This window comes from Pseudoalteromonas sp. T1lg75, from assembly GCF_002964705.1.
In the GTDB taxonomy this organism is placed as follows: domain Bacteria; phylum Pseudomonadota; class Gammaproteobacteria; order Enterobacterales; family Alteromonadaceae; genus Pseudoalteromonas.
Genome location: NZ_PQCD01000033.1, coordinates 57,672 through 115,342, shown reverse-complemented (window position 1 = coordinate 115,342; position 57,671 = coordinate 57,672). Strand labels below are relative to the sequence as shown.

Genomic DNA, 57,671 nt, shown 5'->3' with positions numbered 1-57,671 from the left:
ATTGCCCCGCTACCTCGTACATAATATAAAGAAGCGAATGTTAAGAGGTACCGGGTTAACCAAGATGCAAGAACTCAACGATGCACAGGCATTACGTTACTGTCGCCATATTTTGTTGCCGCAGGTCGACTATGAGGGACAAGAAAAACTGCTCGCCAGTAAGGTGTTAGTCATTGGTTTAGGAGGGCTTGGCAGCGCCTGTGTTCCCTATCTTGCGAGCGCCGGTATTGGCACTCTGACGTTAGTCGATTTCGATACCATCGAAGTCACCAATCTGCAGCGACAAGTGATTTACGCCGAAAATGAAGTAGGTCAGAGCAAGGCGCACTGTGCGGCCCGCTTTGTCGCCCAGCAAAACAGTGCCTGTCACGTCGATGTAATAGCAGAGAAGTTAACCGAAGAACAACTTACACACTGTATTGCCGAACATGATTTGGTACTAGATTGCACCGATAACCTAGCCACTCGCCAAGCCATTAATCACGCATGCTATAAAAGCAGAACCCCCCTTGTATCGGGCGCGGCTATCCGCTTCGAAGGTCAAGTGACGAGCTTTACCTATACCCCCGGCACCCCTTGCTATCAATGTTTTAGCGACAGGTTCAGCGAACAAAACCTGAGCTGTGTTGAATCGGGTGTGATCGCCCCCCTAGTAGGGATTATCGGCTCCTACCAGGCACTCGAAGCAATCAAAATTCTCATCGGCATAGGTCGACCTTACGTCGGTCGCTTATTGATGTTTGATGGTCTAAGCGGCGACTGTCGTGAGTTTTCATACCCAGCTCAACAACAATGCCCAGTGTGCAACGGATAACCCCTTACTAACAAGGGGTTATCAAATGCCGGCTACCTTAAAAAGTTGTCCTGTACGGCTTGCTTATAGGCTTGCGCCTTGAGCTCTCCCGCTTGCGCTAAATACATGGCGACCATGCAAGCCGCGAGCACGCCGTAGAGCAACATAAAGCTGGCACTGTAGATTCCAACCAGATCTTCGACAATGCCGAATAGGATGAGTAAGCTTGACCCCCCCAAGGCACCAATAGCAGCAACGAAACCACTGGCACTGGGAAGCTGACGGGGATAATGCTGGCGAATATCTTTAAAGATGGCGGTGCGGCCAAAACCTTGCGCTATACCCATGATAAATACCAAGGCAATAAAGAAGATAAATGGCAGCTCGATATGAAAACTCACTTCTTTATCGATACCATGAATAGTCATTGAAGTTGGTGGGTAGCTAAGGAAGAAAAGACAAACTAAGCATACCCAAAACACGCCCCAATTGACCGCCTTGGCTCCGTACAAGTCGGCAAACCAGCCGCCCAATGCTCGCATCATTGAAGAGCTCAAAATAAACAAGGCGGTGATCAACATCGCCGTATTGTCGCTGTGCCCGTAGGCATTCATCAAATACTGAGGCAGCCAGTTTATCAGCGCCAGATAACTGCCAAACACAAAGTAGTAATACAGGCCGTGCAGCCAAAGACGTCGCTCCCGCCAAGGTTTTAATGGTGCCATAGCGGGCAGCTTCATTGCCTCTGGCAACTTAGGTGCTGCAAATTTAAAGAGCACCATAACAACCAATATGATAATCAACATCAGCCAACCTAGATACTGGCCATGACTCCAATCATAAAGCCAGGGAAAAAGTAACAAGGGAACGGCCGCCCCCGCGTTGCCAGCACCAAACACGCCCATCGCGGTACCTTGTTTTGCACTGTCATACCACGGAGACACATAACTGAGGCCGATGGTAAAGGAGCAACCTGCGAGGCCAAGCCATAAACCCACGGCGAGATAGCCGCCATAACTGCTCACCATATCGAGTGCAATAAGCGCCGGTAGCAGTAGCGCCATTTGCACTAACCACAGGCGCCGGGCACTGAACCGTTCAAGCAAGTAACCTACGGGCCAACGCAATACGGAGCCACTTATCAATGGCGCCGCCAGTAACAGACCAAACTCGGTTGCACTCAACCCTAACGCTTGACGCAGTTCGTTTCCCAATGCAGCAAACACCACCCACACGGCAAAGTTACAAGCAAAGACCAATGTCGCTATGCTCAGAGCACGATTCGCTTGATACAAGCTCATAGTTTCTCCTGGTTAGTGTTTGCAGCTGATATTGCCTATTTGAGCAAGGCAGCTCGGTTTTGTCTTTACCCCCAAATAGCTGCCGCGGCAAACAAAACACCGTGAAATAAAAATAACCTTATTTTTCATAACACTAAACAAAAACGAACTACCTAATTGTAGGTATCTATATGTTTTATAAGAAGTTTATAAACTCTCCATCTTGACCTACATCAAATAACTAAAGCCCGTAACGGTCACACTTGATGTCAGTTAAATAACGTTTAGAGGTAAATTATGAGTACCGGAATAAACTTACTTAATTTTAGCGACCCTAAAATAAAAACATTACATATAACTTGGTTTGCATTCTTTTTGACCTTTGCGCTGTGGTTTTCCCATGCCCCGCTGCTGGTTTCTATTAAAGAAGCATTGGACTTAAGTTCGGCGCAAATTAAAGCCTTATTAATTCTCAATGTGGCCCTGACCATTCCCGCACGGATTGTCATCGGGATATTAGTCGATAAGTATGGACCACGAAAAACCTTCTCTAGTTTATTGCTCATTTCCTCGTTCATTAGCTTTGGCTTTGCCTTTGCGGATAACTTCGAACAACTGGCTCTGTTTCGCTTCCTGCTAGGCTTTGTTGGCGCAGGCTTTGTTATTGGCATTCGTATGGTCGGTGAATGGTTCCCAGCAAAGCAAGTGGGTGTCGCCGAAGGCATCTACGGCGGCTGGGGTAACTTTGGCTCCGCCGCTGCCGCAATGACGCTGCCCACACTCGCACTGCTTTACGGTGGTGATAACGGCTGGCGTTATGCATTAGCAAGCATAGGCACTATTGCGGGTCTGTATGGGGTGTTTTATTTCTTTGTTGCTCAGAACACTCCTAAAGGCTCCACTTATTTTAAACCAAAAAAAGCGGGCGGCTTAGAAGTCACAAGCTGGAAAGATTTCTACTTTTATATTTTGATGAACGTGCCCATGTACATTGCGCTTGCCGTACTAAGCTGGAAACTCTCACCTGCGGGTGTGAAGTTGTTATCAAGCGAAACAATGTACATGTTGTGGGCTGTGTTAGCCGTGCTATTTTTCATTCAATTTAGAGCGATTTGGCAGGTCAACAAGGAACACCTCCAAGCCGGCGTACCAGAACTAGAAAAGTACAGCTTCAAGCAGGTCGCTATATTAGATGTCTCTTACTTTATTACCTTTGGTTCAGAGTTGGCAGTAGTATCAATGTTACCGCTATTCTTTATCGAGACCTTCGAGGGCCTTGATCCGGTGAAAGCGGGCCTGCTTGCCTCTGGTTTTGCATTTATGAACTTAGTATCACGCCCGACCGGAGGTTGGTTCTCAGACAAGCTAGGTCGCCGTAAGAGCTTAATGTTCCTGATCGCAGGGTTAGCGCTGGGTTACTACATTCTCAGTACCGTTGATAGTTCTTGGGCCATTCCACTAGCGGTGCTCGCAACCATGGCCTGTTCGTTCTTCGTTCAAGCCGGTGAGGGTGCGGTATTTGCTATTGTGCCCTTGATTAAACGCCGGATGACCGGACAAATTGCTGGAATGGCAGGGGCTTATGGTAATGTTGGTGGGGTCACCTACCTGACCATTTTGTCTTTTGTTGACTACAGCACCTTCTTCTTGGTCATTGCGGCATCGGCAGTGTTTGGCTTCTTTATCGCGATGATGTTAGATGAACCTAAGGGACAAATGGCAGAAACCATGCCTGATGGAACTGTTCACCTGATCAATGTTGAATAGGCTCCTATAAAGTCGACAATTTAACACAATGAAGGCATGAGAAAGGCACAATGTCACTAACACAACTACAGGTCACCATAAGCCAACATACTGAGCAAGGCGTTAAGGCTCTTAACGAAGATGCCATTGCTGCCTATGTTCCAGATGGCCATACCCTGACTCACAAGGGCGTCATTGCCTGTGTAGCTGACGGCGTCAGTAGTGCCGAGGCCGGCAAGGAAGCCAGCCATTATGCTTGTAAGCACTTTATTGAAGAATATTCCCAAACCCCCGAGACCTGGTCAGTGGCACACAGTGTGCAAAAAGTACTGACCACGATTAACCTTCAGCTTTTTAAAAAAAGCCACGCGTACCACACCGAGCTGAAAGGCTTCTTGACGACCTTCAGTGGTATCGTCATTAAGTCGCACACGCTGCACCTCTTTCATGTTGGAGACTCGCGTGTTTATCTTCTGCGCGATAAACACTTGCAGCAACTGAGCCGCGATCACATCGCCCAAACGGGCGATAAAGCAACCTTAGCACGTGCCGTGGGTATGGATAACAACCTGCATATCGACTTTACGACACACACACTGAAGCAAGGCGACATCTTGTTGTTAACCTCGGATGGGGTCCATGATTTTGTGCCAGAACCCATGCTGATACACGAACTCAGCAAAGTAACCTTTGATGACGCTGCGCAACGCCTGGTTACCTTAGCCAAAGAACATAACAGTGATGATAACCTCAGTGCGGTTGCGGTCCGTATCGATTTACTGCCGGATAAAAGCCTCAATGATTACAATCAAGAGCTCACGCAACTGCCCTTCCCACCTGAGCTAGAAGTGGGCATGAAGCTGGATGGCTATCGCATCGATAAAGAATTGTTCGCGTCAAGTCGCAGCCAGATATATTTGGTCAGTGACGAGCAAAGCCAGCGCCGCTATGTAATGAAAACCCCCTCGGTAAATTACTGTGACGACAGCAACTATATAGAGCGTTTTATTCAAGAAGAGTGGATTGGCAAGCGCATTGATAGTCCACACGTGGTTAAAGTGATCTGCCAGCCACGCCCTCGCACCTGCTTGTATTATCTCATGGAATACATCGATGGCTGCTCACTTGACCAATGGCTGGCGCAAACCAAGCCCACCCCAAAGCAAATTATGGCGGTGATCAGCCAAATCGCCGAAGGACTCAAGGCGTTTCATGGTAAAGAAACCATTCACCAGGACTTAAAACCCGGGAATATCATGGTTAGCCATGACGGCAGCGCCAAGATCGTTGATTTTGGCTCTGTTTTCATCGCCGGTATTGCTGAAATAGCCACCCCCCTGCAACATCATGGGGTACTGGGCACAGCCAGTTACTCGGATCCGCAGTATCTTTTTGGTAAAAATTCAACCATCCAGGGAGATATCTATGCGCTAGCTACCATAGTCTATGAAGCCTTCACCGGTAAACTCCCCTATGGCAGCCGCATAGAACAATGTAACTCGCGCTTTGAGTTTGATCGCCTCCATTATATTCCCGCCAACCGCTATAATCCCGTGATTCCATTTTGGTTCGACAAGGCGCTAGAGAAAGGCGTAAAAATCAACCTTGAAGAGCGCTATCAACGTCTTGATGATTTAATGGCGGATTTGCTTGAGCCTAACCCAGCCTTTTTTGACGAGCATCCGAAAATAAATGAAAGCCAAAGCAAACTGCGTTTTTGGCAGCTTGTCTCTGGCTTTTGGTTACTGGTAAGCCTTATTTTGGTCGCCCTGTTTAGCCTAGCTTGATATATCCATACCGGCGATTTTAAACCAATAGCCATTGCATTCTTTGTCGGTATTAAGCGCCATCGGATAAGTACCATCCTCATTAGTTCGGAACCTATCTAGCATCACCAAAGTCTGCTCGGACTCGGGGCTTAAGCGCACAATATCAACCAGCCCCCCCATAGTTACCTGCTCGTTTATCAGGTTATATTTAAGTCCGGACTGAGTCTGTAAGCCGTTAAGAACAAAGATTTCTTTATTATCCTGAGTATTAACCACCCGGCCGTTAGGGTATTCAATACAACACAGATTACATTGATCCTTATGGCGATTCTCAGAACGCGCGGTAAAACAACGTGAGCTGTAAGCCAACGGCAAGTGGCCATAGGCGAAAACCTCCACCTCCAGTTGCCCATTGATATCACTTAACAGGGGTGAGGTGCGTATTTCTTTCAACCATGTACGTGACATTTCCACGGGCATCACCCAACGCCGCATGCCTTTTTTAAATAACAGTCTGACGGTCTCAGCGTTATAGCAGTTGATTGCCGGACCAATCACAAAGGGAACCCGGTTTTGCTCCAGTTGATTGACCGCTGCGAGATCATTGGCCTCAACCGTAAAGCCTGATTCATCGCAGTACCGCCTTAACATAAAGAGATCTGACGGTGTCTCCAGCAAAGCCAGTGACGACAAACAGACTTCTTTTCCCGCAGCCTTGAGGTTATTGGCAATGCGTAACCAATCCCGGAGTTTCATTTCACGGCGTTTTGAACACACGGTTTCACCAAGGTAAATGATGTCAGCGCTGCTTTCAGCTGCTTGCTCGTAGAAAGCTTCTACTTTTTCCTTAGGCCAGTAGTAAAGGAGAGGACCAAGTGCATATTTCATCTGTGTGGCTCCTATTTCCATTTTTTATGATATGCACCCAAGGTTGTTTGGCTGCCTTCAGAGTATTTTTGCAAACACCGTTGTGCTTGCTCGCTGGGTGAAAAATGTTTTGCATCGCTACGGCAAGCATCAATAGCTTGACGCCAGGTTCTGGTTACATCTGCGACATAGGTTGGACTGCGTTGACGACCCTCTATTTTGATGGCACTAATCCCTAACGCCATAAGCTCGGGCAGCAATTCCATACTGTTCAAACTCGTGGGTTCTTCGAGCACATGATATTGATTACCAGCAACAGCAAAGCGACCTTTACAAAGGGTTGGATACCCCGCCTTCTCCTGTGGCGAAAAACGGTCAATAACAATGTCGTTCAAGCGGGTTTCCAGAACGGATTCACTGTCCCTGTATTCAACGAAGCGTGCCGGAGAACAGGCACCCGCGGTATTAGGGGACTCGCCGGTCAGGTAGGATGATAGATAGCAGCGCCCTTCGGCCATAATACAGAGGCTGCCGTAGGCAAAAACTTCCAGCTCGACGGGACAGTGCCGCGATAGCTGTCTAATTTGGTGAATGGACAACACCCGGGGCAACACCACTCGCGACACATTAAAACTATCTTTAAGTAATGCTATCGCCCCCAGGTTGGTCGCCGAAACCTGCACAGAGGCATGCAGTTCCACTTCAGGGTAACGAGTGGAGCAGTATTCCAACATGGCCAAGTCGGCCACGATGAGCACATCGGCACCGAGCTCTACGGCGCGATCAATCGCGGCTTGCCATAACCGTGTTTTATCAGGATGAGCGAACGTATTAATCGCAATGTGTAATCGTCGTTGATGACGACGAATATATTCAACCCCCATCTCTAATTGCTTGGGCGAAAAATTAAGGCCCGCAAAATGGCGTGCGTTGGTTTGATCTTTGAAACCAATATAAACCGCATCGGCGCCATTATCGACCGCCGCTTGCAATGATTTATAGCTGCCGGCAGGACACAATAATTCCATGTCTTAACTCCGTGCTTATCAACATAAAGTAACGCCCAGAATAAAGGCCTGACCCTGTCAAAGCTTGATCTAGATTAAGCTTGCGCGGTCTCTACCTATTCATCGCCAATGCCCATGTTTAGCTTACCCATTGTGTATTAGCTATAGGCGCACTCCCTTATCATGCAGCACACCTAGATGGTCCTGCATCCCCTTTAATGCCACTTTTTACGCCCCGGATCCCAACCCATAACGGCAAACCTAATTATCAACCAAGAAACTGCCCTTATGTTGATTTGGATTAACACCTTTTAGAATAAAAAAAATAAAATAAGACATTGATTTATAAGAGGTTAACCAATGAAAAACCACCTAGAAAGCAGTATTAAAAATGGCTTAGCTATACTACCTATTATGGGCAGTAAACTACTGGCAGCCATGCCAAATGTGGTGCAAAAAGCCCCTTTACAACAAGTGCTTAACTATGTTTTCCGAGAGGAGTTGGGCACCGGCGAGCTTGAGTTTCTTGCCGGGCGCATTTTGAGGTTAGAAGTCACGGATTTACACCATTGTTGGTACATAGGCTTGATTCAAGGGTCGTTAAAAATCATTGAAGGGCCACACTTCGACGTTGAATTTAAAGGCCAACTTAATGACTTTATCCGATTAAGTGCAGGCAGAGCCGACCCGGACCAATTGTTCTTTAATCGTCGTTTGGCTATCGCCGGTGATACCGAGCTTGGCTTAGAAATTAAGTCCTGCCTGGAAAACCTAGACCCGCAAAACTTACCTAAACCGCTGCATTGGCTGAGCCAGAGCCATTGCAATCTATTAGAAAAATATGGATTTGACCTATGACACAGTTAATTAGCTTTTATTTCGAAGCAGATCACAAACGTCTTGATGCGCTGTACAACCAGTTTATAGCTCAACAGGGCACAAGGCAGGCTAGCGCATATTTTCATGCCTTTAGACAAGGCTTAGAGCAGCATATTCGCTGGGAAGAAAGCGTGTTATTTCCATTTTTTGAACAAAAAACAGGGATGAATCAAGGACCAACAAGGGTAATGACCATAGAGCATCAAGAAATCGTTGCGCTTAATAGCCAGATAAGTGAGCAACTGGAGCATCAGCAACCCATAGCGCCACTGTTGCACCGCCTCGAGTCGTTATTAAGTGAACATAACGACAAAGAAGAACAGGTACTGTATCCAATGCTGGACCAACGCAGTAGTGAGGAAGAAAAAGCCGCTTTGTTTCTACAGATCACCCAGCTATGAACAGGGGCTAGGCCCCTGTTACGAATGAGGAGCTAGCCAAGATGATAATGACGGCGGCTGTGCTCTTCACGCCTTCCTTTAGAAAAGGCTGAAACACGCTTTAAATAACCGATAACCCGAGTGCCATGATCAATGTCCTGACTGCCGCATTGTTTACAGCTATAACGCGTGTCTTTATCTATATATTCGCAGCTGTTGCAAATAGTGCATTTCACATTCACACAGAAGTAGTTACAGCCTGTGCGTGCAGAGATATCGAGCAGCTTGGCGTACTGCTCAATACTCAGACGCTCCGCTAGATTTAGGTGCAATGCCGAACCACCGTCAAGATATTGCACCATTTCTTGGCCATGCAAAATAAACTTATCCAAATGATTAAGCTCATCATCTTCGACCACATAGAAATACGAGTTATAGCAATCACGGGGAACGCTATAACCATCGTTACGGTCCCATTTTGCATTTTTCACTCCCAAGTTTTCTGCTGGCACAAACTCGGTATTGAATAAATAACCATACTCTTTACTGGCCGCGCGATTAGCCTCGTAAATCACCTGCAATTGCTGGCGAACAAAGGACTTATATTGCTCATTGTTACCCACTTGCAAGCCCTGGGCTTCTGCCGCTTCAACCATGCCATTTATCCCTATGGTCAAATATTGCTTATCCATACTAATGAAACCAGCGTCATAGACACTTAGCATATGGCTCTCAAGGTAGTCTTGCATCACGCTACGATAAGCCACCTGATACTTATGAATTTTTTCTACCTCAACGGACAATTCTCGCCCATCTTGTATCAGTCGGTTCATATTAAGGGTAATAACATTGATAGAGCCCGTAGAAATACCACCGGCGCCTAAGGTGTAGGAAAACGTATTGTCGTTGATTTCATTGCGTAAACGACAACATGAAGCAAGAGAATCTGGGTTATCGGATTGATAAATAAAGAAGCCATTACCAGCCGCCAGCTGCTCGGCACAAAATGCTTTAAACGCTTGATCTCTGACTTGCCCTTCGTGCGTTAGCATCGCCGCGGTGATCACCGGAAAGGTCAAAATGGCTTTCTCACGCTCCTGATTGAACCAACTCATGAAATAACGCTGTAACTTTTCAACTGACTGCCAAACAGGGGCGCTGCCATCAGGAAAAACAAAATGGGCAAACAGGGCATTAAAATAACCCTCATCATATAAGGAGATATTCCAAAATACACTTTGATAGCCCCGTGCCGCAGCTGGCTGGTTTAGTGCATAAACGACATGCTGTAAATGGTTGGCTATCTCCTTGGTGTGGGTTTGTAGATATTCATCGCCCAGATCCTTACGGGCGAAATAGTCGAAATAAGTTAAAAACTCGACCGTCGCAATGGCACCAGCAAACTGAGCGCTGACCGCAAATACCAGGTTTATAAAGGAACCACAAAAAGAAGCGAGATGTTTAGGTGCCCGAGACTCACCACCGAGCTTGGTTAAACCATCGAGCAGAAACGGGTATAAGGTAATGGATGCACAGTAGGGTTTAAGACTGGTTTCGTCATGGACATAAATTTCATGCTCTTCTATCTGCCTGACATATTCCTTAGCCAATTGTGCATCAAACAAGTTCGCGATTTTGTGTGTGATAGCGGCTCGATTTATCTGAATAACGTAATCTTTGCAGGTTTCCGCCTCTAAGGTAGCAATATTTTTACTGGTCACATTGGCATTACTATCGAGGGCCGAACCATCGGCGGCGTTGGCTGCGCTGCAATAACGCGCGATAAAGGCCAGTTTTTCGTCAATTAACTCTGCGGGTAACTTTTTCATTATCAGGTCCTTATAAATCTATAGTTGAGAGATTGATGTGAACGCAAATCAATAAAGCGTTGGTTGGTTGTTGGGCTATCTAGTCCCCCTAGCGCCGCTTTCCAGGGACCCGTTTTAAGGTAAGTAAGTACCGACTTAAGCTGCTCACCAATATTATCAGCCCCGGTATAGAGACAGGTTTTAAGGCCCTGAGCACGCGCAATTTTTAACATGCGAAAGAGTGTTTGCGGATGCCATTCGCCACCAAAAAACAGTACGCAGGTAATCAGCCCCTGATACTTTAATAGCAGTTCGTTAAAGCGATCTTCACTCAGTGGCGTGCCATCGTCTGCATTCCACGTCGCTTTACTGTGACAACCCTTGCACCCTATTGGGCATCCACTAACGGTGAAGGCCAAAGACACTTCATCTGGCACCTCTTGAAAGACCACCTGGGGATAAAATACGTTAAACATACTATATATTGTGTTTTTTTATTTTATTTAACACAATATATAGTCTCGCGCGGCGATTGAACAATACTCAATAGGGGGTAGGCTGGTGCTGAAATTATGAGAAGTGAAGAACTAAACGAACGAGGTTCCACTGTAGTTAGGAACAAAACATACTAAAAAGGGGGAAGCCTCACTTCCCCCTTTTTATTCCTGTGGTTAATGAACGACCCCATCTATTGGAGTCGAGCCTCTGTCGCTTAGGGCACTGCAGCGACTATATCCGCCTTAGTGGTGCCAATGATCGCCAACAGTTCATTTCCCTCTGCCTCAGGCACCTTATGTTTGGCAAGAATCTCCTTAAAAACCTCAACCATGCGTGCCCATTCCTTGTCGGTAATATTCAAATGGGCATGGGCTGTTTTCATACTACGCCCCTGGTATTTGCAAGGCCCACCGGTAACCTCGCATACCATGGCGGTGACGTGATACTTAAGATAAGGCGCCGGCACGCGATTTCTCGCTTCATCTATGGCCGGGTTGGCATTAAGCACCTGATCAGGCATTAAGGCATCGATAAAATCACTGACTACCACAGAAATAGGCGCCAGTCCCCCAAGGCGTTGGTAAAGTGTCGCCGCTTGCTCTTCATTTGCGGCCTTGGCCGCGGTACTTGTCAGGCTGAGTGTAATGATAAACACTCCCCAGACGGCTAAGGTATGAATGATCTTGTTCATTTTGTATCTCTCTTTGAAATTTTCTGCCCATTAAAAAGCCTAGCGCAAGCAAGCATTTTGTCAGTGTTCAATTTAGATACAACTTAGGTTCACACTTCAATTTTATGTTCTTGATAGAATTGGGCTTTTAGGACGACGATGAACCCACCCTATGAAGAAATCCTACGCCGGGCAGACCGGGTACAAACATCACCGGATGGGTGTAATCCCAGCAATTGCATTAAGGCTGCCGGCAAGCTAAAGGCTGTAAGAGCGCACTATTCCTTCTGTCATTAGCGGCTTAAAAAAGCGGCAAGCGTCCTCTGAACTATGAGAAGGCTTTATACTTGGACAGCGTCTTACAGAGAAAACGCTGATATCGCTGAAAGACGCGAGCTCAGAGGGATGCAAAAAAGCGCTTTACTGAAGACACACCGCCAGTAAATAAAAAGCCAGCAAGAGCTGGCTTAACGGTGAGCAAAACCAGCATCACACGGTTTTGCTACTAGGGACTTAGGAGAGATGATTTACGGGCTAGTTAGCATGCATTTCGATCGGATTTTGCTGGCGATCAAAAATCACATAATTAGCAATATTTTGTCCACTGACCAGATCATTGGTCATTTTATTTAAATAAGGCTCGGCATCTTCACTGCTCGGGGCTTTTCCTAATACGCCGCTGAGGCTGGCGATGAGCATAAAGTCCCACTGCGCAGAAATACCATCAGCCTCTTGGCATAATGACGAAAAATCCTCGATTTCACTCGGCAGTTTATCGACACACATGGTTGGCGTGAGGGTTCCTCGGGCATTTTTTTTGCTTTTGTTACTTTGCTCCGCTTTGGCAAATAAGAATAACAGCCGCTGCGGATCGGGCTGTTCCTTGGCATAGCTAAGTAGATCACTAAACTGACTAATCATGTTGGTTCTCGAATGATTTTATTTAAGCCAGTGTAACCGCTGACTCGCTCTAAGCTATTCCTCTTAGTGGGTAGAAACGAAGATGGAAAGTGGGTAGTAACTACATACAACCACCACAGCTGCCGCAACGCCAATCCTCGGCGTCGACGGCTTGGTAGAACCAACGCATATGCTGCTCATCGATGGGGATATGATGGGTAATAAAGAGCTCACTGAGCCAGTCTATATTGGCCAAAATCCAGTCATCTTCCTGTAAACCCTCGCTAAACTCGGGATCATCGTCAAAAATGGGATCATAGACTCCCCATGTGCCCATATCCCGTTCCCCTTGTATGTCGGCGAGTGTTAATGGCAAACCTTGATAGCTGATTTGCCAATGCCCTAGACACAAAGTATGCCCTTGCGCAGTCCATCGTGCCGAAAATGGGTTAGTCATTGGCTTCTAAAGAACAGCAAAGGGATGGACGAATATCCGGTCGCTGCCCTCGCTCTGTGGGCTGCAAGTTATACAATTCTGACAGCGTAGTGGCATTGGCAATGGTCACATTTAAGTCCTTGAGCAAGCCATCACAAATACTATAGATGGCGCCGTGTATACTCACTTTTTGACCACGCTGCCAAGCATGAAGTATGGATTTGCTTTTTGCTAGGTTGACCACTTGGGCCATAACATTGAGTTCGCACAACCGGTTAAGCCTCTGATCACGAAAGCGCAGCGCCTGTAATTCTTGATAATGCGTATAGTAGATATCCTTGATTGATCTTAACCAGCTGTCGACCAAACCATGCTCTTTGGTGTCCATCGCCGCTTGCACTCCACCACAACCATAATGGCCCGTAACAATAATGTGCTCAACTTTCAGCACCTCTACGGCATATTGCACCACCGACATACAGTTATAGTCCATGGGATGCACCAGATTAGCGATGTTGCGATGCACAAAGAGTTCACCCGGAGCTAAGCCGACAATTTCATTGGCTGGCACCCGTGAATCAGCACAACCTATCCACAGGTATTTAGGAGTTTGTTGCGCCGCTAAGCGTTCGAAAAACAGGGGGTCCTGAGCCTTTTTATCAGCAGCCCAAAGACGATTGTTATCATATAAGTCAGCCAAATGACACATACCCCCTCCCCTGTTACTGCATCAACGGACTGTCGTTGGCGACAAAGTTAAACCCTTTGATTTGAGCTTCATCGGCCAGGTGCTGAATGTATTGAGCAATGGCTTTGTGCTGCACCTTTTCATCCAGGTAAGCCGCAATTTCATCTTTGACCATGCTATAGGGCAATGCCTTGCCTTCCACTTTACGGGCGACAAACACCACGTGATGACCATAGCGCGACTCCACCGGGTAATGGATCAAACCTTCGCTGGCTTTAAACAAGGCCTTTTCAAACTCAGGGACCGTTTGCCCCGAACTCACCTGGCCTAAGTTACCGCCTTGCTCTTTGGATGGGCAATCTGAGTGCTGCCGTGCCAGATCTGCAAATCCGTTGTCACTTTCTGCTAATTGCGCAATAAGAGTCTGCGCCAGCTCTTTAGACTGCTCCCGTTGCTGTAAGTCTTCTGGATCTGAACTAATGAGAATGTGCTTCACTTCCACAAGAGGCGAAGTGCAAAACTTGTCGCGGTTGACCTCAAAGTAGCGTTCACACTCTTGTTCTCCGGCCTTTGGAGTCACGACTTCGATATCAATCAACTGCTCTATGACGGCATCGGGACAAACTTTTTGCTCTTTATCGATCAGCTCTAAGGTCATTGCGCGCTGGCGCAACAGTTCGCTGATCACTAATGCTTCGGTCGCCTTAATCATCGCATCTCGACGTGAAGCTGCGGGGTGGTACTGCACCTCACCGTCAATGTCACTGGCGGGAATTTTAATATCGTTGACGTAGACGTCAGGGGTGTTGGTAAGACTCATCTCTACTTCCTCCGGGTGTGGAACCGGGGTAACCCCGGTTCAATGCTGTTAACCTTTTTGTCTTACAACTTGGTAGTTTCGACGCAAATAACGCCCAGGAAGACTCCAAATATGCACCAAACGACTGAATGGGAATAACACCAGTAAGGTTAAACCAAAGAAGATGTGTGCCTTATAGATAAAGCCAACACTGGCAATGGCTGCACTGGCTGCGGTCAGGTCAAAGGTCACTATATTTTGCGCCCAGGCCATCATTTTCAGCATCTCCGAGCCATCGAGGTGGGCAAAAGAAAACAAGATGCTCACCAAACCCAGGATCAACTGGATATATAAGGAGACTAAAATCAAAATATCCATATTTGAGCTGGTTGCACGAATCCGTGGATTAGTTAAACGACGCTTAAGTAGAATGGTCAACCCATAAAAACAAATAATGCCGAATACTCCCCCTAGGGTCATGGCTACTTTTTGCTTAAATGCGGCGGTCACGCCCAGAAAATCCCACACCTGATGCGGTGTTAATAAGCCCACAAAGTGACCCAGCAAGATCATAATGACGCCAATGTGGAACGCTTTAGAGCCTTTTTTCAGCTGCTTGCTTTCCAATAATTGACTCGAGCTCGTTTTCCACGTGTATTGCTCACGGTCATAGCGAACTAAACACCCGAGCAAGAAAATGGCTAAGGCAAGATAAGGATAAATACCAAAGAGTAAAGTGTTTAAGTAACTCATAATGGACTCCCAACCGACTTGGACTGCGCACCAGACGCCGCCGCATCGACAAAGTTAATAGGTAATTCACTGCTGCGGTCTTGCAGCGAAGATGGTTTGTGCTGATTGGTAGGACACCCCCCATTGACGGCATCGCCCCCAAAGCTAACAGCCTCTTCTTCCCATACTTTGTCGATGGCTTCGCGGCTGTCATCACGCTTTTCGTTATCAATTTGAGCTAATACATCATCGATAGACACATCGGCCTGGGCTAACTTCAACAAGGCTAAAAAAACAAGGTGATAATCGTTATCACGTTTTTTCAAGCGGGCTGCCAGAAGCGCCAGAATATGAGCCACGTCGGCCAACCAATGGGCCTGTTCCTGAACCGGCTGAGTCGCGACAAACTCCAAATACAAGGGAATATAATCGGGCAGCTCTCTTACAGAAATATTCAAGCCAGCGGCTTTATATTGCTCCATAAGTTCAACCATGGCTTGACCTCGGTCACGGGACTCACCATGAACATGCTCGAACAACAACAGTGACAAAGAGCGGCCACGTTCGAATAAACCATCATACTCGGCCTGCCAATCAAGCAGGTCCATGGTTAGACGCCGTTCGATAAAGGCACTCAAGGCGGTTTTGAATTCATTATCAAAGCCCTCTTGCGCTGCAACCTCAGCTAACAGCTCCTCTTGGTGCGCGTTGAGCGCACCATTTGGGTAATCGATTAATCGAGAAAGAATTTTTAATATCATGATGTTAATCCTGTACTTCGATTGGGATGATTTGGCGCTCACCCTGCTTTTGGCCACCAAATAGGTTCACACCTGAACTACCGCCACTACAGCCGTTACCAAAACTAAAACCACAACTGCTCTTCATATCATAAGCATCTTCGGCATAAGCCTTATGACTGGTGGGGATCACAAAGCGATCCTCATAGTTTGCAAGCGCCATAATGTGGTACATGTCTTCTACCTGAGCCTGGGACAAGCCAACTTGTTTGAGCACCTCGAGATCAAGTTCTCCATCCACCTGCTCCGAACGCTTGTAAGCGCGCATTGCAAGCATGCGTTCAAGCGCATGTATCACCGGCTGTTCGTCACCTGCCGTTAATAGGTTAGCCAGGTATTTAACCGGTATACGCAGCGACTTGAGGTCGGGAATCACCCCGTTCATGCCCACACTGCCCTGTTGTGCAGCACTTTGAATTGGGCTCAATGGCGGGATATACCAAACCATAGGCAAGGTACGGTATTCTGGGTGCAGTGGCAGTGCCACTTTCCAATCCATTGCCATTTTATAAACCGGTGAGTCGATAGCCGCATCCAACCAGGCCTGGGGAATGCCTTCCTTACGGGCCGCTTCCTGAACCTCAGGGTCGTTCGGATCAAGGAAGATATCGCACTGAGCCTGATACAAGTCTTGCTCATTCTCGACACTGGCCGCCTCTTCAATGCGCTCAGCATCGTAAAGCATCACACCGAGGTAACGGATACGACCAACACAGGTCTCTGCACATACGGTGGGTTGGCCGCTCTCAATACGTGGGTAACAGAAGATACACTTTTCCGATTTGCCGGTTTTCCAGTTGTAGTAGATCTTCTTGTACGGACAGCCACTGACGCACATACGCCAACCGCGACACTTATCCTGGTCGATTAGCACAATGCCATCTTCTTCACGCTTATAGATAGCGCCGCTTGGACACGAGGCCACACAAGCTGGATTTAAGCAGTGCTCACACAGGCGCGGCAGATACATCATGAAGGTCTTTTCGAACTGGCCATAAATGTCCGCCTGAATTGATCGAAGTTTTTATCTTTACGACGATTCTTAAACTCGGTACCCAGGATTTCTTCCCAGTTTGGACCCCAGTTGATCTTCTCCATGCGTTGGCCCGAGATCAGGCTGCGTGGGCGGGCAACCGGTTGATGCTTGCTTTCTCCTGCCTTATGAAGGTGTTGATAGTCGAAGTCGAACGGCTCGTAGTAGTCGTCTATTTCCGGCAAGTCCGGGTTGGCGAAAATGTTCGCCAGCACCCGGTGTTTTGACCCTTGTTTGGGCGTGATTTTGCCATTTTTATGACGCTGCCAACCGCCATTCCACTTTTCTTGGTTCTCCCATTCTTTGGGGTAACCAACGCCTGGTTTACTTTCAACATTGTTAAACCATGCGTATTCCACCCCTTCACGTGAGGTCCATACGTTTTTACAAGTGATTGAGCAGGTGTGACAACCGATACATTTGTCGAGGTTTAACACCATGCCTATTTGTGCTCTTACTTTCATCTCTACGCCCCTTATTCGGTGTCTAGCCAATCGACTTTGTTCATTTTTCTTACCACGACAAATTCATCACGGTTGCAACCGACTGTGCCGTAGTAGTTAAAGCCGTAAGATTGTTGCGCGTAGCCACCGATCATATGGGTTGGCTTCATCACCGCTCTGGTCACCGAGTTATGGATACCGCCACGGGTGTGCGTGGTTTCCGCTCCCGGCACGTTAACAATGCGCTCTTGGGCGTGATACATCATGCTCATGCCCTCTGGGACACGTTGCGATACCACCGCGCGAGCAGCTATTGCGCCATTGACGTTGAACACCTCGATCCAGTCATTATCGACGATGCCCGCCTTCTCGGCGTCTATCTCAGACATCCACACAATTGGACCGCCTCGCGACAAGGTCAGCATTAACAAGTTATCCGAATAGGTGCTGTGGATACCCCACTTCTGGTGCGGCGTGATCCAGTTCAGGGCGATTTCCTTATTACCGTTCGGCTTCTTATTCATGATCGGCTTAACGGTTTTCAGGTTAATGGGCGGCTTATACACGCACATGGTTTCACCGAAATCGCGCATCCACTCGTGATCCTGGTAGAACTGCTGACGACCGGTCACGGTGCGCCATGGGATCAGCTCGTGCACATTGGTGTAACCGGCGTTGTAAGATACGTGCTCATCTTCAAGACCCGACCAGGTTGGAGAGGAGATGATCTTACGAGGCTGGGCCTGAATGTCTCGGAAGCGGATTTTCTCTTCTTCCTTCGGCTTGGCCAGATGGGTATGGTCGATACCGGTAAACTCACCGAGCGCCTCCCAAGCCTTGACTGCAACCTGACCATTGGTTTCCGGCGCCAGTGACAGGATCACCTCGGCGGCATCGATAGCGGATTCAATCCGCGGACGACCGCTGGCATCACCGGTCGAGCGCGATAAGCGGTTCAACTGGCCGAGGAATTTCACCTCATCCTTGGTATCCCAGCTAATGCCTTTACCGCCGTTGCCTTGCTCTTCGAGCAATGGACCTAGGCTGGTAAAGCGATCATATAAATTAGGGTAATCACGTATGACAGTGACCATATTCGGCGCCGTTTTGCCTGGTATTAGGTCACACTCGCCCTTCCACCATTGTTTAACTCCAAACGGCTGGGCAATTTCAGCCGGTGTATCGTGCAGAATTGGCACAGTAACCAGATCTTCTTCTTTGCCCAGGTGACCTACCGCTAATTTAGATACATTCTTGGCGATCCCTTTGAAGATATCCCAGTCTGAACGCGCTTCCCACACCGGGTCGATGGCTTTCGACAAGGGGTGGATAAAGGGGTGCATGTCTGAGGTGTTCATATCGTCTTTTTCATACCAGGTTGCGGTCGGTAACACGATGTCCGAATACAAACAGGTGGTAGACATACGGAAATCTAAGGTCACAAGTAAGTCTAGCTTGCCTTCGGCCGCCTCATCATTCCACACCACGTCTTCAGGTTTCACTTCACCGCTTTCGCCTAAGTCTTTGCTCATCAGGCCATGCTTGGTGCCCAGTAGGTGACGCAACATGTATTCGTGGCCCTTACCGGATGAACCCAGCAGGTTAGAGCGCCAGATAAACATATTACGTGGGAAGTTTTGCGGGTTATCCGGATCTTCACAGGCAAATTTCAGCTCACCCGATTTAAGCCCCTCAATCGCGTAGTCCTTAGCGCTGACCCCCTTTTCTTTGGCGGCTTTACACAGCTCAAGCGGGTTCATGCTCAGTTGTGGAGCCGAGGGCAGCCAACCCATCTTTTCGGCACGGACGTTGTAATCGATGATCGAACCCTGCCATTTTTCCTTGTTGGCGACCGGCGAAATCACTTCGTCCATGCGCAGTTTTTCGTAGCGCCATTGGTTCGAGTGGTTATAGAAGAAGGAGGTCCCGTTCATATGGCGTGGTGGCTTTTGCCAATCCAGGCCAAACGCCAGCGGCTGCCAACCAGTTTGCGGACGGAGCTTTTCCTGACCGACATAGTGGGCCCAGCCACCACCTGATTGACCGACACAACCGCATAGCATCAGCATGTTGATCAGGCCACGGTAGTTCATATCCATGTGATACCAGTGGTTCAACGCCGCCCCCACGATGATCATCGAACGACCTCGGGTCTTGTCAGCATTTTGCGCAAACTCGCGAGCGATCTGAATCACATCGGCGCGCGGTACCCCGGTAATTTGCTCCTGCCAGGCCGGCGTGTAAGGGATATCATCGTCGTAACTATGCGCCACGTTGGCATCATCATAGCCGTTATCAACACCGTAGTTAGCCACGGTTAAATCGAATACCGTGGTCACCAATACCGTGCTGCCGTCTTTGAGTTGAATACGTTTAGCCGGCACCTTACGGGCGATAATGTCGTCATGGTCGGTGTGTTGGAAGTAACCGAACTCATGTTCACCGCCACCGAAGTAAGGGAAATTCACCGCAACAACTTCATCGTGACCATGCTTAAGGCTGGTTTGCAGTTTCACTTCTTCACCCGTGGCACCATCAAGCTGCTTAATGTTCCACTTGCCCTTTTCGCCCCAGCGATATCCCACGGAGCCGGTTGGTGAAACCAGTTCGCCGCTGTTTTGATTCACGGCAATGGTTTTCCATTCCGGGTTATTGTCCTGACCCAAGTCATCGGCCAGATCCGAGGCTCGCAGGAAGCGGCCCTGGTTATAAAGCGTTGCGCCTTGCTGCTCGCCCCTTCCCTGGGACTCACCCGCTTCGCGGGCCGCTTTCGCTTCGCTGTCGCGTCCAAAATCGTTCCCGTCGGTTTTGTCAAGCAGGACCAGCATGGGGAAATCGGTATAGCGACGCACATAGTCGTCAAAGTAGTCGCTGTGACCATCGACATGAAACTCTTTCAAAATGACATGGGCGAAGGCCATGGCTAGTGCCGAGTCAGTGCCTTGTTTTGGTGCTAGCCAGTGATCGGTTAACTTTGACAGCTCCGAGTAATCGGAGGTGATAGATACCACCTTGGTACCCTTATAACGCACTTCGGTGAGGAAGTGGGCATCGGGAGTACGGGTTTGCGGCACGTTCGAGCCCCAGGCCAGAATATAGTTTGAGTTATACCAGTCAGCAGATTCAGGAACGTCGGTCTGCTCCCCCCAAATTTGCGGTGAAGCCGGCGGTAAATCGCAGTACCAATCATAGAAGCTGAGACAGTGACCACCAAGCAGAGATAAGTAACGCGCACCCGCAGCATAAGACACCATAGACATGGCCGGAATGGGCGAGAAACCAACCACACGGTCGGGACCGTATTTCTTTGTGGTATAGATATTGGCCGCAGCAATAATATCATTTACTTCTTGCCAGTCGGCACGGATAAAGCCACCGAGCCCGCGTTGTTGTTTGTATTCTTTCGCTTTTACTGGGTCTTCGACGATAGAGGCCCAGGCATCAACCGGATCTTGGTGTTGCAGTCTTGCTGCACGCCATAACTTTATCAGACGCTTACGTACTTTCGGGTGTTTAAGACGGTTAGCACTGTAGATATACCAAGAATAACTGGCACCACGCGGGCAGCCGCGCGGTTCATGATTTGGCAAATCAGGACGAGTACGGGGATAGTCTGTTTGTTGTGTCTCCCAGGTAACCAAACCATCTTTGACATAGATTTTCCAGCTACAACTTCCGGTACAGTTTACCCCATGTGTCGAGCGCACAATTTTATCGTGCTGCCAGCGACGGCGGTATCCATCTTCCCACTCTCGGTCTTCATTGGTGGTAACACCATGTTGACCGGCAAAGGCAGTTTTTTGCGTTTTAAAAAACTGCAACTTATCTAAAAAGTGACTCATTTTTCACTCCTACATTATGGTGCGCTTATATTTTGGAAGCAGTGACTAGGCCCCAAAACGGCATTTGTTATGGCGAATATTAAGCACTGTAAGGGAAGTGAATTTGATATGGATCAATTTCATTTAGGCGCCAGAGAAGCGGGGCAAAGGGCGCTACCTACAAGGTGGTATGTCACTTTTTACCCACCCCCCTATACTGGGCGCCTGCAATGAGGTCCGCGTAAAATATGTCGAAAAATACGCGTTTTTGGATATTATGGGGTAGTTACATATTTTGAGTAAGTTTATGTTTAAAAAAGCCAGCCGCTCGGTCGTTTTTAGAATCACATCCATGATGGTGAGCGTCATCTTAATGGCCTTTGTGAGTATTTTTTCCTCCATGTATACCTCAGAACTCAGTGAGTTTGACGGCAAGGCCATTAACCTGTCTGGTTCTTTGCGAATGATGAGTTATCGCATCACCACACAGGTGGCGACTGCGCAACAAACCGGAGATGCTCAAAGCCGTGAAAAAGTGGCTGTGCTTATAGAGAACTTCGAACAGCTATTGAATGACCCGGTATTAAAGAAAGATTTTGCGCGCTTTGAACAGGAGCAGCTTGAACAAGACTATTTGGCCATTAGTAGCCAGTGGCAACAGGAAATTAAACCCAGGCTATTGAATGCCGGGGATAACTTTACTCTCGCACCATTTTTACCAAAATTAGAACATTTCGTAGAAGCCATAGACACCTTAGTGAATGGCTACCAAAGTGTGTTAGAGCAGCGCCTCTCTTTACTGCGAGTCATTCAAACCATCACCCTATTCGCCACCTTGGCGCTAATTTGCCTTTCTCTGTACTCTATTCACCAACATATTGCGCAACCACTTAAAGAACTGACACTGGTGGCTCGTAGCTCATCCCGTGGCGACCTAACCCAACGCTCCAAGGTCGAGCGTGAGGATGAACTCGGTCTGTTATCGCAAACACTCAATGCGGCAAATGATCGCGTGGCCGCAATGTACCGCGATTTGGAAAAGCGTATTGAATCAAAAACACTGCAGCTCAAGCGTAACAACAATATCTTGGCGCTCCTGTATGATGTGGCACAACAAATTAACGAGTCCCATAGTGGCGAGCTCAACTATGCCGAAGTCACTAAGCAGCTCAGCACCGTGAGTGAATTAAAAAATATCGATTTATGTTTAGCGACAGCCGACGGCAATACCCCTTTTCAACACATAATTACCCAACCCAGCAGGACAACTCCGAGTTCCTGTGAAGTAAAAAAATGTAACGATTGTTTCAAAGGCGGTATTCACTATGACGATAATATTGAAGCCGTGCAGCATCGTTACCCAATAGAGCGTAATGACATTAACTTCGGTGTATTAGTGGTCAGTTTGCCCAAAAACGATAGCATTGCCGATTGGCAACGCGATCTGCTGCAAACGTTTGCCGATCAATTGGCATTGGCATTAAGCATCAGCACCCAAGCAGACCAGCAAAGACGGATAGCGTTACTGAATGAGCGCTCTATCATTGCCCGAGAACTGCACGACTCGTTAGCCCAATCACTGTCCTACTTGAAAATCCAGGTTACGCGCTTGGAGAAAGGCCTTGCACAAGTGCCAACAGACAAAAAAGTGGAAGCGCCAATAGCAGAGCTAAAAGAGGGCCTGAGCTCGGCCTATCGGCAACTGCGTGAGCTTCTCACCACGTTCAGACTACAAATTGACAACGGCGGACTGCGTTCAGCACTCGTCAGCACCATAGAGAAGCTCTCAGAGCGCAGTGAGATGACTATTCGACTACATTATGACTGCGTCAATGTGCCCTTCAGTGCCAATGAGGAAATACACATACTGCAGATCGCCAAAGAGGCACTGCAAAATGCCCTCAATCACTCCAAAGGCACCGACGTCGAATTGCAACTTGTGGAAGGTGACGACAAACAGGTGTCACTGACCATCACCGACAATGGGGTCGGCTTGGGCAATGCGCAAAGTCAGCTTAACCATTATGGTACAGCGATAATGATGGAGCGAAGCCACTCGCTGCATGGTGAGCTCACCATCAGTAATGGCATCGCTGGCGGGGTACTGGTTAAATTTGTATTCACCCCAGAGTATCTGCGTAAATCACAGCAGCCTCAACAATGGTCGAAAGACTCCACTTCTAGCTAGCTCACCACTGCCCATAAAAAAGAGTCCAAGTGCTGTTAGGCTACTTGGACTCTTGATGACGGTGGCCTGCTGTTGCCACCTTGCGGATGAAACTGTCTAAGGGTTATAAAACTCACCGTTTTTGCGCAGATAGAACCACCAGTTAATCAACAGGCAAACCGCGTAGAATACGGCAAATCCAATCAGCGCAACCTCAGGGGTCGTTGCTTTAATTTGCTCCCCCAACACTTTAGGAATATAGAAAGCGCCATAAGCTGCCACAGCGGAAGTCCAGCCCAGTACAGGACCTGCCTGCTCTTTCGGGAAAACCATCGCAATGGTGCGGAAGGTAGAACCATTACCAATACCCGTTGCAGCAAATAAGATAAGAAACAGGACAAAGAAAGGCACAAAGAACTCTTCAGGCGCTCCAGATTGGTAAGCTTGCTTCATGTAATAAGCAACACCTAACGCACTTGCCACCATGACAGCTGAACACACTTGAGTCACCAAAGCGCCGCCAAACTTATCCGAGATCCAGCCACCAACAGGACGTATAAGCGCGCCAATAAAAGGTCCCATCCACGCATACATCAACGCACTCGGTCCATTAGGGTTCACCGTATCATGCGTCATTACGCCATCAACCATGACGTGTTGATAACCAAAAATCACTTTAATGGCCAACGGGAAAGAAGCCGCAAAACCGATAAATGAACCAAAGGTCATGGTGTAAATAACGCTCATCACCCAGGTGTGTTTGTTATTAAAAATTTTGTATTGGCGATCCAGAGATTGCCTAATTTGACCCGGCAGCGCCTTGAGTAAAAATACCGTTGAAGCCACAACCAGCACCAAGACAATTTCTTTCGGAACATCAAACCCAGATCCATTTGCCGCTTCAGGCAAGAGTAACCATAAACCAAATATTGCAGTTGCAAAGCCGATTAACAGCATCACCGTCATCAGGCCAAAACTAGTCAAAGGACCATCAATGTTGGGAGACACTTCTTCGGTGGTTATGTTATTCATACCCAGCCAGCCGAGGAAGAACAGCGGTACTAAAAATAGCAGCCACACATAACCCGCATTATGAATATAGGTATCACTGCCAGCAGGTATTTTACCGATGAGCGTGCCCGAGGTATTAACCAGCGTCATTGGGTCGCCACCAAAGAAACTGTAAGTCATAAATAAGGGCACCAGGATTTGCATGGTCGTCACGCCAAAGTTACCCAACCCGGCATTAAGTCCCAACGCTAAGCCCTGCTTCTTCTTCGGGAAAAAGAAACTGATATTAGACATACTGGAAGCAAAGTTTCCGCCACCAAGACCCGATAGCAAGGCTAGCACCTGAAACACCCACAGAGGCGTATCTTTATCTTGCAGCGCAAAGCCTGTGCCTATCGCCGGGATCATTAACAAGGCGGTGGTAAAAAAGATGGTGTAACGCCCACCACATAAGCGAATAAAGAAACTACTTGGAATACGCAATGTGGCACCGGTTAACCCGGCAATCGCCATCAAGCTAAATAAGTCCGACTTCGCAAATGGAAAGCCCAAATTGAGCATTTGTACGGTAATGATGCCCCAATATAACCAAACAGCGAAGCCACATAATAGACTCGGAATAGAAATCCATAGGTTTCTACTCGCGACTTTTTTACCTTCGGACTCCCAAAAACGTTCGTTTTCCGGGTCCCACGTTTTCAGATCACTCATAATCAGATCTCTTGGTTTTTGAACAGTGTGCTCACTATCCGTTGCCAAGAGGAGGCAGACAATAAATATCAAGCGGTAGGTATTACTACCCACAATGACTGATAGGACCAGACTTATCTTCAGGTCAAAACATGCCGCCCGCACGACCCTAGCGTATTTACTGGGCTCACCTCCAGTCGACCATGATACCCAACTACCTCTTTGTGGGTAGTTCAATAAATAACATCCAAAGGAGTGAAAATTTAAAGTAGAGTAACCATGATTTAAATCAAATTTTTAGTGAAGGCTTTTCGCCATCATGACTCAAGAACAACAGAAGCAGGAGCAGCAAGTGAGCAATACCCCAGCAACCATAATGCTTGTGGACGACCACCCATTATTTCGCAAAGGGCTTCAACAGCTGATCGAAATGGAAGATGATTTAGCGGTAATAAGCCAATACAGCAACGGCACAGACGCTATCTCTGGCGCATTAGAAGATGATCCTGACTTGATTATCCTCGACCTCAATATGCAGGGGATCGATGGCTTAGAAACGGTGAAACAAATGCGTCTGCAAGGGGTCACTGCCCGCATTATCATGTTGACTGTCTCTGATAATGATGAAGATGTCATTGCTGCCATTACCAATGGCGCCGACGGTTACCTGCTCAAAGACATGGAACCGGAAGATATTGTGGTTAATATCAAGCAAGCCGTTACCGGGCGCATGGCCATATCTGAACGCCTCACAGAAACACTTGCAACAGCACTGCGTCGTCCGAATAAGAAATCGGAAAACCCGCTCGATGGCCTCACCAGCCGCGAGCTGGAAATACTTAAGCTGATCGCTAAGGGCATGAGTAATAAGCTGATCGCCCGGGAGTTAGATATCTCGGACGGCACCGTCAAAGTGCACGTAAAACATGTGCTGAAAAAACTGAGTTTTCGCTCACGCGTTGAAGCCGCCGTCTGGATGGTCGACCAAAATAGTTAGAGGTAGTTATGCATTGTGATTGTGATTCGCTCCCTGCGAAACTAAAGCCTTTCGAGCAAGCGCTTGCTGAGCTGCTGGCGAGCGCCCAGCCCATACAAAAAACGGAACATGTGCCACTGAAAGACTTGCCAGGCAAGGTGTTGGCCGAGTCCATCTATTCCAGTCATGATATTCCCCCTTATGATAATTCAGCCATGGATGGATACGCTGTCTGCCTTGATGAGCAGCAGCCAGGCACAAACTATGAGGTTGTGGGAACCTCACTGGCAGGCCATCCGGCAAAGGTTTCCTTACTGCCGGGGCAAGCAGTCCGCATCATGACCGGGGCACAAATCCCAGCCGGAACCTCTGCCGTTATCATGCAGGAAAAAGTAGAGCGTATCGGCGACCATATTCAATGCTGTACGCCACCGCCGATAGACGCCAATATTCGAAAACAAGGCGAAGACATTAGCAGTGGTCAGCAATTATTACCCGCAGGACATCTTGTAAGTACGCGTGATATAGCGCTTTTAAGTGCGGTAGGCATAGGTACGGCCCTAGTCTTTCAAACTCTTACCGTGGCACTTATATCCACGGGAGACGAGTTGGTTGAGCCTGGCGCTAGCTTAGGGCAAGGACAGATTTACGACTCAAACCGCCATCTGTTGCATGCCATGCTCGTAAATTTAGGCGTGCACGTTATTGATATGGGAATTATCGCGGACGACCCGCAAACCATTAGGGAGTGCTTCCTGTGCGCCAGCGAATCGGCCGACGTTATTATCACATCAGGAGGCGTTTCCGTTGGCGATGCAGATTATGTCAAACAAATCCTCAGCGAGCTTGGCAGCATTGATTTTTGGAAAATAGCCATAAAACCAGGAAAACCGTTTGCCTTTGGCAAACTCGGCGATGCCGCCTTTATCGGTCTACCAGGCAACCCGGTGTCTGCGGCGGTTACGTTTGACCAACTGGCGATTCCTTTTCTCAAAGCCATGGCTCATCAACCACCGGGCGTTAATACAAAATTGTCGGCGGTCGCTCGAGTCGATTTTGGTAAAAAACCTGGGCGCACAGAGTTTCAGCGCGGCTTTGCCACGCAAGATGCGCAGGGACAATGGTATGTTGAGTCTGCAGGAAAGCAGGGCTCAGGGATATTGTCGGCCTTGAGCCGCGCTAATTGCCATGTACTGCTCACAGAACAAAGCTCGGGTGTGAAGGCGGGCGAACAGGTTGAGATTATTCCTTATCAATACCTATAAGCCCAAGGGGCTTTGAGCCCCTCTGCCTCCAACAAACGTATAGTTTTGCACCTGCGCCATTAAGACAGTAACATTGGTAAAAAAATTTTTCTGTCTTAACATGCGCTTAGTCACAGTCACCACCATCATTTTCGCCAGCCAGCTTGCTTTTAAGGCCGAGGCAACAACTCAACACAATACACTGCAGGATGTTGAGCGTATCACAACCACGGCCTCGCGCTTTGCCTTTGATGATGATATTAATGCCCTGTCCATCAGTACGGTCAATAATGCCCTGTTATCGCAGCTAGGCGCTACGCATATAGAAAAAGCACTGCAAACCATCGCAGGGGCCAATATCCAACATGGCAATGGTCAGGAGTATTTACCGGCGCTACGTTCACCCGTCTATACCGGCGCCGGCGCCTGTGCCGCCATTTTAACCCTGGAGGACGGCATAGCGCTGCGCGCGCCGGGCTTTTGTAACGTCAACGAACTGTTCGAGGCCCATAGTGAAATGGCCCAGCGCATTGAGGTACTCAAGGGGCCGGGCTCGGTGCTGTATGGCAGCAACGCCGTACATGGGGTGATTAATGTGATCACTCAGGACCCAACCCTGGGTGGCGGTTACGGCGCCTTTGACTTGGGTTCCTACGGCTATAAGCGGGCAAAACTGCGTGCCGGCCAGGATTATGGCGCCCAAGGGCTCGGCTTTAACGCCAGCGTCACCCGCGATTCCGGCTATCGCGATGACGAGAGCGTGGATCAGGAAAAGTTTAACCTAAGACACCGTTATGACGGCGATAGTCTGACGCTGCAAAACGGCTTTAGCTACACTAACCTAAGACAAGAAACCGCGGGGTATATAGAGGGTTTTGAAAGTTATAAAGACGAGGAGTTGGCACAGCAAAACCTCAACCCCGAGGCCTTTCGCGATAATCGCGCCATGCGTTTATGGTCAAAGCTGCGGTGGCAATACAGTGAGCAAACACAGATAGCAATCACTCCCTACGCTCGCGATCAACGCATGACCTTTCGCAAGCATTTCTTGCCCGGCAAGCCCCTTGAGCACAATGCCCAGCATGGTGTCGGCGTGCAGACCCTGCTACAACACCGGTTGAACGAACGCTGGCGACTACAGGCTGGACTCGATGCCGAATACACCCAGGGCAGCATGTGGCAGTTTCAGGAAAGTCCAACCTCGGGCTCGGCATTTTTACAGGCCACCATACCCCAAGGTAAACACTACGATTACGACGTCTATGCCACCGGCTATGCCCCCTTTATGGCCTTACAATATCGCCACAATAGCTGGCAGGCCAACCTGGGAGCCCGTTACGAATGGCAGCGCTACGACTACCGTAACCGCATGCTAGATGGGCGCACCAAGGACGACGGCACGCCCTGCGCCATGGGCGGGTGCCGATATTCTCGTCCCGGCAGTGACATCAGCTATTTTGATGATCTGTCACCCAAGCTGGCACTGGGCTATCGCTTTAACACCGAGCTACTCACCTATGTCAACCTGGCCAAGGGCTATCGCGCGCCCCATACCGCCGAGTTGTATCAGTTGCAACGTCAGCAAAGCCTTGCAGAACTTGACAGCGAAACCTTGGATAGCCTGGAGCTGGGTGTAAAGGGGGATTACAAGCACTGGCAATTTACCCTGTCCGGTTATCTGATGTACAAGGATAATGTGATTTATCGCAACAGTGATTTCTTTAACGTGAGTCAGGGTAAAACCAAGCATCGGGGCATTGAGCTTGAGCTCGATTACCGCTTTAACAATGCCTGGAGCCTGCAATTGGCCGTAGCCAATGCCCTGCACACATATCGCCATAATCAACCGCTGGGCGAGGTAGATATTCGCGGTAATATTATTGATACGGCGCCACGCCTTATCGCCGACAGTCGCCTCAATTGGCGGCCAAGCGATGACCTGTTAGTGTCGCTGCAGTGGCACCATCTTAGCGACTACTTTACCGATACCGAAAATCAACACATCTATGACGGCCATGATCTGCTTAGCCTGCGGGCCAGCTGGCAGCTTGCTAAAGGCTGGCAAGCCATAGCCCGCATAGAGAACTTGACCGATGTTGCCTATGCGGAGCGCGCCGACTACACCACTTTCAGTGGCGACCGATATTTTCCGGGCAGACCCAGAACCGGCGCTGTTCACCCTGAGCTATCAGTGGTGATTATCAAGGTCTCTAACTAGGGAGCGCCTCATGGGTTATCCCTAGGTTCCACCTAAGGGCTTCCAACGGGCCTGATTCTTATTGACCCCGCTCTTAGTTTAAGGTCTCAGCTGCTGTCTAACCGCGTCGCTATGGCGGTTAACGTTTGCATCCAAATGGCTGCCCAGGCGAGTCCTTTTAAACTAAAGCCTATAAAGTTCAACGTATTAAGTTGCAAATCCACCTGTGTCGCTCTACAAGTAATAGACTAGTCTTTCATTAAGGTTCGATTATGAAGCTCACCCATCTGGCCTATGCTCTTGGCCTGACCCTGGCTCCGAGCGCGTTTGCCAATGACGCGCACACCCTAAAACTTGAGGACGTATTTAACCTCGAATACGCCAATCAAATAGACATCAGCGATGACGGCGAGACGGTCTACTTTGTGCGTAACCGCATGGATATAAAAACCGACCGCAAGTTCAGCAATATTTGGCAGGTTGATAGCGGCTCTAAGCAGCTTCAGCCCGTGACCAGCGGCGTGCATCAGGACTTTGCTCCGGTGCTTTCACCGAGCGGGGATCGCCTGGCCTTTATCTCGACCCGCGACGGCAGCCCGCAGCTCTATGTGAAATGGTTAAGCACGGGTGCGCTCAGCAAAATCAGTAATCTCACCCAAAGTCCATCGCAACCGACCTGGACGCCGGATGGTAAATCCCTGGTGTTCAGCATGTTCGTGCCCGCCAAAGCCAAAAATCCGGTCAACTTGCCGGGTAAACCCGAGGGCGCCCAATGGGCAGATCCGGCCGTGTTTATCGATGATGTGTACTACCGCGCCGACGGCGCCGGTTACAGCAAGGCGGGCTACAGCCACCTGTTCAGCATTCCCGCCGACGGCGGCAACGCCACCCAGTTAAGCTCGGGGGATTTTGACCACGGGGGTGCCCTCAGCTTTAGCGAGGATGGCAACACCTTGTATTTTGCCGCCAACCGCCACCGCGAGCACGACCTTAAACCCATTAACACGGAAATCTACAGCCTTGATTTAAAGAGCAAGGAAATCAACGCAATAACCGACCGTAATGGCCCGGATAGAAGCCCAAGTGTGTCTCCTAATGGCCGCTACCTTGCCTACGTGGGTTACGACGATAAGGGCACCAACTATGAAAACGCCCAGCTGTATATTCGCGATTTAAGCAACGCCGACACCCAAAGCCTCACCGCCGATCTGGACCGCTCGGTAGAGCAGATCCAATGGGCGGACAATGGCCGCGGCCTGTACTTTAGCTATGACGATCAGGGCCAAACCACCCTGGCTTATCAGCCGCTGCGCGGTAAGCGTAAGGTGCTCACCGAGCAAATCGGCAGCGTCTCTTTTGGCCGCCCCTACTCCGGCGGCGACTTTGACGTAAGCGCTAACGGTGATGTGGCCTTTACCCTGGCCGACACCCAGCGCCCTGCGGATGTGGCCGTTAATAAGCGCGGCAGTACCCGGCGCCTAACACAATTAAACGAGGATGCGTTGGGCGATAAAACCCTGGGTAAGGTAGAAGAGCTGTGGGTAAAGTCCAAGCACGATGGTCTGGGCATTCAGGGCTGGGTGGTCTACCCGCCGGAATTTGATGCCGACAAGCAGTATCCGCTGATTTTAGAGATCCACGGCGGCCCGGTGGCCAACTATGGTCCGCATTTTAGCGCCGAAGCCCAGCTCTTTGCCGCTAAGGGCAATGTGGTGCTGTATATGAACCCGCGCGGCAGCGACTCCTACGGGAAGCAATTTGCGCAAACCATACACCACAACTACCCCAGCAATGATTTCGACGACCTGATGACCGGAGTGGATGCCCTTATCGACAAGGGCTTTATCGACACAGATAAACTCTTCGTCACCGGCGGCTCCGGCGGTGGGGTGTTAACGGCCTGGACCGTCGGCCATACCGATCGCTTCGCCGCGGCCGTGGTTGCCAAGCCGGTGATCAACTGGTTTAGCTTTGTACTCACTGCTGACTTCTATCCCTTCTTTACCGATTATTGGTTCCCGGGAAAACCTTGGGATCATATGCAGCATTATATGGAGCGTTCACCCATTAGCTATGTGGGTAACGTAAAAACACCGACCATGCTGCTTACCGGCGAAGCCGACTACCGCACGCCGATTTCGGAAACCGAGCAGTTTTATCAGGCCCTTAAGCTGCAAGGGGTGGACACCGCCATGGTACGTATTCCCGATGCCTCCCACGGCATCACCGCGCGCCCGTCTAACCTGATGGCCAAGGTTGCGTATATTCTTTGGTGGTTCGAAAAGCATGGCGAGAAAGACGCCGAATAACCTGACATCGGCATAAAAAAAAGCGTGGCTCACCAAAGTGACCACGCTTTTTTTAACATTATCGGCTGTATGGAGTTAGTAAAAATATGATCTGAAATACCCTCCGACAAACACGTCAATCAATTAAGTCATTACCTGCCTGCAGGGCGTCTATTTCGAGACTGATTACTTCTTCTGCCTTGACCTTCACCCTGGCCTTGACCCTGACCTTGTCCCTTCCCTTGGCCTTGCCCCTTCCCTGCGCCACTTTGCTTACGTTGGTTGTTTGAGTTCGCAGGACGACGACGCGCTTTGTTAGCGTGGTGGGAGTGACCTCGTCTATCGGTTTGTTCTTTGCTTTTAGCCGGCGCATTTTGTGCGTTACTTTCTGAAGCCTGAGATTGGCCGTCAACACTCACTTTAGGTTTTTTCGGCTTCTTCGGTTTCTTTGGCTTAAGCGGTTTGAGGGTACTTTCAGGCAACTCATTCGTTGGCTCAAATCCGGCAATTACTTTTCTTGGTAACAATTGCTGGATTAGGTTTTCGATGTCATTTAGATCTTTGGCATCATCGGCAATCACAAAAGAAATAGCCAAACCAGAAGCCCCAGCTCGGCCTGTTCGACCAATACGGTGCACATAGTCTTCTGCAATGTTGGGAAGATCGTAGTTAATCACACAGGGCAATTGATCTATATCTATGCCTCGCGCGGCTATATCCGTGGCAACGAGCGCCTGTATGCTGCCGTCTTTAAACCCGGCCAAGGCCTTGGTTCGGGTGCCCTGGCTCTTATTGCCGTGAATTGCCGTCGACGGGATGCCACGATTTTCTAGATTACGGGCAATACGGTTGGCACCGTGCTTGGTGCGGCTAAATATCAGTACCTGCTGCCAATCATTTTCTTTTATCAGATGGCTCAACAAGGCCGTTTTACGGGATTTATCGACCGGATACACCCACTGCTCAACGGTTTTCGCCGTTGTATTGGGCGGTACGACTGAAATCTCGAGCGGATCAGTCACTATGGTCTTGGCTAAATCGCGAATTTCATCGGAAAAGGTCGCCGAGTAAAGTAAGTTCTGACGCTTTGCCGGTAGCAATTTAATTATCTTGCGAATATCGTGAATAAAGCCCATGTCCAGCATGCGATCGGCTTCATCCAGCACCAGCATTTCGAGCTGATTAAACTTGATGGCGTTCTGCTGATACAAATCGAGTAGTCGTCCTGGGGTGGCAACCAAGATATCTGCGCCGCGGCGCAACTGCATCATCTGTGGGTTAATCTTCACCCCACCGAATACCACGGAGTAACTCAGTGCTAACTGCTTACCATAGGTTGCAACGCTCTCGCCGACCTGCGCCGCGAGCTCTCTCGTGGGTGTCAGCACCAGGGCGCGAACATTATTATTTTGCGCACGCTGGCCTTTACTGAGTATTTCCAGCATGGGTAAGGTGAATCCAGCCGTTTTACCCGTGCCGGTTTGCGCTGCCGCCATCACATCTTTACCGGATAATACCGCGGGTATGCCTTTGGCCTGAATAGGCGATGGGTGCTTATAGCCCTGCTGCTCCACCGCTTGCAGTAGTTGTGGCTGCAGGCCTAGGTCGCTAAATTGAATATTATCGTCGGATTGAATAGAAGTGGTCACTGGCGCTGATTGTTTGTTGGTCATATAAACTCGGTATGGGTGGCAAAATACGGCTGACGGTTATTTCACCAGAAAAGGTTTCGGATGCGAAGATTAAAGGACTCTGGCCACAATTACAAAGATAACCCACACTTTTTCACTTATTTCTCACCCAATGGGCACTATTGATGCCAAATTCAATGCACATGCCCTTCCAAGCTGATGACCAAAATTAGCCTTTTTTATGCAGTAAATGAGCGCGAACGGCCTCGCGTATCTGAGTATGTAACTCCATGACCCGGTTAATATCGACTAGATTGAGGGAGATGTTTTCCAGCATCACAAGATTCAGGTTAAATTCCGGATAGTGAAGCGACATGGACATATACCCGGGTAAATATCCGGTGTGGCTGTATTCTGTAAGGTCGTCGTCACTGTTGAGCCTTAGGCCATAGCCATAGCTCATGTTCGGCCAGAAAAACTCCATCTTGGTATGCGCGCGCGTCATCAGTTCATAGCTCTTGGGGCTGAGCAATTCGCCGGAATGCAATTGATGCGCAAACGAGGCAAAAGTCGGTGCCGAGGCTATCAAGCCTCCACCAGGCAGTAAGGATCCGTCGATATCTATGTTCGCAGGAATTAGCGTCTCGGCTTCATCGAAGCCAACGGCGAGTGTCGGCAGGTTGCGACGAATATGCTCAATACTCCCTGTTTTGGCGTACAGCGCATTAAGCTGATTGTCCTTGGCGAATTGCGCCACCTGCTCAGCGAATGCTTGCTTGTTTACCTTTTCAAGTAGTTGACCTAAAAGGGCATAACCCTGGTTGGAATATTGAAACTGGCTCCCGGGCGCAAAGCGATTGGCTTTACCCAAAGCATCAACGCCTGATGTGTGGCTGAGCAGATGATGCAGGGTAATTCGCTCGTCGTATCTGTCGGCATTTTGATTAGCGCCGCCGCTGGTTTCATCCGCAAAAAGATAACTATTGAGTGAGCGCGTTAAATCCAGCTTACCGGCATCAAACGCCCGCAATACCAAGGTGGCGGTGATTTGTTTAGAAAGGGACGCCACGACAAAACTGGAATTTTGATCAATCCCCTCGCCTTTTTGCAGTGTTAATTGCACCTTGCCATCTTCAAGCAAAATCACGCTGCCGCTAAATGGCTGTGATGCATCATCAATCAGCGCTTTGATGGTGGCGCTTAGGGCACTTAGAACTTGTGACTTCATTTGAGATTTCACACTCGCCTGGGCGGGCTGTAAAGGGGCTTTACTGTGTGTTGTGTCGGCCAGGCTATAGCCGCTAGGGCTAAGCAAAAACAAAGTGCTGCTCAGAAGTGTGGTGGTGATAGGAAGACCCATGCGTTGTCCTTAACCCAATTAGCGATAATGATGTAACCTCGTCAGGCTGATATCTTGTTTCAACCTTATGTTCATACCATGCATCCTGAATCTAGCCAGTTGAATTGTAAAGGCATTTTTAATCGAAAGTAACTGTGCGCAAACGTAAAGAGCTCACCGGGCGTGCAAATAGGAAGCTGTGTTGCGATAAAAATCGAAGCTGGCAAAAGTGCGTATGCTTTGTTATCAATACAGGTAATAAAAGAGTGAAGATGCCCCAAGATAAGAGCAGGTCACTTCAATATGTGATTCACAGCAACGGCAAAGAGCGAACGCGAGCCCAGTCGCTCACAGACCCTAAATAAAAGGAAGAATCTATGAAGAACATAACGACAAAAGCTTTTGCTTTGTCGCTGCTTATGGCATCGACTTATGGGCAAACCGAGGACGCCGATAAGACCCTAAGGCTGGATAATACGCCGTTTAAAAACAGCGAAATCTATTGCGAGAACGATAAAGAATTGCACCCGTTTCAAAACGAGTTTGAACTCCTGGATTATTACTCAATGAGCTCAGACGAGGGCGAGCGCCAGGTTATCGTTACCGTAGAAAACAGCTCAAGCGGCGGCCGCTCTCTTAATCACACACATTTTGTGGCCATTCTCGGCAACTGCGAGCATATCAACCCGATGAAGTTCGAACGCAAGTTTAACGGCAAAGAAATCGTCACACTGACGCTTAACTTCGGCTTTAGTAAGTTCCCGATTTTAAAGGTGATTAATCAGCCTTAGGTTTTCCCAAGACGGCGGCAAGTATTGCATTTGCTAAGGTGGCTAACTTCAAAATCGCAGTTAATTTGCGGCTGAATATAAATCCATTCCCCACCACCTGAAACCGCCAGAATCAATTTTTGCACTCGGACTGGTATTCATAAAGCTAGTCACACCATTGCCTCAATTGCTCGGCACGGATTTGTTCTTCCGGGTTAGCGTAATGACTTGCTAACACCCTGCTAAGCTGGCAGGAGGCATCTGTATAGCCCAATTGAATAGCCCTGTCATACCAGTCGATAGCAAGCCGAATATTTTGCTCCTGACCGAAGCCTTCATAGAGCATATTGGCAAAAGAGAACGCAGACTCACCGCTGTCTAGATATTCTGCTGCTTTGCGCGTGTACTCAAAAGCTTTGGTTGCATCAGCCGTAACCCCTTTGCCATGACGATAAAGTTTTCCTAATTCCAATGCTGCCACACTCAAGCCCTGGTTAGCGGCTAGTTCGAAAAAATATTTAGCCTGCATAACATCTTTCTCAACACCATCACCGACTAAATACATGAGCCCCAACTTGTAGCGGGCAATCTCATCGCCGCTGTGTTCATGTGCCTGCAGGAAATAGCTAGCAGCCTGCTCTTTATCTATATCGACAGTTTCCCCATAGAAGTACAACTCACCAATAAGCGAATTTGCATCCCATTTCTGATGGGCTGCCCATTCTCGCGCGACATCGAGTTGGTCCAAATAAGGCATATCAGGATATTGTCTCTCTTTTACACAGGGCATAACGTCAAGGTAAGCATCTTCCTGGTGACGTTTAAAGGCCACTAAAAACCACTTACAGGCCTCAACTTGGTTACTTTTTGCTTGGTAATGTGCAGCAAGGTCGTAAGCTATTTGTCCTGAAATTTGAGACATAACCAACCATTCGCGCTCTTCTTCAGCAAATTGTTCCGTCAATACTTCCAGTGCGTTGGGAACTTGTTTATCAACAGCCTGGTAAAAATACATCAAGGCAGTCGCTTTATCATACAAGGGAAGTGACTTATCTAAATAAAGCAGCCCTGTGTCCAAGAGGGCTTGTGGGTACCCTAGTTCCACAGATTTCATAAGGTGTTTTTCCGCTAAATAGGCATCTGGCGTAACGCCTTTTCCTAAGCGGTACATAATACCTAGGTTGCGATGGGCATAAGCATTCCCCATATTTGCTGATTGGGTATATAAAGAAAACGCTTTTTCAAAATCGATGACCTTGCCAATACCATCTCTATAAAACGTAGCTAAATTGTTTAAACCCCACTGTGATCCGATCGCAACCGCTTTTTCATAATAGTATTTAGCCATTACCGCATCGGGGTTGCCGAACTTGCCCGATTCATACATAAAACCAAGGTTTGCATAGGCTGATTCATGCGATAATTGAGCGGCTTTTAGGTAGTAAGATTTGGCTTTTTCTGCATCAGGTGAGACACCCTTTTCACCAAAATCATATATCAATGCCAATACAAATGTTGAGTGAGTCAACCCCTTGGATGCCCCTAACTCGGTCCAAAACAAAAGGGATTTCGCATCTTGGTGTTGCTCAAAATCGTCATACAGAAGCCCAACAAGGGCGCTGAGGCATTGCGTATTGCCTTCACGAGCTAAGGGCTCAAGTAAGCGTCTGGTTTTTTCTGAGTTCGAGGCATTAACGTCGAGCAGAACCTCAGCATATTGACAAATGCTTTTATCAAACCCTTGTTCATAGGAAAGCATGTAGTAATCAAGTGCCTTCATTGTGTCCTGATTCCGTCCATTGCCATTTAAGAATGCATTGCCCATATTAAAAGAAGAGTACATATTGCCTTGGGCAGAGGCTTGTTCCCATAACTGTAAAGCACGAGGGCGTTCGACGGACACACCCAACCCCCAATTGTACAACGCCCCAAGATTATGAATGGCCATTACAGAACCAGCTTCGATAGCTTCTTCATAATACTGACGAGCTAACATGTAGTCCTGTTCGACACCATCAGCTTTCTCATAACGTAAACCCAAAGCAAGCAATCGTTCCGCATTTGCGCTTTTTTCTATGCTACTGTCAGAAGCAAACGCAGATTGAGATAGCATTAGTTTTAACGGGAGGAATAGTAAAAATACGGTTATCAGGCGAGTTGATTTCACTTTCAAACATCCTTATTCAAGTCACACTTTTAAACAAGTTAACACTGTTAGAATCGATACAGAATAAACAATTGCTATAGCATTAAGTTCTTACACAGGGTATTAACGATGAAAGAACTCCCTCTTACCAGTTAAGTCGACTTCATTTATCAGCTAGTACAGCCTTAAATATAACCCATTTACCCTATTTAACGAGTATTGCAGTTAAGATGCTAAAAATTCCTTTTTAAGATAATTTGTACTCAACAATAAGTATCTAGTAATCGATGAAAAAGTAACTTTGCATCATAATTTTAGTAGAGGCTACAAAGGCTTCATTAATCACCCACACACAAGTGGGGATCAGCCGAGACCTGTTCAAACCAGCTGCGCAGACTGTCGATGGCGGCGCGGGTTTTGGCCGCCACCGCATCGCGGTGAGGGGTGACCGCGTACACGCTGTAATGGGGTAAATGCCACTGCGGGCAGAGACGTTTTAGCCTGCCGGCGGCAAGCAAATGACGCACCTCTGGCTCCGGCAGCATGCCATAGCCTATGCCGTCCAAGGTCAACTGAATGACCGCCTGCATATTGTTAACCAGCAAACGCGGCTCATCCAGTGCGTAGGCGGCAGCGTTTTGCTCATGCGTTAAGGTATGGGCAAAACGTTTGCTATTGATATGGCCAATGTGAGTGTGTCCGGTTAAGGCATCGGGCTGTGTTGGCGCCACTTCTGCGAGCGGGTGGGCACTGCTTACACAGGGGATCAATTGCCAGTCGGCCAGGTGTCGGGCAATTAATGTTGAGTCGTGTAAAGGGCCTATACAGATAGCAAGATCAACCCCTGCAGCGATAATGTCGAAGGGTTCATCGGTCAGAGTTAATTGCAGCTCAACTTTTGGAAAACGCTCGGTGAGCTGCTTAATGGGCTGGCTTAACAGGCCGCCGCCAAAGCCAATGGGCGCAACAATTTTCAGCCGCCCCGAAGGCGTGTGCTGTAACTGCTCCAACTGCTGTTGTGCCAATTCGGCGGTGGCCAGTAATTGCACCGCCGAGGCGTAATAGATTTCCCCCGCCTCGGTCAGCGTCAGTTTACGGGTGTTGCGGTTAAACAGCCCCAGTGCGATATCCTGCTCTAATTTGGTGATCTGCTGACTCACCGCCGAGGCGGTCATATTCAACTGCTCCGCCGCACGGCTCATATTGCCCGCCTCCACCGTTTTTACAAACACTTGCAAGGCGCGAGTTATTTTAGAATTCATAGATTAAGCATTTCTTATATCAGCTTTAAGCAAAAGCCAATTGCTCCAAAGATGGTGCCAGCATACCATTAAATGATAATGAATATCATTTCTTTTAATTCGATACCTTATACCAATTCTGTTAAGTATGTGATCAGATATAGCGCTGGTTAAATGATGTGCTAACAAGGCGGGATTTTTCTTATGTAGTTATTCTACATAGATAAATTCCAACGCCGTGAGCATGATATTTAGCCCGCTAGAATGATTAGCTATTTAAGTGAATTGGTATTATTACATCGTCTAGTTGGAGTTTGTAAGTGGCTAAGCGCAGTAAGCTTTGGGATCTCAAAGCCTGGCATTGGATAAGCTCGGCGGTATGCCTATTCGGCATGTTGTTGTTCGCCATCACCGGTATCACCCTCAATCACGCCGGCAGCATTGAAAGCCAGGCACAAGTAACGCAACTCGAAGCCCAGCTTCCCGGTGCAATTTTAACCCAGCTCGCCGCTGCCAATCAGCATGAGCAACTGCCACAAAGTTTTGCCACCTGGTATACAGGGCAAACCAAGCAAACGCTAGCCGCCAATGCGCAAATACAGTGGAGCGACTTTGAGCTCTACGTCGCCATGCCTAAGGCGGGCAGTGATTCCTGGTTTACCGTGGCCCTGGACACGGGCGAGTTTTACCAGGAAGCGACTCATCGCGGCCTGGTCGCCTATTTTAACGACCTGCATAAGGGCCGCAACACAGGCATCTGGTGGAGCCTGTTTCTCGATCTCTTCTCCATTGCCTGTATCGTCTTTTCGCTGACCGGCCTCTTGCTGCTTAAACGCTATGCCAAGGGCCGCAAGTCAACCTGGCCCCTGGTGTTGGCGGGGCTTGGTATTCCCGCTTTGGTACTGGCCATACCCGCGCACGCGGCACAAAGAAGTCAGCTAGAGGTGGAGATCCCCAGACTGACTGTGGCCGAGTATCACCCGCCCTATGTCGCCATCTGGCTGGCCGACGAGCAAGGTAAGGCGGTAATGAACCTGGCGCTCTGGTACGACACCAAAATGGCCGAACGCGAAGGCGAAAAATGGCTTAAAGACTTACGCCTATGGTGGCGTCGCAGCGGCCGCAGCCTAAACCTACCGGTAGATGGTGTAACCGGCGCCACTCGCCGCCCGGGTCAGGTCACGCTCGATTTAAGCCCATTTAAGGCGGATATAGCGGCACTGCCTGCGGGCAGTTACAGCCTGAATATCGAAGCTGCCCGCGAGTTGGGTGGGCGTGAGCTGCTGCGTATGCCAATCACCTTGCCCATCGGCGAATCGATCACTCTCACCGAGCAAGGAAAGCACGAGCTCGGCACTATCACCCTAACCATGGAGCCCAACCAGTGAAGCTAGCTAAATTACTCCCCGCCCTTGTTTGCGCCAGCCTAAGCGCCGGCGTCTTATTCGGCCACAACGCCCACGCCCACCGGGTGTGGTTAAAACCGAACACCACTGTGGTGTCCGGAGATGAGGCCTGGATCACCTTCGATGCGGCCATAGCCAATAGCATTTTCAACCCGGATCATCATGCCTATCCACTGCAACGCCTCTTGGCCGTGGGACCCGATGGCAAGGCGGTGGCCATGCAAAACAGCGCCGAACTGCGTTATCGCAGCGTGTTCGACCTGCACCTCACAGAGCCCGGTACCTATCGGGTATTCAACGCCAGCCGCTCTATCGTGGCGCGTTGGGTAGACGAGCACGGAAAACGCCAAAGCTGGCCTGGAAGAGGAAAAACAGGCACGGCGGAGCAATTCGCCCGGCAGGTGCCGAAAAACGCCAAGGATTTGCAAGTCAGTGAAGTCGCTCGTCGACTGGAAACCTTCGTCACCTTAGGTGCACCCAATGCCAACGCCATTGCACCCAGCGGGCAAGGCCTGGAATTGAATGCCCTCACCCACCCCAATGATTTATACGTGGGAGAAGCGGCCGCCATGCAATTTCTTATTGATGGCGAAGCCGCATCGGGCACAAGCGTCACCCTGGTACGCCAGGACGAGCGCTATCGCGACCAGCAGGTGGCCACCGAGCTCAGCGCCGACAAAAACGGTAAAGTCACCCTGGAATTCTCCGAGCCGGGCATGTACTGGCTTGAAGCCGAATATCAAGACCACCAAGGCAAGGCTCCGGCGACCATTCGCCAGGGCAGTTATGTAGCCGTATTCGAGGTGCTTCCCCTTTAAGCAGCAATAACTGGCTATGTAAACGGGCTTTACAGCGTTTCTGTGAGCCCTTTTTTTATTTCCCTATCAACACGCTAGCCTTAGCACATAGATTTAAGCAGCAAACAACATTTACTTAGCTTGCTAACTAAATTAAAATACTTAGCATGCTAACTAAGTTGAGGTTATTGATCATGTCCGATACCCCTTTTCATGAAACCCTGGATTTAAGCCTGTGTGGGCAACTGGGTCGCGTTCACCGTATCTGCCGGCAGGCGATCACGGTGGCGGTGGAGCCCTTGGGTTTTACCCAGCCAAGGTGGACGGCCATGATGTATATGCAGCACCTTGGTGAGGGCTGCACCCAGCACGAACTAGCAACCAGCTTGGCTATCGAAATGCCAAGCCTGACGCGCACCTTAAAGCAGTTGGAGCAAAGCGAGATTATCGAACGCCGAGTCGATAGCCAGGATAAACGTTGTCGGCGCCTGTATTTTACCGAGCAAGGACACCAGCAAATGGCGCTCCTGCGCGCCCGTATAGCCGAGATCAAAACTCACCTCTACCGGGATCTCAGCGACGAGCAACTCAACGGCCTCGCCCTTGGATTGCTCCAACTTGAAGAAAATGCACTAAACCTGATGCAGGAGGAACGAGAGTGAGCCAGCCACGCACCCCTGACCAACAATTTGCCCGTTACGTAAAGGTGGCCATTGCCTTCTTTATTGTGTGCTTTGGCTATTTTATCGTCGCTGACCTTTATATGCCGATGACCCCACAGGCCCGGGTGTACCATCAGGTAACCCAGATCACACCCCAGGTAAACGGCGATATCGTCATGGTGGAAGTAAGTAATAACGAGCAGGTAAAAGCCGGCCAGTTGTTGATGCGCATCAATCCCCGACCTTACGAGTTAGCGGTACAGCAGGCCGAGTTAGCCTTGGCACAGGTACAATTGCAAAACCAGCAGCTCGATGCCGACATCAGCGCCCTAAACGCAGATTTAAGCGCCGCTGAGGCCAGGCACAATGAACAGCAACGCTTACACAAGCGCAGCGCCGCCCTGCTCGCAAGCAAGGCGATTTCCGAGCAGCAAAGCGATGAAATCACCGCCAGCCTGGCCACCGCCAAGTCGCAGGTCAGCGCCATCAAAGCGAAAATCCAGGCTGCCAAGATTAAGCGCGGCGAGCACGGCGACAATAATGTTGCCTTGCAACAGGCTAAAAACGCTCTGGCCCAGGCCCAATTGAACCTAAGCTATACCCAGGTACTGGCGCCCCATGATGGCGTCATCAGCAACCTGCAGGTGACCACAGGTACCTATGCCAAGGCCGGCATGGCCATGACAGGCCTGGTTGCCAACAGCCTGGATCTGGCCGCCGATTTTCGCGAAAAGTCGCTCTACCATGTGAGTATCGGTAAGGCCGCCCTGGTGAGCTTTGATGCCCTGCCGGGCCAGGTTTTTAGCGCCCATGTCAGCGAATTTGCCGCCGGCTCCAGCGATGGTCAGCTTAATGCCAACGGCGCCCTGGCTCAGGTAGAAACGTCAAATCGCTGGGTACGCGACGCACAGCGCCAGCGCATCCATTTGCAACTTGAGCCGCAATCGAACGCTAAATTAACCTACTTACCAAGCGGCTCCCGCGCTACGGTGCAGATTATTCCCGACGGCGGTATTCGTGCCGCCCTCGCCAAGGTGCAAATTAAATTCGTTAGCCTGATGCACTACATCTATTGATGGGCGAGGTGGAATTATGATGCTGACTGCCAACGATGTTCGACAAATGCTGCGTATCGCCAGCGGTGCGACCCTGGGTTTTACCCTAAGTAAGCTGTTCAACTGGCCCATGGGCATCTTTTTTACCGTTTACCCCATGCTGCTGCTGGGAATGGTACCTGTGATCAATGCCCATATTGCCCGCCAGTTTGTCGCCAGCGCGCTCTTTTGTGCCTTTGCGGTTCTGATAGTGCAAGGTCTGCTGGGGTTTCACCCTGTGCTTATGGCGTTGGCGGCATTTTTGGTCTTTGCCTTTTTGTTTTACCAGATGAGTCGTGGCGTGAATTTCTTATTCGGTGCGCTCAGCGTGGTGGGATTGTCGATTCAGTGGCATTTCGCCAGTTATAGCCCCGCGGGCATGGATCTGTATGAGCTTATTTTTAGCAATGTCCTGGCCGTAAGTGTCAGTTTGGGCAGCGCCTATTTGATGCACTGGCTGTTCCCGGACGTGACACCACGCACCCTGCCTCAGCGTCCAGCGAAAGACAATGCCAGCGTGCGTCATGAAGTGCTTCTGTGTGCCAGCGTCACCACAATATCTTTTATAACGTTTCAGGTTTTGGACTTACAAGACTCGGTATCGGCTCAGGCCGCCTCTATCCTGATCCTCCTGCCGCTGTGTTGGAAGGCGGCGGGCATGGCGGGCTGGCTGCGTATCATTGGCACCTTGATAGGCTGTAACCTGGCATTGGGGGCGCAAATTCTGTTGTTTAACTACAGCCAGATTCTATTATTTCCGATCTTGGTGCTGTGGATCTTGACCTTTGTGTTCAGTCGCTACCATGTGCTTGGCGGTGGGCTGCCGGGAATTGGCTTTGGCGTGATCACCACCTTTGGTATTTTGTTCGGACAGTCACTGGCACCGGATCAGGATTTAATCTACAGCGCCCTGTATCGCTTTAGCTCGGTCTGCGTGGCCATCGCCGTGAGCCTATGCCTGGTTTATTTAATACATCACTTGCTCAACCGCTTTAGTGCGACGCGCCATCACACCTATTTTTAGGTCCTTAGATCTTAGGCAGTTTCCTTAATTCCTTGGTACGCCCACGCTGCACTTTTTGGTCGACCCGCTTGCGCTGAGAGCTGCGAGTGGGCTTGGTGGCACGACGCGCTTTCTCGACCTTGGTCGCGGCTAAGATAAGCTCTTTAAGCCTTGCCAGCGCTTCTTCACGGTTTTGCTCCTGGGTGCGGTGACTTTGCGCCTTAATCACGATAACGCCGTCCTTGGTGATACGGCTGTCGCGATAGGCCAATAACCGCTCTTTGTAGAAGTCGGGTAATTTTGAGCGCTTGATATCGAAACGCAAATGGATGGCGGTGGCCACCTTATTGACGTTTTGTCCGCCGGCTCCTTGCGAGCGGATCGCACTGAGCTCGACTTCCCAATAATCTATGGTTACGGTATTGGATATCTGTAGCATCACATATTCATCTTAGCTTAAAGGACTTAGCCTATTATCGACACCTTTAGAGTCTAACATTAGGCTCTGGCGTCACCCAAATTTGCTTTTGCTTAGATGGTGACGAGGACGGCGCAAATCAAGATTTATGAAATGGAGAAAACAATGAAAAAAATGCTATTCGCATTCACCCTGGCTGCCTCCGCGGCATTTAGCTCGGCACAAGCATGGGCGCTGGAGCTTAGCGCAACAGACGTCGAGAAGTTTATTAAAGCAGCCCCTGCGGTTACCAATTGGGCGGATAGCCAGGCGGATATTGATGCAAGTACCCTGCTTGGCGCTCAGCAGGAGCAACAAGGAGACAATACCACGGCCGATAATGCCATGATCGACAGCGCCATTGGCATGCTTAAAGACAACGCCATGTATCAGGAATTTGCGACTCTACTAAGCGCCTACGGCTTTACTCCTGAGCAACTGGTCAGCGTTGGCAGCGAGATCAGCAGCGCCTACCTTGCGAATATAAAAGGCAACCTCTCCGCTGAAAACCAGCAAACGGTCGACCAGGTAATGGGGGGTTTACAAAGCCTTTCCGGCAGCAAAAACAGCGACAGCAATTCACTGTTCGGAAGCTTGGCTAAAGCCAACGAGACCAGCGAAGAAGAGATAAGCGATAATAACCTGTCGGTTGTCAGTGAATACATGCCGCAACTTCAGCAACTATTTAGCGCCTTTGTGCAATAAAAGTCGCTCTTTATCGGCGCAGGACATTCTTTCCTGCGCTTCATTTTCGCTTATTCTTTATAAACACCACCGAGCTCTTCGCAGCCTCGCCCTAACGCGTCATAATAGCGCCATGACAATGGCAATAATAACAACTCCCTATGACTTACCTTCTTGCTACCACCTTGCTATGGGCATTTTCGTTTAGCCTGATCGGCGTGTATCTCGCCGGCCAGGTCGATCCCTGGTTTTCGGTGCTTACCCGTATTGCTTTAGCTACCTTGGTATTTTTGCCCTTTTTACGGATTTCACAATTAAATCCCCATATAGCGCTTAAGCTGATGGCCATTGGCGCGGTTCAGTTAGGCCTGATGTACGCATTTTACTATCACTCGTTTTTATATTTAAGTGTGCCGGAAGTGCTGTTATTTACCGTGATGACACCCTTGTATGTCACCTTGCTTAACGATGCGCTCGAAGGGCGCTTTAACCGGGGCTTTTTTATGGCGGCACTGCTGGCCATTATTGGCGCCGTTGCTATTCGCTACGATGGCATCAATCAGGGCTTTATTGTCGGCTTTGCCATAGTACAGGCGGCAAACCTGTGCTTTGCCAGTGGTCAGGTACTGTATAAGCGCCTGATGGCAAAGCATGACCATCTTACCCAGCACCAGGTGTTTGGCTGCTTCTTTATCGGCGCACTTATCGTTGCGCTTATTTGCTACGGCGTCTTTAGCGACTACAGCCAGCTACCCACAACGCCGACGCAATGGGGGGTGTTGATTTATCTAGGTCTGATTGCCTCGGGTCTGGGCTATTTCGCCTGGAATAAGGGTGCAACCCAGGTCAACGTGGGCACCCTGGCGGTGATGAATAACCTGCTTATTCCTGCGGGCATACTCGTCAATGTGCTGATTTGGAATCGCGATGCCGATATTCTGCGCTTAACCTTAGGCGGCGGCATCATTATGGCGGCGTTGGTGATTAACGAAAAATACATCAACAAGCACCAGTAAAGCTAATTTTGGCAAGGGGGTTTACACCCCCTTTTTTCACTTGGTGGAGGACTAGAGCATACTCTTTAGCACGCCGTCCTTACGAATAAAGTGATGCTGCAACGCCGCCAGTACATGCACCAGGATAAGCACCGCCAAGGTGTAGCCGATAAAGCCATGGAGCTGACGATATAGGGCATACAATTCAATATCAGGGTACAGCGCACTGGGCAAAGTAAACCAGCTAAACACTGCAATTGGCCGTGCGCCATAATATTGCATAAGAAACCCGGTCAAGGGCATCAAGATCATCAAACAGTACAGGGCATAATGAGAGCCAAGAGCCATCGTTTTTTGCCACCGGGGGAGGCTGTCTGGGAGCGCAGGCACGGTCGCGCACCAGCGATTGACTAACCGAACAACCACTAACACGGCAACCAATAGGCCGGTGGCCTTGTGCAGTGTTAGTAGCTCTAGCTGCCAGACCTCTAAGCTTTTAACCATGGTCATACCGGCACTGAGAAGGGAAATGATCAATGCCGCCATTGCCCAATGGAGTATGCGCATAGAAGCGCTAAAACGGGTTATTTTTTTATTCATCTCGCCCCTCCTCCACGTCACCCGCAAGCACCTCAACGGCACGACGGCGATATGACTCGGCGTAGGCGGCTGAGCGCGCCCTTAATATTGGATCTTTCGTCGCTTCAATGCCCTGAGGCAGCACCAAGGGATCGTAATTAATCCCATCGCAACGTCCACCTTGCTGGGCTTGCCACTGTGTGATCTTTATCTGCCCGGCAATCATTTGCTCACGTGTCTGAGGCCAACGTTTTGCAGGGTTATGCTCATCATCTTGCTCGGTGGCCAAGGTGAAAACCCAATCAAACATAACCGGGCCATCAGATAACTGCTGTTTAAACTCGTTAAATAATGCATTGTCCCCGGTAAAACTTGTTTTTAAGCTCGATGTACTGGCATGCGGCTTAACCTCCCAGCGTACGGCCTGACGTTGGTTCTGTTCATCAACTAAATAAAACGCATTGATACTATGATAGGTTTCCAAAGCAAAGCTGCTGCTGGGTTGATAGTTTGCTTTCCACTGCAGAAAGTCAGCACTCTCAGGATGCGCTTCAAAAAATGCCCCAATCGCCTCGGGCCCTTTTTTTATCGCGACAATTTGTTGGTAGAAATCATGTGGATTGGCGACGGCCACCACAGGGGGCGTATTCATGGCAACGCGCCACTGCTTAGTTTGGCTGGTCGCAAAACTCAGCGCCAGGCTGCGCACCGGGGCTTTTAAGTCAGGAGCATACGGGTTGTTGCCAGCAATAGACAAGCGCCCTATAAACGGCGTTTTGGACGACTTAAATACACTTGCTGTGCTGTAACGGGATAAATTGCCGTTAGAGACGAATTCACCGCTAATGCACATTCCTTTTGCGTGTGCTCGGCGATACCCCGGGTAGGTGCTCTCCCCTTGTTGTAAATCGACAAACTGCTGTGCACTGACCCTGGGCACATCGGCAAAAGCAGGAAGAGTAATTAGTGAAAATAACAGAATAAGATACTGTTTCATGATGATTTATCCATAACTGTAAGCGCTCCACATCATGCTTAAGGAAGGTAATAAAAGACTTCTTAGGTGACCCGAGAGAACAAGGTTTTATTTCATCGAATACAATTATTTATGCGATTAGGGCATGAGTAGGCTCGCCACACGGGCCTGTAAATTTGGAATAACTTCATGCTCAAACCAGGGGTTACGCTTTAACCAGATATTATTGCGCGGGCTTGGGTGGGGCAGCGCGACCGTTTCTGGCCATTGGCTACGCCAGTCTAATACCGCTTCGGTCACGGTTTTATAGCGCTTTTGCAGATGATAGGTCATGGCATACTGGCCAAGCACCAGGGTCAATTGTCGCTGTGGCAAGGCCGCTAGTATCTGCGCTCGCCAGGTGGCGGCGCACTCTGGACGTGGCGGCAAATCACCTTGTTTACCGCTGCCGGGATAGCAAAAGCCCATGGGTACAATGGCAAAAAGACGCGGATTGTAAAAGTCTTGCTCCGTCACCCCCAGCCATTGCCTTAGACGCACACCACTGGCATCGTCGAAAGGTCTCCCTGCGTTATGTGCATGGATCCCCGGCGCCTGCCCGGCTATGAGTATTTTCGCATCACCATGCAATTGTAATACGGGTTTGGGCGGCAAGGGCAGATACTCTTGGCACAAGGTGCAGGCGCGGATTTTTTCGAGTAATTCCATGGTGTTTGATACTAGTAGGCTTTATGAAAGACTAGATGATGAGGTGGTGGGCCGGCAACCAAAATATCCCTCACCGGCACTTAGAGATCAGATTTTTACTAACTTACAGCCGGTCTACCTCTTACCTTAGCATTAGTTGGTAAGATAGTGATCTAAACGGGATCAGGATTTTACCAACTAACACCGTCAACGCCTGGATGGCCTCGGGGGTTGGGAAGCTACGCTAGGCTACTTACATACTGAGACGCTCTTTAGGGATGCCAGAAACAAAGGGGCCGTTAATTGCCCCTCTAAAAATCCGCCATGCAATAAAACTAATTTTTACCAACTTTTTTATCAAATGAGTTTTACCCCCAGAGCCAGATCATCATTTTACTAACTCCACCTCTCTCACTTGGTAAAATAATGATCTGTAAACCCCCTTTACAACTTTATGATGACTCCTTTCACCTTCCGTGCCGTTAGTTAATGAGTCACCATGATGAGTTTATCCACGGCGAAACCTCGCGCTGCCAGTTCTCTTTTAAAGTCTTCGACACGCGCCGGGTCAACTTGCGGTGTTCTGGCCAGTAACCAAGCGTAATCCGTGTTAAAGCCGCTGATGTAGGCATACTGATATGCTTCCTGGTCCAGCTTAAACACCACGTATGAAGAGTAGAAAGGGCCAAAAAACGACACTTTTAAATGCCCTACATCGCTCCCGTCCACAAATTTAGCCTTGCCTTCGGCACTGCTCCATTGCCCTGCCTCGGCATTAAAACCCTTGTTGAGAACCTTCACCGAGCCGTCTTCGTTGATGCTGTAAGTGGCTGTCACCTTGGACAGGCCTTCTTCGAAGGAGTGTGGCATGCGGGCAATTTCATACCAGGTACCGGTATAACGGGAAAGCTCAAACGGGCTGACCGGCGTTACCTGCTCGGGCATAGAGGTACAGGCGCTGAGCAACAGAGTTAGTAAAATTATGATCTTGTTGAATATGGCCATTGTTATGATATTCCTTATGTTTATTAATCTAATCAATGTAGCTGTATACGTAGTAATAAGTATAATTGGATCGATATTTTACTAAGGGAAAAGCGAAAATTATGTCGCAGGCTATAGGATTTGGTGCCGCCGATGCTGCCATCCGCGTTTATGTGAAAAATCGCCCTCCCCTTGTCGAGTTTCAACAACTCGACACCCTATTGGCGTTGGATAAAGAAGCCATAGAAAAAATTAACGCCGAAGCCGGCAATGGCTGGCGCAAGGTGTTTAATGTCTACGCAAAATGGTTGTTTGCGCTGCACGGCGCACAAGGCATGGTGGGAGAGTTAGAAAGTTGGCAACAATTACGGGATCAGCTGCTGCTGCGCCAGCACAGCAATACGGCCTTACTGTTTAGCACACCTGAGTTCGACAACCAGGCCTTACATGTATTGCCGGTCGCACCTATGCGCAGGAGCTGGCCGCACAGCTGGCACTTGGTATAAATCTGATCTGGTTGGATAAGGAATTTGCCGTGGAGCAGAAAAATGGAGTGATAGTTTGCCCTTATTTTGATTATCGCCAGCTAAGCAATATAAAAATCGCTAAGCTGTGTCAGCTGATAAACGAGCTACTGCCGGGTGTCACCAAAGGTTACACCACAGGTCACACCGAAGATACCAGCGTTGGCTTTGCCAAGGACTAGGTGTATACCTAGTCCTTATTATCCTATCTATTGGCAACGCACTGCATAACCGCTGAAGCTGAGAGCCTTAAAATAACACTGAGCGGTGCCAAAGCCGGTCTGATTTAACAGCTCCGCTAGGCGCATACGATCAAGCGGATAAAACTCGTGCTCAAAGCTATGCCGAGTACGCTCTACGCCGATATCGGTCAGGCCTAGCTGTTGGCAAACGATAAACTGCGCATCGCGCTCAAAAGGCGTCTGCGGCTTCATCAGATCCGCCAACCACATCCAGGCCCCGGGTTTTAAGCGCTGGCGCATGGCACTTAATAAGTCGGCCTTATCGCCATTATCGGCAACAAAATGCAATACCAGTAAACACAGCGCCGCGTCGAAGCTGCCTTCAAGCTCATCCACGCTGCCACAATGACATTGCACCCTATCGCTTACTCCCGCATCCTCGAAGCCCAGCCTGGCAATCTTCAACATGTCGGCGGAAATATCCTGGGCCACAAAGCGCAGCTTGGCATTGGCTTTGGCCAAGGCGATGATCTCGGTGCCGGTTCCGGCGCCGACCACAAGCACCCGGGCATCCTCGTTAAGGGCTGCCTGACACTGGGCCTGGGTTAACTGCTGCAATAGGTCGTAACCCGGCACCAGACGACGAATACGTTGGTCATAATTACTGGCTTCTTCACCTAAAAAACTGGGCATAATGGTTCCTTAATTTGACTATTTTTAGCTTATAGCTCATTCACAGCGTATCTGCGAATATCCGCCAGGGCGTTTTACCACCTTGATTTGCGTGGCCACCCGCTCCGTGAGCTCGGCAACGTGGGAGATCACCCCTACCTTGCGCCCCTGCGCCTGCAGGTTATCGAGCGCATCCATGGCAACACTCAATGTCTGAGCATCCAATGTGCCAAAGCCCTCGTCGATAAACAAGGACTCAATCTTCACCTTGTTGGAAGACAGAGATGCGAGCCCCAATGCCAGCGCCAGAGACACTAAGAAGGATTCACCACCGGAGAGCGTATTGACGCTGCGCTGCTCGTCGGCCATGTCCTGATCGATAATGGCGATATCCAAGGTGCCGGGGATACGGGTGAGACGATAACGTTTTGACAAGGTTTGCAAATGTTGGTTTGCATAGGCGAGCAAAATGGCCAGAGTCTGGCTTTGAACCAGGTTACGTAAGCGCTTACCCTGAGCATCACCCAAGGCGCTGTTGAGGGTGGCCCAGGTACTGAGCTCGGCTTGGAGCTGCTGCAATTGTTCAGCCTGATCGGCCAACTTAGCGACGTTCTGACGATGATTCTCAAGCTTGGCGGCAATAAGCGTTAATGCTTGCTGTGTTTGCTCATATTCATTGTCTAGGGCCGCTTTGTGTGCCTCTATGTCGCCTTGCGCCAGCTGCGGGCGCTGTTGCTGATGGGCATTCTGGCGTTGCTGCGTTTGCGCCAACTGCGCCTCCAGGCGCACCTGTTGTTGCTGCAATGTCCGTTGCTGAGCCAGCAGGGCATCAACCTCGGCGCCATCTCGACTTAGTAAAACTCGGATCTGCTCCCGGTCAATTTTGTTCTCGGGCGTGAAGTGTTCACTGCACCAGCGAGTAAAGGTGGCTTCCAGGTCGTTTAAATCCAGCTGTAACTGAGAGCAATTTTTTACCAAGTGCTCGTATTCATTAAGCTCGCGCTCGAGTCGGCTGTGCTCCTGCTGTAGCCTGTGCTGCGCCCCTTGCAAGGCGCTGGCGCGGTGCTCCAGCGCTTGCTCCAACTCGTGCAGCAATTGCTGCGGCTGCTGATCTTGCGCGATTAGAGCATGGCGTTGAGTTAGTAAATTAGTGATCTCTGTCTCTGCGTTTTGTTGCTGCTGAGTCAAAGTCTGCTGCTGGGCGTGGCAGGAGGACAACTTGGTAAAAATCTGATCCAGCGCTGGTTTATTGTCACTAAGCTGCTGTTGTAGCTCGGATATTTTTACCTGCGCCCGATCAAACTCTTGTTGTCGCTGCTGCAACTGAGGCCAGTATGAGGCCAGATATGCGGGATCCTCTTGCCACCAGGGCGCGTCGGCAAAGACTTCGCGCAGCTGTGCGATACTTAGCTGGCAGCGCCGCTGCTCGGCACTGAGCTCATCATCAAGACGCTGATACTGTAACTGCTGTTGCTGACTCTGCTGTTCAAACTGGCGCTGTTGCTGCTGTTGCTGTTGCGCCTGCTCTCTTCCCTGCTGTAACGCGGATCGTATTTTTACTAACTCCTGCTCCAGGGCAATGGCGGTTTGATACTGCTGTTCCAGAGCCTGCAACTGCTCATTGAAATACGGCTCGCTCAATTGCTCCGTGGCCAGCTCAGGGCACAGAGACGACAGCTGCGCGCTTATCTGTTCCTGTTGCTGCTGCGCCTCTGTAAGGCTCGTAGCCAGGGTACCAAGTTGTTGCTCGGCCAACCGGGCTGCAGTTTGCAACTCGTGGCTGTGGGTTAAATACTGATCCAAGGCCTCTTTAGCCTGCTGACGCTGGCTGGCAAAATCAGCCAAAAGGGCCTCAAAAGCGCTGTTTTGGCCTGCCTCAACGGCGAATGGATGCTCGCAGGAGCCACACACCATACAAGGCTCGCCTTGATTTAACTGAGTACGTAAAGCGCTGATCCTTTCACTGGCGCGCAATTGCACCTGGTGATAGGCCTGCTCGGCGTTTTTGACCTCTTGCTGCAATAATTCCGTTTGCCTTTCGCGCGGCTCAAGTTGTGCTTCGTACTGCGCGAGTTGTTGCTTATATTGCGTTTGCTGTTCGCGCCAATGAGCTATTTTAAGGCCCAGAGATTGCCACTGCCGATAGTGTGCTAATCCCTGTTGCCAGTCATTGAGACTGTGTTGCAGCGCTGCCGGTGACCGATGCTGCAATTGTTGCTCAAGTTGCGCTATGCGCTGTTCCTGTTCAGCGTTCGCGCCATGAGTCAAAGCTAATTGCTCGGCGAGTCTTTTAAGGCCACTATCGAGTTTTAGGAGCTCGCTTTTATGTTCCTGTAACTGCTTATTTTTTTGCTCTCGTGACTGATAATAAAGGGTGATCGGCTGCCATAGATGCTGATAGTGAGACCAATTTTTTACTAACTCTACAAGCCAGGGCTGAGTGCTCAGTTGCTCCTGGCTTTGCTGTAACTGTGCTTGCCACTGCTCGGCACGCCGTTGCAACTGCTCAGCTTGCCCTTGCAACTGGTGTTGCTCGCGGTTTTGCATCATCAGCTGTTGCTCACGATCGGCCTGTCCCTGGCGAAGTTGCTGCACTTTAATATCCAAGGTAATGGCCTGCTGCAAAGCTGGCTTTTGCTCATTGAGGCGACTCTGCAGTTGACGGTGTTCCAATTCGGCCTGTTTTAACTGTTGCTGTGCCAGCTCGGTTTGCGCTTGTGCATCGGAGCGCTTTAATGTCTCTAAGCGCTGTTCATCTTGCTGCAAACGCTGCGTCAATCGTGCGGTATTGCTTATATTGTCGCTAATTTGTCGACACCGGGCACTCAGCTCGACTTGTTTAAACTCGCCCTGACGAAGCTTTAATTGCTCGCCCACCTCGCTTAGCTGCCCTTGCAGGGTATGCAGCTCGCTCTGCATGCTTTGCTCGTTGGTAAACCATTGCAACTGCTGCTGATACACATCGCTTTGTTGTTTGCGTTGCTGTTGCTCCTGGGTTTGCTGCTGTTGCTGTTGCTGCAAACTGGCGAGCTCGTCGTCGCTCAGCAGATGCACTGCATTCATATTGGCTTGGAACAGGGTCACCTCATTGAGTTTACCCTTATAGCCCTCAAAAACCCGCTGACCGACGAGAGAGTATTTTTGTGTTCCGCTTAAACGCTCCAACAATGCCGCACGTTCGTCTCCCTGCGCCCGCAAAAAGGCCGCAAACTCGTTTTGTGCCAACATCACGGCTCGGGAGAACTGATCAAAGTTAAGACCAACCAAACGCTCAATGTATTTTTTAGTTTCCGACTTGGAATCGCAAACCAGCTGCTCACTGGGCAGTTGATAAAGCGCATGGGTGGGGGCTTGCAGTCGCCCCTGGGCTTTTTTACGTGCCCTTGTCACCTGCCATAAGGCTCGATACTGCTGTCCGTCTATGGCATTAAAGTCCACCTTCACCCAGCCTAGGCCGGTGCCGCGACGAAGCAGATGACGAGGGTCATTAAGGCGCACGTTATCACCATTAAAATCGACCTTCTGAGTATTTTCATTGCTCAGACGTGCGGTCTTGTCATAGAGCGCAAGACACAGGGCATCAAGCAGGGTGCTTTTGCCGGCACCGGTATCGCCGGTGATGGCAAACAAACCGGTATCGCTCAGCGGCGCCTTGGTGAAGTCGATGTCCGCATCCACCAAAGAAGCCAGGTTATGAATTTGCAGGCGATTAATCTTCATGACTTAACTCCTGCTCAACATCGGCAACTAACTGGGAAAACAGAGTTTTAATTTCATCATTGAGATCCTCCTCGCTTAGCTCAGCGTGTTCCTCAAGGGCCACGGACAACAGGTGCTCGGCATTAAGTCGCTCAAGTTGAGTAAGGTCCTGGAGTTCTATCTCTTCCTGCCTTGATTGCTGTTGCGTCCTTACTCGCTCTATACCGCAAAACAGCATATTCTTCCCCGTTAATGCGCTGTCTATTTGCTCACGAAAGTCCGGGCTCAGCTCTTTACTCGACAAGCGAACACGAATATAGCCAGGTTGCACATTATCGTCGGGCAGGGCGCTCAGCTGCTCACACAGCTCCTTAAGTGGCACCACGTCACCTTCCGGAAGCAGGTGCAGCTTTCTAAAAGCGGGAATGTAAAGGGGGTTGACACTTTGCAGCGCACCATTGGCTACCTCAACCAACAAACATTGATGGCGATAGTTACGCTCACTAAAAGACATGGCGAAGGGCGTACCACTATAGCGGATATGATCTTGTCCATTGACAGACTGCGCCTTGTGCAGATGACCAAGGGCAACATAGTTGGCCTCCTTGGGGAAAACATCGGCACCTATTGCATCTTCACCACCGATCACCAAAGCGCGCTCTGAGTCTTCGCTAACCGCCGCGCCGCGAGCATGTAAGTGCCCCATGGCAATAATATTGGTATTGGCATCGAATTCGCTGTTCGCCAACATATCGCTATAGGCTTGTTGCACCGAGACACTGTAGCTTTGGCTGGTGCCGGCGATATCACAGGCACGCAAATAGGGAAGTGCCAATATTAGGCAATGTTGGCCATTCTTGGTGATGTTCACGGCACTCAGCTCGGGCGCTTGCTGCTGAAAGTGACCGATGACCTGGGTATCGAACTGGGCCAGCAGGGGCTGTGCCGTGGTGATACGCTTAGCGGAGTCGTGATTGCCGGCGATCACCACTATCTCGAGCTCGGGGCAGGCCGATTTAGCTGCTTCTATAAACTGATAAAACTGCTTTTCGGCCTGACTAGGGGGCGTCGCGGTATGGTAAATATCACCGCTGATCAGCAGGATATCAACGTCCTGTTCGCGCAGTTGCGTGAGTAGCCAGGATAAGAACGCCTGATGTTCATCAATGCGTTCATGTTCGTAAAAAAGCTGCCCAAGGTGCCAATCTGAGGTGTGAAGTAAGCGCATGAAATAAAGTGATTAGACTTATAATGTCCTCACTATATCACGGAAAACTTGTTACCGCGGCCATTCCTTTAGTGGGTAAATTGCCACCAGGTGATCACCAAAACGGGGATGGCAATGGCTACTATAAGCAAGGGTAAACGCATGCTGCGTTGATATTTGCTCTGCAAATGGCGAATAGCGGTGTGCTCGTCACAGGCCGCAACCTTATCTATATAGAAATAGCCATTATCCAGATACTGTTTACAATGCTGCTCGTCGGCAGGAATGGCAATTAACTCGTTTTTCTTTTTAAGGACATAAAAATCCATAGCACCACCACATACACTTTGCTATGTGCGAATCAAGTGAACATCCCTTCGCTTACTTTATATATCGACTTACCCTGATTATTCAGACCGCCGATGTCCCTTTTTTATTGTTCACGAATTAAAAAAGTGGGGGATTCTAAAATTAAATAAATACCAATTGCAACCCCCGCCACCGATATTTTACTCATTCCCTGTAAACCCCCTTTACAGCAGGTTCAATTAAACTCGGCCTGTACTCGTAATAAAAACCACAACTAACTGTTATTTATGGAGTTAATTTCAAATGTCACAACGACAGACGGGATTTGGGAGCAGGGGATAATTTCGGGGTCGCCTTCCACAGTCTTTGCTGCTACATTGCCCATATAAGCGAAACGAGGAGTAGGGCATGGGCAGGCATCACAATGAACCATTACATGGTGTTATTTTTGATATGGATGGCACCTTATTTAGTTCCCAGTTAGATTTTGCCCTTATTCGCGAGCAAATAAACTGTGCTCATGGCGACGATATACTGGAATTTATCACTCGTCTGGACAGCGATGGTCAACGCCATGCCGAACAGGTGATCCTCGACCATGAGCTGGCCGACGCCGAGCAAGCCGTGCTCTTGCCACAGGTGGCTCAATCACTCGCCAGTTTGCACAAGGCACAGATACCCATGGCCATAGTGACACGTAACTCCGAGCAGGCCACGGGCATTAAAATGAGCCGAAATCCCATTCCCATAGATCTGGTGCTTACCCGAGACCATGCACCCGCCAAACCCGATCCCAGCGCCTTATTACATATTGCCGAGCGCTGGCAGATGCAGGTAAAACATCTACTGTATGTAGGCGACTATAGATACGATATCGAAGCCGCGCACAATGCCAATATGCGTGCATGCCTGTATGCACCGCACACCATTCCCGACTATGCCAGCCAGGCCGATTATGTGATCCGCTGCTTTAGTGAATTACCCGCCCTGGTTGAGTTATGTTAAATAGCGACATTTTTTACATTTTACTCTGTGACCCTGGCTTTAATAAAAACATGGTACTAGCCCAATGTGCTGCGAGTTGTTAAAATCGAGCAAAGCATTAAATTCAAACTTGAGAGATTGAAAATGGGCAGAGCGTTTGAAGTTCGTAAAAACGCCATGGCGAAAACCGCTGCGGCAAAAACAAAAGTAAACTCAAAATACGGTAAAGAAATCTACGTCGTGGCAAAAAACGGCGGTGCTGACCCAGAGACCAACCTTTCTCTTCGTCGCTTGATCGATAAAGCGAAAAAAGATCAGGTACCGGCACACGTAATCGATAAAGCCATTGAAAAAGCCGCCGGCGGCGCTGGCGAAGATTATTCAGCGGCGCGTTACGAAGGCTATGGCCCGGGTAACTGCATGGTTATCGTTGACTGTTTAACAGACAACCCAAACCGTACCATTAAGGATGTACGTCTACCTTTCACCAAAACCGACTCAAAGATTGGCAGCCCGGGCTGTGTTGCGCACATGTTCGATCACCTGGCCATCCTAGGTTTTGAAGGTGATGACGATGAAGCCGTGCTAGAAGCACTGATGATGGCCGACGTGGACGTGACCGATGTAGAAGTAGAAGACGGCAAGGTTTCTGTATTTGCACCGCACACCGAGTACTTCAAAGCCAAGACTGCGCTTAGTGAAGCATTCGATGGCATCAACT

At 49.4% G+C, this 57,671-nt stretch carries 46 protein-coding genes and 3 pseudogenes (1 of these 49 only partly in view); 21 read left to right on the top strand and 28 right to left on the bottom strand.

Annotation, left to right across the window (positions count from 1 at the left end; genetic code table 11):
• Positions 1 to 37: 37 nt before the first annotated feature.
• Positions 38 to 814: a molybdopterin-synthase adenylyltransferase MoeB gene (moeB, locus tag C2M36_RS07210; RefSeq protein ID WP_234399112.1), complete on the top strand. Its 777-nt coding sequence runs from the start codon at positions 38 to 40 to the stop codon at positions 812 to 814.
• A 32-nt stretch (positions 815 to 846) separates the two neighbouring features.
• On the opposite strand, the gene C2M36_RS07205 is transcribed toward moeB, so the two are convergent.
• Entirely contained in the window at positions 847 to 2,094 is a 1,248-nt protein-coding gene (locus tag C2M36_RS07205) for an MFS transporter (RefSeq protein ID WP_105254328.1), read from the bottom strand.
• Between the two features lie 276 nt (positions 2,095 to 2,370).
• Between C2M36_RS07205 and C2M36_RS07200 the strand changes: the two genes are divergently transcribed.
• Both C2M36_RS07200 and C2M36_RS07195 read left to right on the top strand, forming a co-directional pair.
• The gene (locus C2M36_RS07200; RefSeq protein WP_105188822.1) at positions 2,371 to 3,840 is read left to right on the top strand and encodes a NarK family nitrate/nitrite MFS transporter; all 1,470 of its coding nucleotides are present in this window, start codon (positions 2,371 to 2,373) and stop codon (positions 3,838 to 3,840) included.
• Positions 3,841 to 3,890: 50 nt separating this feature from the next.
• On the top strand, positions 3,891 to 5,606 hold the full coding sequence (locus C2M36_RS07195) for a bifunctional protein-serine/threonine kinase/phosphatase (RefSeq protein ID WP_105188823.1): 1,716 nt from the start codon (positions 3,891 to 3,893) through the stop codon (positions 5,604 to 5,606).
• Here C2M36_RS07195 and C2M36_RS07190 read toward each other — a convergent pair.
• Both C2M36_RS07190 and ubiU read right to left on the bottom strand, forming a co-directional pair.
• On the bottom strand, positions 5,598 to 6,476 hold the full coding sequence (locus tag C2M36_RS07190) for a U32 family peptidase (protein WP_105188824.1): 879 nt from the start codon (positions 6,474 to 6,476) through the stop codon (positions 5,598 to 5,600). The genes C2M36_RS07195 and C2M36_RS07190 overlap by 9 nt on opposite strands.
• 11 nt (positions 6,477 to 6,487) lie before the next feature.
• On the bottom strand, positions 6,488 to 7,483 hold the full coding sequence (gene ubiU, locus C2M36_RS07185) for a ubiquinone anaerobic biosynthesis protein UbiU (protein ID WP_105188825.1): 996 nt from the start codon (positions 7,481 to 7,483) through the stop codon (positions 6,488 to 6,490).
• 339 nt (positions 7,484 to 7,822) lie between these two features.
• Between ubiU and ubiT the strand changes: the two genes are divergently transcribed.
• Both ubiT and C2M36_RS07175 read left to right on the top strand, forming a co-directional pair.
• Complete coding sequence (ubiT, locus tag C2M36_RS07180) at positions 7,823 to 8,320, top strand: ubiquinone anaerobic biosynthesis accessory factor UbiT (RefSeq protein ID WP_105254327.1); 498 nt, start codon at positions 7,823 to 7,825, stop codon at positions 8,318 to 8,320.
• The gene (locus tag C2M36_RS07175; protein ID WP_105188827.1) at positions 8,317 to 8,742 is read left to right on the top strand and encodes a hemerythrin domain-containing protein; all 426 of its coding nucleotides are present in this window, start codon (positions 8,317 to 8,319) and stop codon (positions 8,740 to 8,742) included. The genes ubiT and C2M36_RS07175 overlap by 4 nt, the downstream gene beginning before the upstream one ends.
• 32 nt (positions 8,743 to 8,774) lie before the next feature.
• Here the strand turns inward: C2M36_RS07175 and nrdD are convergent, their stop codons facing one another.
• The 11 genes and pseudogenes from nrdD to C2M36_RS07120 form a co-directional block, all read right to left on the bottom strand.
• Positions 8,775 to 10,550 carry an anaerobic ribonucleoside-triphosphate reductase gene (gene nrdD, locus C2M36_RS07170; RefSeq protein WP_105254326.1) on the bottom strand — a complete coding sequence of 592 codons (1,776 nt, stop codon included), beginning with the start codon at positions 10,548 to 10,550 and terminating at the stop codon, positions 8,775 to 8,777.
• Positions 10,551 to 10,552: 2 nt separating this feature from the next.
• Positions 10,553 to 11,005 carry an anaerobic ribonucleoside-triphosphate reductase activating protein gene (nrdG, locus tag C2M36_RS07165; RefSeq protein WP_105188829.1) on the bottom strand — a complete coding sequence of 151 codons (453 nt, stop codon included), beginning with the start codon at positions 11,003 to 11,005 and terminating at the stop codon, positions 10,553 to 10,555.
• A 236-nt stretch (positions 11,006 to 11,241) separates the two neighbouring features.
• A complete protein-coding gene (locus C2M36_RS07160; RefSeq protein ID WP_105188830.1) occupies positions 11,242 to 11,718 on the bottom strand; it encodes a group I truncated hemoglobin in 477 nt (158 codons plus the stop codon).
• 513 nt (positions 11,719 to 12,231) lie between these two features.
• Entirely contained in the window at positions 12,232 to 12,618 is a 387-nt protein-coding gene (locus tag C2M36_RS07155) for a ribonucleotide reductase subunit alpha (protein ID WP_105188831.1), read from the bottom strand.
• Between the two features lie 100 nt (positions 12,619 to 12,718).
• On the bottom strand, positions 12,719 to 13,054 hold the full coding sequence (locus C2M36_RS07150; protein ID WP_105188832.1) for a hypothetical protein: 336 nt from the start codon (positions 13,052 to 13,054) through the stop codon (positions 12,719 to 12,721).
• Positions 13,047 to 13,742 carry a carbonate dehydratase gene (gene can / locus C2M36_RS07145; protein WP_105254325.1) on the bottom strand — a complete coding sequence of 232 codons (696 nt, stop codon included), beginning with the start codon at positions 13,740 to 13,742 and terminating at the stop codon, positions 13,047 to 13,049. Before can ends, C2M36_RS07150 begins: the two co-directional genes overlap by 8 nt.
• A gap of 13 nt (positions 13,743 to 13,755) precedes the next feature.
• Complete coding sequence (locus C2M36_RS07140) at positions 13,756 to 14,541, bottom strand: peptidylprolyl isomerase (protein ID WP_105188834.1); 786 nt, start codon at positions 14,539 to 14,541, stop codon at positions 13,756 to 13,758.
• A 48-nt stretch (positions 14,542 to 14,589) separates the two neighbouring features.
• Positions 14,590 to 15,273: a respiratory nitrate reductase subunit gamma gene (gene narI, locus C2M36_RS07135; protein ID WP_105188835.1), complete on the bottom strand. Its 684-nt coding sequence runs from the start codon at positions 15,271 to 15,273 to the stop codon at positions 14,590 to 14,592.
• On the bottom strand, positions 15,270 to 16,013 hold the full coding sequence (gene narJ, locus C2M36_RS07130) for a nitrate reductase molybdenum cofactor assembly chaperone (RefSeq protein ID WP_105188836.1): 744 nt from the start codon (positions 16,011 to 16,013) through the stop codon (positions 15,270 to 15,272). Before narJ ends, narI begins: the two co-directional genes overlap by 4 nt.
• Before the next feature lie 4 nt (positions 16,014 to 16,017).
• Positions 16,018 to 17,549 (bottom strand): annotated as a pseudogene (narH, locus tag C2M36_RS07125) (nitrate reductase subunit beta).
• 11 nt (positions 17,550 to 17,560) lie between these two features.
• Positions 17,561 to 21,370 (bottom strand): nitrate reductase subunit alpha, encoded by a 3,810-nt coding sequence (locus C2M36_RS07120; protein ID WP_105254324.1) that lies wholly within the window; start codon positions 21,368 to 21,370, stop codon positions 17,561 to 17,563.
• A 286-nt stretch (positions 21,371 to 21,656) separates the two neighbouring features.
• Here C2M36_RS07120 and C2M36_RS07115 point away from each other — a divergent pair, with 286 nt between their 5' ends.
• The gene (locus tag C2M36_RS07115; protein WP_105188839.1) at positions 21,657 to 23,537 is read left to right on the top strand and encodes a histidine kinase; all 1,881 of its coding nucleotides are present in this window, start codon (positions 21,657 to 21,659) and stop codon (positions 23,535 to 23,537) included.
• Between the two features lie 96 nt (positions 23,538 to 23,633).
• Here C2M36_RS07115 and C2M36_RS07110 read toward each other — a convergent pair whose 3' ends face one another.
• A complete protein-coding gene (locus C2M36_RS07110) occupies positions 23,634 to 25,238 on the bottom strand; it encodes an MFS transporter (protein WP_233998365.1) in 1,605 nt (534 codons plus the stop codon).
• A 298-nt stretch (positions 25,239 to 25,536) separates the two neighbouring features.
• Between C2M36_RS07110 and narL the strand changes: the two genes are divergently transcribed.
• The 4 genes and pseudogenes from narL to C2M36_RS07090 all read left to right on the top strand — a co-directional run bounded on the left by narL (position 25,537) and on the right by C2M36_RS07090 (position 31,943).
• The gene (gene narL / locus C2M36_RS07105) at positions 25,537 to 26,214 is read left to right on the top strand and encodes a two-component system response regulator NarL (RefSeq protein ID WP_249319104.1); all 678 of its coding nucleotides are present in this window, start codon (positions 25,537 to 25,539) and stop codon (positions 26,212 to 26,214) included.
• Between the two features lie 8 nt (positions 26,215 to 26,222).
• Entirely contained in the window at positions 26,223 to 27,458 is a 1,236-nt protein-coding gene (gene moeA, locus C2M36_RS07100) for a molybdopterin molybdotransferase MoeA (RefSeq protein ID WP_105254323.1), read from the top strand.
• A gap of 100 nt (positions 27,459 to 27,558) precedes the next feature.
• Positions 27,559 to 29,635: pseudogene (locus tag C2M36_RS07095) on the top strand (TonB-dependent receptor).
• Positions 29,636 to 29,906: 271 nt separating this feature from the next.
• The gene (locus tag C2M36_RS07090; RefSeq protein ID WP_105254322.1) at positions 29,907 to 31,943 is read left to right on the top strand and encodes a S9 family peptidase; all 2,037 of its coding nucleotides are present in this window, start codon (positions 29,907 to 29,909) and stop codon (positions 31,941 to 31,943) included.
• A 131-nt stretch (positions 31,944 to 32,074) separates the two neighbouring features.
• Here the strand turns inward: C2M36_RS07090 and C2M36_RS07085 are convergent, their stop codons facing one another.
• Both C2M36_RS07085 and C2M36_RS07080 read right to left on the bottom strand, forming a co-directional pair.
• The gene (locus C2M36_RS07085) at positions 32,075 to 33,541 is read right to left on the bottom strand and encodes a DEAD/DEAH box helicase (RefSeq protein ID WP_105254696.1); all 1,467 of its coding nucleotides are present in this window, start codon (positions 33,539 to 33,541) and stop codon (positions 32,075 to 32,077) included.
• Positions 33,542 to 33,782: 241 nt separating this feature from the next.
• Positions 33,783 to 34,913: a serine hydrolase domain-containing protein gene (locus C2M36_RS07080; RefSeq protein WP_105254321.1), complete on the bottom strand. Its 1,131-nt coding sequence runs from the start codon at positions 34,911 to 34,913 to the stop codon at positions 33,783 to 33,785.
• 356 nt (positions 34,914 to 35,269) lie between these two features.
• On the opposite strand from C2M36_RS07080, the gene C2M36_RS07075 reads away from it, so the two are divergent.
• Complete coding sequence (locus tag C2M36_RS07075; RefSeq protein ID WP_105254320.1) at positions 35,270 to 35,683, top strand: hypothetical protein; 414 nt, start codon at positions 35,270 to 35,272, stop codon at positions 35,681 to 35,683.
• A 145-nt stretch (positions 35,684 to 35,828) separates the two neighbouring features.
• Here the strand turns inward: C2M36_RS07075 and C2M36_RS07070 are convergent, their stop codons facing one another.
• Positions 35,829 to 37,829 carry a tetratricopeptide repeat protein gene (locus tag C2M36_RS07070; protein ID WP_158678870.1) on the bottom strand — a complete coding sequence of 667 codons (2,001 nt, stop codon included), beginning with the start codon at positions 37,827 to 37,829 and terminating at the stop codon, positions 35,829 to 35,831.
• 317 nt (positions 37,830 to 38,146) lie between these two features.
• Positions 38,147 to 39,070: a LysR family transcriptional regulator gene (locus C2M36_RS07065; RefSeq protein ID WP_105254318.1), complete on the bottom strand. Its 924-nt coding sequence runs from the start codon at positions 39,068 to 39,070 to the stop codon at positions 38,147 to 38,149.
• 299 nt (positions 39,071 to 39,369) lie between these two features.
• Here C2M36_RS07065 and C2M36_RS07060 point away from each other — a divergent pair, with 299 nt between their 5' ends.
• The 5 genes from C2M36_RS07060 to C2M36_RS07040 all read left to right on the top strand — a co-directional run bounded on the left by C2M36_RS07060 (position 39,370) and on the right by C2M36_RS07040 (position 44,032).
• Entirely contained in the window at positions 39,370 to 40,437 is a 1,068-nt protein-coding gene (locus C2M36_RS07060) for a PepSY-associated TM helix domain-containing protein (RefSeq protein ID WP_105254317.1), read from the top strand.
• Complete coding sequence (locus tag C2M36_RS07055; RefSeq protein ID WP_105254316.1) at positions 40,434 to 41,273, top strand: DUF4198 domain-containing protein; 840 nt, start codon at positions 40,434 to 40,436, stop codon at positions 41,271 to 41,273. The genes C2M36_RS07060 and C2M36_RS07055 overlap by 4 nt, the downstream gene beginning before the upstream one ends.
• A gap of 173 nt (positions 41,274 to 41,446) precedes the next feature.
• Positions 41,447 to 41,914: a MarR family winged helix-turn-helix transcriptional regulator gene (locus C2M36_RS07050; RefSeq protein WP_105188857.1), complete on the top strand. Its 468-nt coding sequence runs from the start codon at positions 41,447 to 41,449 to the stop codon at positions 41,912 to 41,914.
• Positions 41,911 to 42,990 carry an HlyD family secretion protein gene (locus C2M36_RS07045; RefSeq protein WP_234399111.1) on the top strand — a complete coding sequence of 360 codons (1,080 nt, stop codon included), beginning with the start codon at positions 41,911 to 41,913 and terminating at the stop codon, positions 42,988 to 42,990. The genes C2M36_RS07050 and C2M36_RS07045 overlap by 4 nt, the downstream gene beginning before the upstream one ends.
• 16 nt (positions 42,991 to 43,006) lie before the next feature.
• On the top strand, positions 43,007 to 44,032 hold the full coding sequence (locus C2M36_RS07040; protein ID WP_105254315.1) for a DUF2955 domain-containing protein: 1,026 nt from the start codon (positions 43,007 to 43,009) through the stop codon (positions 44,030 to 44,032).
• A gap of 4 nt (positions 44,033 to 44,036) precedes the next feature.
• Here the strand turns inward: C2M36_RS07040 and arfB are convergent, their stop codons facing one another.
• A complete protein-coding gene (gene arfB / locus C2M36_RS07035) occupies positions 44,037 to 44,450 on the bottom strand; it encodes an alternative ribosome rescue aminoacyl-tRNA hydrolase ArfB (RefSeq protein ID WP_105254314.1) in 414 nt (137 codons plus the stop codon).
• 144 nt (positions 44,451 to 44,594) lie between these two features.
• On the opposite strand from arfB, the gene C2M36_RS07030 reads away from it, so the two are divergent.
• Together C2M36_RS07030 and C2M36_RS07025 are read left to right on the top strand one after the other, a co-directional pair.
• Entirely contained in the window at positions 44,595 to 45,173 is a 579-nt protein-coding gene (locus C2M36_RS07030) for a short-chain dehydrogenase (protein WP_105254313.1), read from the top strand.
• A gap of 140 nt (positions 45,174 to 45,313) precedes the next feature.
• The gene (locus C2M36_RS07025) at positions 45,314 to 46,168 is read left to right on the top strand and encodes a carboxylate/amino acid/amine transporter (RefSeq protein WP_105254312.1); all 855 of its coding nucleotides are present in this window, start codon (positions 45,314 to 45,316) and stop codon (positions 46,166 to 46,168) included.
• A gap of 51 nt (positions 46,169 to 46,219) precedes the next feature.
• On the opposite strand, the gene C2M36_RS07020 is transcribed toward C2M36_RS07025, so the two are convergent.
• From C2M36_RS07020 to C2M36_RS07005, 4 genes are all read right to left on the bottom strand, one after another.
• Complete coding sequence (locus C2M36_RS07020; protein ID WP_105254311.1) at positions 46,220 to 46,747, bottom strand: cytochrome b; 528 nt, start codon at positions 46,745 to 46,747, stop codon at positions 46,220 to 46,222.
• Positions 46,740 to 47,723 (bottom strand): catalase family peroxidase, encoded by a 984-nt coding sequence (locus C2M36_RS07015; RefSeq protein WP_199883020.1) that lies wholly within the window; start codon positions 47,721 to 47,723, stop codon positions 46,740 to 46,742. Before C2M36_RS07015 ends, C2M36_RS07020 begins: the two co-directional genes overlap by 8 nt.
• 117 nt (positions 47,724 to 47,840) lie before the next feature.
• Positions 47,841 to 48,410 (bottom strand): uracil-DNA glycosylase family protein, encoded by a 570-nt coding sequence (locus C2M36_RS07010; protein ID WP_105254309.1) that lies wholly within the window; start codon positions 48,408 to 48,410, stop codon positions 47,841 to 47,843.
• Positions 48,411 to 48,875: 465 nt separating this feature from the next.
• Complete coding sequence (locus C2M36_RS07005) at positions 48,876 to 49,394, bottom strand: lipocalin family protein (RefSeq protein WP_105254308.1); 519 nt, start codon at positions 49,392 to 49,394, stop codon at positions 48,876 to 48,878.
• Positions 49,395 to 49,495: 101 nt separating this feature from the next.
• Here C2M36_RS07005 and C2M36_RS07000 point away from each other — a divergent pair.
• Positions 49,496 to 50,079, top strand: a pseudogene (locus C2M36_RS07000) (DUF6942 family protein).
• Between the two features lie 27 nt (positions 50,080 to 50,106).
• Here the strand turns inward: C2M36_RS07000 and C2M36_RS06995 are convergent.
• The 4 genes from C2M36_RS06995 to C2M36_RS06980 all read right to left on the bottom strand — a co-directional run bounded on the left by C2M36_RS06995 (position 50,107) and on the right by C2M36_RS06980 (position 55,986).
• A complete protein-coding gene (locus C2M36_RS06995; RefSeq protein WP_105254307.1) occupies positions 50,107 to 50,772 on the bottom strand; it encodes a class I SAM-dependent methyltransferase in 666 nt (221 codons plus the stop codon).
• Between the two features lie 36 nt (positions 50,773 to 50,808).
• The gene (locus C2M36_RS06990; RefSeq protein WP_105254306.1) at positions 50,809 to 54,471 is read right to left on the bottom strand and encodes an AAA family ATPase; all 3,663 of its coding nucleotides are present in this window, start codon (positions 54,469 to 54,471) and stop codon (positions 50,809 to 50,811) included.
• A complete protein-coding gene (locus C2M36_RS06985; protein WP_105254305.1) occupies positions 54,461 to 55,678 on the bottom strand; it encodes an exonuclease SbcCD subunit D C-terminal domain-containing protein in 1,218 nt (405 codons plus the stop codon). The genes C2M36_RS06990 and C2M36_RS06985 overlap by 11 nt, the downstream gene beginning before the upstream one ends.
• A gap of 68 nt (positions 55,679 to 55,746) precedes the next feature.
• Positions 55,747 to 55,986, bottom strand: coding sequence for a hypothetical protein (locus tag C2M36_RS06980; RefSeq protein ID WP_105254304.1), 240 nt, complete (start codon positions 55,984 to 55,986; stop codon positions 55,747 to 55,749).
• A gap of 388 nt (positions 55,987 to 56,374) precedes the next feature.
• On the opposite strand from C2M36_RS06980, the gene C2M36_RS06975 reads away from it, so the two are divergent.
• Together C2M36_RS06975 and C2M36_RS06970 are read left to right on the top strand one after the other, a co-directional pair.
• Positions 56,375 to 56,971, top strand: a complete 597-nt coding sequence (locus C2M36_RS06975; RefSeq protein WP_105254303.1) for an HAD family hydrolase — start codon at positions 56,375 to 56,377, stop codon at positions 56,969 to 56,971.
• Between the two features lie 123 nt (positions 56,972 to 57,094).
• On the top strand, positions 57,095 to 57,671 hold the 5' portion of the coding sequence (locus C2M36_RS06970) for a YebC/PmpR family DNA-binding transcriptional regulator (protein ID WP_105254694.1). 149 nt of this gene lie beyond the right edge of the window; only the first 577 of its 726 coding nucleotides appear in the window; the start codon lies at positions 57,095 to 57,097; its stop codon lies beyond the right edge, outside the window.

Excerpts from the sequence above, each read along its gene's own strand:
- C2M36_RS06980 (WP_105254304.1), bottom strand. The coding sequence starts at position 55,986 with ATGGATTTTTATGTCCTTAAAAAGAAAAACGAGTTAATTGCCATTCCT.
- C2M36_RS07150 (WP_105188832.1), bottom strand. The coding sequence starts at position 13,054 with ATGACTAACCCATTTTCGGCACGATGGACTGCGCAAGGGCATACTTTG.
- C2M36_RS07120 (WP_105254324.1), bottom strand. The coding sequence starts at position 21,370 with ATGAGTCACTTTTTAGATAAGTTGCAGTTTTTTAAAACGCAAAAAACT.
- C2M36_RS07175 (WP_105188827.1), top strand. The coding sequence starts at position 8,317 with ATGACACAGTTAATTAGCTTTTATTTCGAAGCAGATCACAAACGTCTT.
- moeA (WP_105254323.1), top strand. The coding sequence starts at position 26,223 with ATGCATTGTGATTGTGATTCGCTCCCTGCGAAACTAAAGCCTTTCGAG.
- C2M36_RS07010 (WP_105254309.1), bottom strand. The coding sequence starts at position 48,410 with ATGGAATTACTCGAAAAAATCCGCGCCTGCACCTTGTGCCAAGAGTAT.
- C2M36_RS07065 (WP_105254318.1), bottom strand. The coding sequence starts at position 39,070 with ATGAATTCTAAAATAACTCGCGCCTTGCAAGTGTTTGTAAAAACGGTG.
- C2M36_RS07140 (WP_105188834.1), bottom strand. The coding sequence starts at position 14,541 with ATGAGTCTTACCAACACCCCTGACGTCTACGTCAACGATATTAAAATT.
- C2M36_RS07190 (WP_105188824.1), bottom strand. The coding sequence starts at position 6,476 with ATGAAATATGCACTTGGTCCTCTCCTTTACTACTGGCCTAAGGAAAAA.
- C2M36_RS07005 (WP_105254308.1), bottom strand. The coding sequence starts at position 49,394 with ATGGCCATATTCAACAAGATCATAATTTTACTAACTCTGTTGCTCAGC.
- C2M36_RS07090 (WP_105254322.1), top strand. The coding sequence starts at position 29,907 with ATGAAGCTCACCCATCTGGCCTATGCTCTTGGCCTGACCCTGGCTCCG.
- moeB (WP_234399112.1), top strand. The coding sequence starts at position 38 with ATGTTAAGAGGTACCGGGTTAACCAAGATGCAAGAACTCAACGATGCA.
- C2M36_RS07040 (WP_105254315.1), top strand. The coding sequence starts at position 43,007 with ATGATGCTGACTGCCAACGATGTTCGACAAATGCTGCGTATCGCCAGC.
- ubiU (WP_105188825.1), bottom strand. The coding sequence starts at position 7,483 with ATGGAATTATTGTGTCCTGCCGGCAGCTATAAATCATTGCAAGCGGCG.
- narL (WP_249319104.1), top strand. The coding sequence starts at position 25,537 with ATGACTCAAGAACAACAGAAGCAGGAGCAGCAAGTGAGCAATACCCCA.
- C2M36_RS07050 (WP_105188857.1), top strand. The coding sequence starts at position 41,447 with ATGTCCGATACCCCTTTTCATGAAACCCTGGATTTAAGCCTGTGTGGG.
- C2M36_RS07205 (WP_105254328.1), bottom strand. The coding sequence starts at position 2,094 with ATGAGCTTGTATCAAGCGAATCGTGCTCTGAGCATAGCGACATTGGTC.
- arfB (WP_105254314.1), bottom strand. The coding sequence starts at position 44,450 with ATGCTACAGATATCCAATACCGTAACCATAGATTATTGGGAAGTCGAG.
- C2M36_RS07020 (WP_105254311.1), bottom strand. The coding sequence starts at position 46,747 with ATGAATAAAAAAATAACCCGTTTTAGCGCTTCTATGCGCATACTCCAT.
- C2M36_RS07155 (WP_105188831.1), bottom strand. The coding sequence starts at position 12,618 with ATGATTAGTCAGTTTAGTGATCTACTTAGCTATGCCAAGGAACAGCCC.
- nrdD (WP_105254326.1), bottom strand. The coding sequence starts at position 10,550 with ATGAAAAAGTTACCCGCAGAGTTAATTGACGAAAAACTGGCCTTTATC.
- C2M36_RS07030 (WP_105254313.1), top strand. The coding sequence starts at position 44,595 with ATGAAAAAAATGCTATTCGCATTCACCCTGGCTGCCTCCGCGGCATTT.
- C2M36_RS07080 (WP_105254321.1), bottom strand. The coding sequence starts at position 34,913 with ATGGGTCTTCCTATCACCACCACACTTCTGAGCAGCACTTTGTTTTTG.
- nrdG (WP_105188829.1), bottom strand. The coding sequence starts at position 11,005 with ATGTTTAACGTATTTTATCCCCAGGTGGTCTTTCAAGAGGTGCCAGAT.
- narI (WP_105188835.1), bottom strand. The coding sequence starts at position 15,273 with ATGAGTTACTTAAACACTTTACTCTTTGGTATTTATCCTTATCTTGCC.
- C2M36_RS06995 (WP_105254307.1), bottom strand. The coding sequence starts at position 50,772 with ATGCCCAGTTTTTTAGGTGAAGAAGCCAGTAATTATGACCAACGTATT.
- C2M36_RS07115 (WP_105188839.1), top strand. The coding sequence starts at position 21,657 with ATGTTTAAAAAAGCCAGCCGCTCGGTCGTTTTTAGAATCACATCCATG.
- C2M36_RS07200 (WP_105188822.1), top strand. The coding sequence starts at position 2,371 with ATGAGTACCGGAATAAACTTACTTAATTTTAGCGACCCTAAAATAAAA.
- ubiT (WP_105254327.1), top strand. The coding sequence starts at position 7,823 with ATGAAAAACCACCTAGAAAGCAGTATTAAAAATGGCTTAGCTATACTA.
- can (WP_105254325.1), bottom strand. The coding sequence starts at position 13,742 with ATGTGTCATTTGGCTGACTTATATGATAACAATCGTCTTTGGGCTGCT.
- C2M36_RS07025 (WP_105254312.1), top strand. The coding sequence starts at position 45,314 with ATGACTTACCTTCTTGCTACCACCTTGCTATGGGCATTTTCGTTTAGC.
- C2M36_RS06975 (WP_105254303.1), top strand. The coding sequence starts at position 56,375 with ATGGGCAGGCATCACAATGAACCATTACATGGTGTTATTTTTGATATG.
- C2M36_RS07160 (WP_105188830.1), bottom strand. The coding sequence starts at position 11,718 with ATGAACAAGATCATTCATACCTTAGCCGTCTGGGGAGTGTTTATCATT.
- C2M36_RS06985 (WP_105254305.1), bottom strand. The coding sequence starts at position 55,678 with ATGCGCTTACTTCACACCTCAGATTGGCACCTTGGGCAGCTTTTTTAC.
- C2M36_RS07110 (WP_233998365.1), bottom strand. The coding sequence starts at position 25,238 with ATGAGTGATCTGAAAACGTGGGACCCGGAAAACGAACGTTTTTGGGAG.
- C2M36_RS07015 (WP_199883020.1), bottom strand. The coding sequence starts at position 47,723 with ATGAAACAGTATCTTATTCTGTTATTTTCACTAATTACTCTTCCTGCT.
- C2M36_RS07195 (WP_105188823.1), top strand. The coding sequence starts at position 3,891 with ATGTCACTAACACAACTACAGGTCACCATAAGCCAACATACTGAGCAA.
- C2M36_RS06990 (WP_105254306.1), bottom strand. The coding sequence starts at position 54,471 with ATGAAGATTAATCGCCTGCAAATTCATAACCTGGCTTCTTTGGTGGAT.
- C2M36_RS07075 (WP_105254320.1), top strand. The coding sequence starts at position 35,270 with ATGAAGAACATAACGACAAAAGCTTTTGCTTTGTCGCTGCTTATGGCA.
- narJ (WP_105188836.1), bottom strand. The coding sequence starts at position 16,013 with ATGATATTAAAAATTCTTTCTCGATTAATCGATTACCCAAATGGTGCG.